Genomic DNA, 57,671 nt, shown 5'->3' with positions numbered 1-57,671 from the left:
AAATAGAGGACTGGGTCTTCTCCACTGCTAAACTGAACCCCTTGATGTACCGAGTCCAGAAAACCGTTGGTCCATAGCTTGGAGTAAACTCCCTGTCCGTTCCCAATGCCGCGGGAAAGCAATACCGTGAATGCAGGAAGGTTTTTGTTTTCACTGCCCAAGCCGTAACTCAGCCAAGCCCCCATACTGGGGCGATTTCCCTGCTGGGCGCCCGTTTGGAAAAAAGTAAGTGCCGGATCATGATTGATGGCCTCGGTGTGCATGGAACGTACAAAACAAAGATCATCGACAATCTTTGAGGTATACGGAAAAAGCTCGCTCACCCAGGCACCGGATTCACCATATTGCTTAAACTCTGCAAACGAACCCACCAATGGAAAGGAGGATTGGTTGGCCGTCATACCGGTAAGCCGTTGGCCACCACGCACCGAATCCGGCAACTCCTGTCCAAACCAGTCAACAAGCTTCGGTTTGTAATCAAATGACTCCAACTGGGAAGGAGCTCCATTCTGAAAAAGGTAGATCACCCGCTTTGCTTTAGGGGCAAAATCAGGTATGCCAGGCACCAATCCGGCACCCTCCCCTTTCATACCCTTAAATAAGTCTGGCATAAGCAAAGACCCCAAGGCAACACTTCCAATACCCATTCCCATGCGGGATAGAAACCGTCTGCGGTTAATGTTCAGTCGGTGTTCCAACAACGGATTTTCCATAACTATGTCTTCGAAATCGTTTCTTCCAAATTATAAATTGATACAATGACCTGCATCAGCGAGGCCCATTCCACCTCATCCAATCCCTGTACCATGGGATACTCCCCTACTGTCAGGAGATCTCGCGCTTCATCGATCCCCAGCGACTCCAATCTCCCCTGATGGTATCTGGTCAGAAGTTTCATTTCACGTTCAGTAGGCGTACGACAAACAATCTGTCTGAACGCCGTCGCGATACGATCCTCCGCCGAACCTGATGACTGCAACAGCCGCCCCGCCAGCACCCTCGAAGCTTCCAACACCGTAGGGTCATTAAGCATGACCAAGGCCTGCAATGGGGTGTTGGTGAGGGTGCGTTCCACTTCACACTGATCCCGATTGCTCGCGTCAAACATGGTCATGGCTGGAGGTGGCACCGTACGTTTTATGAAGGTGTAAAGACCACGTCTATATAGCTGCGGACCGTGATCCTGCTTGTACATGGAAAGTATTCCCCGGCCAGAAGTCGCCCCTTCCCACAATCCCGGCGGCTGGTAGGGCTTTGCGCTGGGCCCACCTATTTCGGGATTTATCAGGCCTGAACTGCTGAGTACGATGTCTCTGACAAACTCCGCCTTCACCCGAAACCTTGGTGCCCGGGCAAGGTAAATATTTTCGGGATCCCGTTCCATCTTATCAGCAGTCAACACCGCGGACTGCCGGTAGGTCGCAGAGGTAACCAACTGCCGCACAAGCCGCTTTATGTCCCAGCCGTGTTCCATGAAATCAGCGGCGAGCCAATCCAAAAGCTCTGGGTGGCTGGGAAGTGCACCCTGCATGCCAAAATCACCGGGCGTACTGACTATCCCTCGTCCAAAAAACTCCTGCCATATCTGGTTTACAAATACCCTCGAAGTAAGCGGGTTCTGGGGATCAAACAACCACTTGGCCAAACCCAGGCGATTTGGCTCCAAATCCGGGGCAAACGACAAAATGGCCTCCGGGGTACGGGGTTTCACCGGAGTAGTGGGCTGATCGTAGAGCCCCCTATCCAGAATATAGGTCGGCCTGATGGAATCCAACTCACCCATAATGGAAACAATCAGCTGTAAGGTATCCCTTTTGTTCACAAATCTCAGGATAGACGACACCTCCTCATTCGTAATTTCCATAAAGGGCACCTTTGCGTAGGTCTCAGGCCCGCCAACTACGGACTCTATGCCCCTTTCTCGAATATTGTTAAAAAAGGCGTATAGCTCATAATATTCTTTTTGCGAAATGGGATCGTACTTGTGGTCGTGGCAGCCCGCACACTCCATGGTGATACCCATCAGTGCCTTGCCAACCGTATTGGTACGGTCGGTTACATACATTACCCTATATTCCTCATCGACAATCCCACCCTCTTCGGTAATTTTGTGGTTACGGTTGAAGCCGGTAGCCAAAATCTGCTCCTTCGTAGGATTAGGCAATAGGTCGCCGGCCAGCTGCCAGGTAACAAACTGGTCATAGGGCATATTTGAATTGAAGGCGTGAATCACCCAATCCCTCCAGGGCCACATACTGCGGTAACTATCATCCTGAAATCCATGAGAATCCGCAAAACGGGCAATGTCCATCCAGTAAACGGCCATCTTTTCGCCGTAGGCATCACTACTGAGCAGACGATCCACCCAACGCTCATAGGCATCTGGATCATTGTCGTTAATGAAATCGTCCATCATCTCCACCGTCGGCGGCAAACCTGTGAGATCCAGGCTAAGACGCTTGAGCAGGCTTTCCTTATCCGCCTCCTCGTTGGGTTTAAAACCCACCTGTTGCATGGTATGCCTGATAAAGCGATCTACGTCGTTTCGAGCCCAACGCGCATCTTTCGGAGAGGGTACCTGTGCTTTCACCGGCGGCACAAATGCCCAATGCGGCTCGTATTTGGCACCTTGCCTGATCCATTTTTCGATTACCTGGATCTCGATGTCGGTCAGCTTTAGGTTGGAGGATGGAGGAGGCATGCGCAATTCCGGATCATCGGACACCATCCGTATAAAGGCCTCCGATCGGGATGGATTACCAGGTACTATCCCGTGCGCCCCAGGGGTCTCTGCCAATGCCTTGTAGGCATCCTCCGCTATGTCCAGTCTCAGACCAGCTTCCCGTTTGTTTGCATCGGGCCCATGGCAGGCAAAGCAATTGTCTGAGAGGATGGGGCGCACATGAAAATTGTAACTAATCTGATCGGGAACAGACTCCAGGGCAGGCGCATCTGCTCCTCCCTTTTGGCAGGCCTGCCCCAACCACACCGAAGCGAGCAGGCTAATTCCTATGGGGAACCGATTCCATTTGATGTTCATCGTATACTTACTTATCTTGAGCTGCCATTGTAGAATGTAGCAGCTGCGAGGTTACTCTCTTTTTCGAAATCTACTAAAATAAACATAGATTTTCCAAGCAAGTTGCGTTTTTATGCTCTTCAAAACCTGAAATTTTATAAACGGATCAAAATCCTGATTAATAAGCTTAATATAAGAAAAAGTAACACATTTACAAGTCAGAAGCTTGCCTACCCTCAGGAGGGTTCATCCTGCTCCAGATACGAAAAACAAGCCAAGAGGTGATCAACGCCGATAGGCTTAACCAAACCGCGATGGCTACATGCCCATAAATCCAGCTTCCCGTGGCAAACAATGCGCTATAAACGGCCATACAGCCCAGTACCATGCCCAGCACGCCCTGAGGAATATCCGAATGTTTTTCATGTTTCGAAAAATGTCTATCCTGCGAAGCGGCATATTCGATGATTTTACGCCATCCAATCCTACCGGGGCGAACCCTTCGGTAAAATGCCTCGAGGGTATCCATCGAGGAAGGGCGGGTAAGCAAGGTTACCAAGAGCCAGGAAAACGTGGTGATGCCTACTCCCAGCAGCAATTGGACGTGTGTCTTTAAAGGTCGGATCTGGGCAGCGGCGGATTCCGGATCCATCCCTAAGCCTATCAAAGCCTGCACCTGTCCGGACTGGTGATTTTCCAACACCATAAACCCCAATGCCACCAAAAATGACACCAGCATAGCTGTAAGTTCACTGTACGGATTGATACGGTACCAAAACCAGCGCAGGATAAACAGCAGTCCTGTCCCAGCTCCAATCTGCAACAACAGGTTGAATGCCGAAAGGGCATTTTGCAAGAATAAAGCCAATACACTGGCGATCAGCATCAGAAGAAGGGTAGATATCCGTCCAACTGCCACCAGTTCCTTCTCCTCTGCCTCAGGCTTGATAAACCGCTTGTACAGGTCATTGACCAAGTACGAGGATCCGAGGTTTAGACAGGACGACATGGTAGACATATAGGCAGCCAGCAAAGAGGCAAAGACCAGGCCCACCAAACCCGCCGGAAGTAAGGTCAGCATCGCCGGGTACGCTAGGTCATGTCCTATAATGCTCGGATCCAAATCGGGGAAAGCACTACGGATTGCTTCCAGATCCGGAAAAACCACCAAGCTGCACAGGGCCACTACAATCCACGGCCAAGGGCGTATGGCATAATGGGCAACGTTAAATAGTAGGGTGGCGCCCATTGCGTGGTTTTCATTTTTGGCGGCCAACATGCGTTGTACCACGTATCCTCCCCCCCCTGGTTCGGCACCAGAATACCAGACACTCCACCACTGAACCGTCACTGGAATAATAAATACGACTACTGCCAACTCCCAGTGATTAAAGTCGGGAAAGAAGGCGAGCTTGTCCGCAACTTCCGGGTGGCTAAGCAGATTGGCCAACCCGCCAACCTTTGGGTGGTGGACAGCATATACCGCCGCAAGGATAGATCCCGCCATGGCGGCCAAGAACAGGATAAAATCCGTGACGATTACTCCCAAAAACCCACCCATGGAGCTGAATACCACGGTGACGCCCCCAGCCAACAAAATTACCTGTACCGGCGAAAGGCCCAGCATAACCCCTCCTACCTTGATGGCAGCCAAGGTAACCGCCGCCATAATGGCCACATTAAACACTACCCCCAAGTAAATAGACCGAAACCCCCTCAGAAAAGAAGCCATTCTCCCACTGTAGCGAATTTCGTAGAACTCCACGTCGGTAATCACCTCGGAGCGTCGCCAGAGCTTCGAATACACAAAAACCGTCAACATGCCGGTCATCAAAAATGCCCACCAAACCCAGTTGCCTGACACACCGTTTTGCCGAACAATGTCCGATACCAAGGTAGGCGTATCTACCGAAAAAGTAGTTGCCACCATGGAAACGCCCAGGAGGTACCAGGGCATATTACGCCCCGAAAGAAAAAACGAAAGGGAATCCTTCCCGGCCTGCTTGGACGCCCAAAATCCCACACCAAGGGAAATGGCGAAAAACAGAAACAGGATCCCCCAATCCAAAAAGGATAGTTGCATAGGGTTGGTGATTGATGGCAAAAGATAACACCGGCAACGACATTTACCAAATCTAATCCCTACTAACTCATCCAATGAGTAATTTGGAGAGATTTCCGGCAAAAAAACAGGGGCTGACTTGCTTTTGACTCCGCTTGCCAGTATTTTGTAAAAGAAACCAATCCAGCTCCTATGTCCCTCTATTCCAGGCTATCAGCAGAAGACAAGCTAAGCAAAGGCTACATGCGGTACCTTGCCATCTTTGCGGTCTTGGTCATTCCTACCTATACCTTTCTTTTCGGCACCAAGGAATCGCCCTTCTATTTCACGCTCAGCATGATCGGCAACTTGGTGGAATACCGCACGGGGTTTATCATTTGGGGTGTGGTCACGGGTCTGCTTATCACCTTTTACGTGTATAGGCTGTACGTATTAAAAGCATTTCAGCATCGCAAAGCCAAAAAACTGCTCTTCGGGTCCCTTATGTTTTTGGTACTTACGGTGATCATCCCCGCCGTAGAAGAACTGCCTTTTCTGAAAAAACTACATGCGGTAATGGCCGTACTATTTGCCCTTAGTCTAACGGCTTCCCTCTATTTGTTTATCCGCTTTCTGGGCCAGATCGACCAACAAATCACCGTCCGGTCCACGTGGATGCTTTTTACTATCGTAGGCGTATCAGTGGGTCTCTTTTTTCTCCTGGGCAATACGGGCATCTTCGAGCTTTTCTTCTTCTTCTCACTGTCGCTTTTCCTGATCCTTCTGAAGGTCTGGCTTAGGCCTTACCAATCGAAGCTCTAGCGGCTTCCGCGGGTATCCTCTGCAAATACAAAGGCAGGCTTGCCGGTAATATCCGTGCTCAGCATGGTCGGACCCCAGAATTTCTCTACGTGGTCTACCACCAGGTCTGTGCCCTCAAAGTGGCTAACGTAGGGATGCCGCTCCGGATTGTACATGGAATCCGTCATATCACGCATCAGAACGACATTTTTGCCAAGATTGGCCAACTGCCGAATGGCAAATGGCCTGCCCAAAATACACATATTGGTATGCACACCCATGATGATAACGTTTTCTATGCCTTTTTCGGAGAGCAAATTAAAAACCTCCTGGCCCTTGTCCGTAATATAGTCCTCGTCTCCAATCGTCAGGAGTGGTGTCTGTTTGGACCAAGCTGTGCGCTCAACGCAGGGCTGTCCGTCAGCACATGGCTTGTCACAGCCACCATCCGAGTCATCAATCGGCAGGGGATTCTCTGCATTGGGATCCAAGTAGCACCAGTCATTTATCGGAAATCCGGGAGGTGCCTCGTGGTGGGGCAACGCCAGGGCCTTTTTACGCTGTGGACTTTGTTGATAATACTCCATCGTGCCACTGGGTGCATGCACAATGGTGATTCCCTTTTCCCTGGCACGCACTAGTACCTCATCCATACGGGGTGCCAACTCCCCTACCCGTTGGGTGGCACTCTCACACCAATGTGCATCCCACATATCCACCACGATTATGGCGGTCTGGGTGGGATTCCAACGACTCTGCTGCACGGCCACCTGCCAAGTACCATCGGCGGATTTTGTTTGGGACCGCAGGTTTACCTCCACGCTTCCTACCGGCAAGAACTCGATCTGTGTTTCCTCCTCCAGCACTACATTGGCAAGACGGTAGATTACAAACCCAACAAACAAAACCAAAAGCAACCACAGTAATTTAGAGACATGCATAACTAATTCACATTTAGAACGAAATATAAGGAACCCCCAGCCGAAAACCAATAGCTAGGTTGCCAAAAAGGGGGATATTGGATAGTATTTCGATTACAAAACACCACCCTCGGCAAAACACGCCTGTGAAAAACAAGGTAGGATATGCGACCTGCTACCGCCTCAGGGCAGCGACTCCCGTGTCGATATTACTTACGCAAAGCCTATCTCGGTTTTCGGTATATGGGATACTGAGAAATCAGTACACCCTCTGAATTTTTATGGTATATTGCAAACCTGTTGGCCATGGTAGGCACATGTTTTTTAAATAATATAGGGAGGCGAAAGTTGTAAATTCAAGATTTGTGTTGTCAAACATATTTGTTACGACCCAACAAAAAAATGCTTCGAAAGCCAGCACAAGTCAAATACGCAAAACGTTGGCATTAATTCGACGAAAATATATGAAAGTAGTTCTTTTATCTGTTTTAATGATTGCCTATCATCAATCATTTGCGCAATCATTGACCTCAGTTGATCATTTAGCCATAAAGAAAATCAATCCTTGCGTTCAATTTGAACTTCCTGATTCTTCGAAATGGAAATTGATCCAAGATATACCCCCGGAACGAAGTAAAAAAGGAATTGTGATGTTTAAACACAAACCCCTCATCGATTCCCAAAACAGACCAGTAGAACCAATAATGGCTATAATATACGAAAAACTAAATGACACGCTGGATGTTGTAGAGTATAGTGCTGGCTTGATAGGAACAAAAAATTTCAACTTGACTTGGCATCTTTTAGGAGGATATCCAGATTATTCCAATGATCCTCAATCAGCCATATTTAAAGGTACCTATGAACGTAATTCAATTGAACATACTGTATTTATTGGCTATATCAAACGGGATAATTTTGGAGTTGAAATCATTTGTGATAGAACCTCCGAAATCGTGCCTGAATTAGATAACGAAATGACTACATTTATTAAATCATTCACGATTAGTCATAGCTGTCCAAAAAACTCAGAAAATTGAAGTTAAAGGCAGCTATTTTTTGTTTTGGAGAGTTTTTCGTTCAACCAAAAATCAATCTCCTCATTCATAGAGGAACAGATGGTTCTTGCCTGCACTCTTCGCCTATCTTAGTGGGGGTGTAAGTTAAAGTTGGACATGAGATCTACGATTAGCGAAACTAACGATCCTACGCCACTACAAAACTAAAGATCTGATTCGAGCGCACTTTCGCTTTGCCAAGGTAATATATCGTGAAGTATATATCAACACTCCAAAAACCTACTTTGCGATCTAATTCCCAAAAGTATCTCCAAAGCCTTTGACCCTACCCCCAAAATCGCCACATTAGCCTCATGGACTACCAGCACATCATCGAAGACGTATACCAAGAAGTAAAATCCAAAAACCCCAGAGGGAAAGTGGCCGATTACATTCCGGAGCTTGCCAACGTGGATGCAGAGAAATTTGGAATCGCGTTGGTTGACCTGGACGGCACCGTATATGGCGTCGGCGACTACGAGCAGCCATTTTCCATCCAAAGTATTTCCAAAGTACACACCCTCAGCATGGTGGCCCATGTATTCCAACGCAAATTGTGGTCGCGGGTAAATGTAGAGCCAAGTGGCAACCCCTTCAATTCCATTGCCCAACTGGAATTTGAAAAAGGAATCCCCAGAAACCCGTTCATCAATGCAGGGGCCCTGGTGATCACCGATGCACTGACCACCAAATTCGACGATCCCCTTGAGGAGGTAAGTCGCTTTATCCATGAAGTGTCAGGCAAAGAATGCGTCACCATAAATCAGGACGTCATGCGTTCCGAGCTCCGGCATTCAGAAAGAAATACGGCCTTGGCGTATTTCTTGAAAGCCTTCCAAAACTTTGACAATCCGGTAGAAGAAGTCATCCAAACTTATGTGGCCCATTGCTCCATGGAGATGTGCTGCGTGGATCTGGCCAGATCCTTTTCTTTTTTGGCCAATGACGGCTATTCCATCTATGCGAATCGGGAAATCGTTACCGAGAATGTCGCACGGCGGATCAATGCCCTGATGCTTACCTGCGGGTTTTACGATGAGTCGGGCGAGTTTGCCTTCCGGGTAGGCCTACCTGGAAAAAGCGGTGTGGGCGGAGGTGTGGCCTCGGTGATGCCCCACAAATTCAGTATCGCCGTGTGGAGCCCGGAGCTAAATGAAAAAGGAAACTCGGTGAAAGCCATCATGGCCCTGGAGCTGCTGACGGACAAACTAAAGTTCTCCCTTTTCTGAACAGCATGCCCGGTCTGCCACTCCCTTTCTACCCAAAGATGCGTGCAGCGACCAGGATTGCCGCTGCCAGCAGCAGCATGCCGACCAAATCAGCGATTCGTTTGACCGTGAGGTAAAATATTTTTCGGTGTTTTTCCATATCAAAAGGGCTTAAGCCAAGTCAAAGCGTTCTGCATAAATCTGCTTCCAAGTCACTCCTTGATGCCTTAGCGCGAGCTCTGCCACGTCCATCATGGGCTCCGGACCACAAATAAAATAATCAAAAGAATTTTTATTCTCGGGTAAGTACGTATCTATCAACCGCTCATCGATTAAGCCACACTCGCCCTGCCACGCCTCATCGGGTTCTCGGAGCACATGCACCACCTGTAAGTGCAGTGCCGCCTCCAGCTCGGCCAACTCCTCGCGAAAGGGGATTTTTTTCCAGGATTCATTCCCATACAGAAGGATGCACTGCCGGGTGTCCCCGCGGATTGCCAACGTTCTCAAAATCGAAATGGCCGGTGTTACGCCTATACCTCCCACAACAAAGAAACAGGGGCGATCCTTTAATGTAAACGACCCATAGGGGCCTTCCAGAAAGGCCGTCTGACCGGACTCTAATTGAATCCAGCTTCGCGTAAAATCCCCCAAGCGCTTGGCCGTGATGGCAATAAGCGGCTCTAGCGGACTCGATGAAAAGGAAAAGGGATGCTGCTGCGTGGAAAAGGGCGAGGAATGAATGGTAATCCACAAAAACTGTCCGGGCTCGTAATGCATGCGCTCTCCTGTACGAGGCCTAAGCCTGAGTGTATAGCAGTCGTCCTTTTCCGGAATCACTTCAGCAATAGCGTAGGGCTGTTTGCTGTTTTGGAATGGCCGAACCAACCGCGAATGGACAAATAGGTACAGAAACCCGGCCAAGTATCCCCCAAACAACAGCATTTTCACCAGGTCGTTTAGGTAATGGCCCACTTGGAGGGCATGGACGATGCCGACAAACAGTATCAAGGATCCAAGCACTCCATGGAGCAGCCTCCACAATTCGTAGGACAACCCTATCAAAGACCGCCACAGGCTGCTCACCAACAAAAGAACCATACCAATCGAAGCTGCTCCAAGTGCCAAGGCACGAGGCAAATTCTCATTTGGGTCAAAATATCCCCAATATGCACTATCCACGACAAGCAGGATGACCGGGTGGGCCATCCCAAAAAGCAGCACAATCACACCTATTTCCTTGTGAAACTGTACGATATTGTCTACCCCAAACGCAGGTGCTATCTGCCGAATGCGTCCGGAAAACAGAAATTGAACCGCAAATAACCCCAACCCGACAAATCCCATCGAAACGCCCAGCTCCTCCCAGAAACCTCTGTAAGAGGGTACATTCCACCCATAGCCGATAAAGAGGGGAATCAATGCCAACACAAAAAAGATAAAAAGCCAAAGGAATCCCCGGCGGTAGCTGTAGGAAGGAATACGTGATTGGTACATAGGATGGAATAGTAGAAGTTGTTGCCCACCCCTATGGGCAACAATCTTTCTGCCAAACTACCTGACCTTACGGAAGCGCAAAGGCTACAAAACTGTCTCCACTTGGCGTACCGATACGGTTGGCCCCGCCTGCCGCGATGACCACATACTGACGTCCGTCCACTTCATAAACGGCAGGAACGGCATAACCACCGGCCGGCAGCTTGTAACTCCAAAGTACCTCACCGGTATCCGCATCGAAGGCGCGGAACATCTCGTCCGCAGAGCCCCCTACGAATACCAATCCTCCCGCAGTGGCCACACATCCACCGAAGTTCTGGGTTCCCTTGCCGCTGATGCCCCGCGCGGTGAGTGATGGGTAATCGCCGAGTGGCACCTTCCAATCGATAGAAAACGTTTCGAGATCAATGGCGTTCAGCGTGCCCCAAGGAGGTTTGGAGGCGGGGAACCCCTCTTCGTCCAAGAATAACCGAAAGCCGGCCATCACGTATTTATCCACTTTCTCTGTCGGCACGGATTCTCCTGTAGGAACCTGTCCATCGATCACAAATGACACCAACGCGTCCAATTGGGCATTGTCAAACTGGCTAAAAGCCGGCATTACACCTTTCCCACCCCGGATTATTCGCCTGATTTCCTCCTTACTGTAGCGATCCGCTATACCCAAAAGGGGAGGGTAGGCCTCTGCAAGGCCTTTACGATCCGCTCCGTGGCAGTTTGAACAGTTGAGCATATACCCCCGGTAACCAGATAGCTCGGTTTCCTCTGCACCTACCGGTGATACCGGTCGAAGCTGGAGGATCATAGCAAGCTCATTTACGTTGGCGTAGATCCGGTTACGGATGGGATCATAGGAGACCCCTCCCCAAAGCGATCCTCCGCGGGTGGCGGGCATGGTGAGTGTTCCCTCTATACTGGGCGGGGTATACATACCCTCGTTTCGGTACTTTTTCAGCTCGCTCCGTGCATAGGCATTGGCCTCCTCGGAAAGATCCGTCAGATAAGTACTGTCCATCCCCTGTGGAACCAACCTGATGCCCTGATTAAACTTCTGGGTCGGGTGGGCGCGTTCACCGGGCACATAGGAAGGAGGAACGGCTCGTTCTTCTACGGGCAGCAAGGGCTTACCTGTGTAGCGGTCCAACACAATCAACTCCCCCATTTTGGTGGGCTGCACCAGTGCCTTCACCGGTTTGCCATCGATCGGGATGGTAACCAAGGTGGGGGCACAGGGAAGGTCATAATCCCAAAGATCATGGGTTACTGCCTGGTAGTGCCACTGCCTCTCACCGGTTTTGGCATCGAGTGAGATCACGCAATTTCCAAATAGATTTTCCCCTAGTCGGTTGCCTCCATAGAAATCATAGGTTGGCGAACCAGTGGCGACAAATACCCAGCCCTTTTCCTCATCCAGACTAAGGCCTCCCCAATTATTGGTTCCACCGTAGTTTTCACCCTCCAACCATTCCCAGGTATCGTATCCGAACTCACCCGGTTGGGGGATGGTGTGAAAGATCCAGGCCAGTTTACCGGTACGTGCATGATAGGCTCGCACGTGACCAGGGGATGCGTCGTATCCCTCTCCCGTAGCTGAACCAATGATCAACAGGTTTTCGTAGAGTATTCCAGGAGTGGAAAGAGCGATGGAGAGCTTGGCAGGATCTCTTCCAAGATCCTCGCGCAGGTCAATTTTCCCCTCGTTCCCAAAGCTTTTTACCAATTCGCCATTTTTGGCGTTAACGGCAAAGAGAAAGGGGCCTGCAGGCATAAAAATCACTCCATCCGCCCCATCGTCAAAATACGTCACGCCACGGTTCACCCCCGACCCCTCATTGAAATCTGAGGAAAAAAACCGCCATAGTAGCTCCCCGGTAGCTGCATGCAGGGCAATAAGGTCCAGTTTGGGGGAAGTCACGAACATGGTGTTTCCTACCACAATAGGATTGCACTCCATCGGAGTTCGGGGCCCATTGTCGCCGGTGTGAAACTCCCATGCAGGCTGCAGCAGGTGCACGTTCTCCTTGTTGATCTGGGCCAACCCAGCGTATTGGTTTGCTTCCTTCGAGCCCCGGTACACTTCCCAGGAAGTATACCTGTTCTGGGTGTCTTGTTGGCAACCGAGGAAAAAGCCTCCAAGACCAATAAATAAGAAGATGGATAGTAGGCGCAAGGCTAGTTTGATTTAAGATCTATGGATTCAGGTTGATTAAGCCAGTCAGGTTCGGGAAATTCCCGAATGGGTGAATAACGGATATAAGTTTCGAAGATTTCTCCGTTGCCGGTCACCCGTGGATCTCCTGTACGGCGCAGATAGGTTTCCATTTCATCCCGCACCTCGGCCAGCGTAGCTTCGTAGCTCTTTTGAGTGGCCAGGTTGTTTAGGCAAAAAGGATCTGACGTCAGGTCAAACAGCTCTTCCTCCGGACGTTTGGCCACTGCCAACTGAAAATAGGTACCGTAAGTAGGGTGATCCCGATTATCTATCAGAAAATCCAGGGTGGGACAACCATCGATATCGTGATACCCCCCATGTTCAGGACCTAGGGTACCGGCATCGAGAAACTTTTGCGGTGCACCTGCCGGCCAACGCGCGGGCGCAAAATTCCGGATATAAAGCAAGTTGCCTTTACGCATCGCCCGTTGTGGGTAACCTAGGTTGTTCCATCTGGAGCTGGAATGCCTTTCGCGAGAAGAAAAAACCGGTCGGTCTACATCCACGGCATTTTCTGTCCGATCACCCCCAAGCAATGCCACCATGCTTTTCCCCTCCACCGGATTCTCCTGTGCATAAGCCGCGTAGGCCTCTCCCATTGCTGCCTCCAGAATGGTGGGGGCTACATCAATTAAGCTCACCAAGTGATCCAAGATCCGTCCGGGCTTCGCCCATTGACCCCAGCGAATGGCAAGAGGCACATGAATGCCATGCTCATACATGGTTGCTTTGGCACGTGGAAAGGCCATGCCGTTATCTGCGGTGACAATTATCAGCGTATTGTCCAGCTCACCGATCGAATCTAAATGGGCAAGCATGCGCCCCAAATGATGATCGTACCATTCTATTTCCAAGGCATAATCCAGGAGGTCACTCCTGATTTCCGGCGTGTCCGGCAGAAAAGCGGGGACATTTACGGCAAGAGGATCTTTGCCGGAAGCCAATCCGGAACCCGCTTCAAAATCACGGTGTGGTTCTGCTGCGCCAAACCAAAAACAAAAGGGCTGCTCTGACGCTCGGTCGGCCAAAAAATCCACGAAGTTCGCTGCATAGTCATTTGAAACAATGCCGGTTGTGGGGGCTTGAAGCCGCTTTTCCTGGTAAGGATTTCCTGCCGGGTTTCTTTTTCTCCCGCTGATCTCCCAATTGCCCGGTCCCCACCCTTTCTGGGTAAACCCCACGTGATAGCCCAATTCTTCCAGTACGTCAGGAAACACGGTAAACTTGGCCGGAAAAGCACTCGCATGGGTACCGGCATCCTCCAATTGCCAACAGTTCAATCCGGTTAGAATGGCGGCCCTGCTTGGACTGCACCCAGGCGAGGCCGTATAGGCCTGGGTAAACAACACCCCTTCCCTGGCGACCCTGTCGAATGCAGGGGTTTTCAGCCAATCTTCTCCATAGACAGAGGCATGGGGATAGGACTGATCATCGGAAATGACAAACAGAATGTTAGGGCGCTTCCCTTCCTTTAGCGAATAGGTGGGAGGCTGGTCCGAATGCACTCCTGAACAGCCCGCTGCCCAGCAAGCAACAGCGAGCAGGAGGAAAACAGAATGACAAGCACGATTTTCTCTACAAATTACATAAATGAATTCCATGAATCTATGCATTTAGGGGGTGGTTGCTGCCTGTAAAAAGGGCCACTCAGGATCCTCCACTCTGGCCTGGTCCATAAGGGTGGAAAGTTCATCCGCAATAGCCGGATGGGTACCTGCCAGATCTATGGTCTCACCCGGATCCTCATCGAGATCAAAGAGCATCACGGATTTGTTCCCTTCCCGGACATTCAAGCGTATTGCTTTCCATTTTCCCTTCCTTACCGCTTGCTTACCGCCCTGCTCATGAAACTCCCAATACAGGTAGTTGTGCGGCGGCTGTTCCTGACCTTTGAGGGTAGGCAAAAAGGAGATACCATCTATAGAGGAAGGGGCTTCAAGGCCAGCAATCCCAACGATTGTGGGCAACACATCCCAAAAAGCCGAAATATGGTCGGTGCGGCTGCCAGGCTGTACCACGGCTGGCCACTTGGCCAGCATGGGTACCCGAATTCCTCCCTCATACAGGTCTCGCTTGGTTCCCTGAAAGGGCCCATTGCTGTTGAAGAAAAACGGATCGGCTCCACCCTCCCGGTGAGGTCCATTGTCTGAAGTAAATATGACAAGCGTGTTTTCGGTAAGGCCCAGCTCATCAAGCAAATCCAAGATTTCCCCAACCTGCTCATCAAGCAGGGCTACCATCGCCGCAAAAGCAGCCCTCGGATAGGGCTGGGATCCGTATCCACCCACTTTAAACCGGGGATCACTTGGATCGTCAATCCCCACATAGGGTGTCTCGGGTTCGAAGCCGCTTTTATAGGCAAGTGGATTTTCGGCAGCATCTTTTTCCAAATACCGCATCATATATTCCTCCGGCGCGATAAGCTCGGCATGGGGCAGAATGGAAGGAATGTATAGAAAAAATGCCGTATCACGGTTGTTCCGGATAAAATCCAAGGTCTTTTCATGGATGAGATCGGGGGCGTACAATCCCTGCGCAACTCCTTCGTTCTCCGGAAGCGGGATCACGCCATCGTCATGGTTCAGTTCCCAAGGATAGTAATTGTGTGCAATGGTTTGGCTGTTGTATCCAAAAAACGTATCAAAGCCCTGCTTAAGCGGATCGCCGGTGCTGCCGGGATAGCCTAGACCCCATTTTCCGAACGCACCTGTGACGTATCCCGCCTGCTTAAGTAACTTCGGAATGGTCACGGCATCGGTTGGAAGCGGAAACTGCCCACCATTCATGCCCCTGTTTCCTCTGACATGTGTCTGACCTGTATGCCGCCCTGTCATCAAGGCAGACCTGGAGGGAGCACAGACAGTGGAGCCTGCATAATGCTGGGTGAACAACATGCCTTCACGGGCCAAGCGGTCGATATGGGGGGTGGCAAACTTTTCCTGGCCGTAAACACCCAAATCCCCATACCCCAAATCATCCGCCAAAATATAAATAATATTTACAGGCTTTACCTGCTCTTTGGGGGTGGAGCCACATGCGGACAGAACAGAAACAACTGCCCATCCCGACAAAATTATCAAAATTGTTTTCAAACGATTGGGTTTATTGAGGTACATACAGACCGGTGTCTCCGGCCTGCCATTTTGCTGTCAGCTCCTCTACCAGTTCCGGTCGCTGCAGGGCAATATTAATGGATTCATGCGGATCTTCAAGATGATCGTAAAGCTCGATGGAAGGCTGTTCCTCCCGGAAATATTTTGTAATCCGGTACCTATCTGTTCGCATGCTGATTCCCTTATTGAAATAGCTAAAGGCGCGGTTTTCACGTTCGGAGTCCATTCCCGTTGAAATCAGTTGGACAAGTGACTGTCCATCCAAGGGGAAATCGACCGGCAACCCACAGAGATCGGCAAGTGTGGGATACACATCTATAGAACTGACCACCGTTTCCCTACCAATACGACCGGGTTGCGCAAGGGGGTTACGGATTATCAGCGGACTTCTCAAGGCAATATCGAAGTTGGTGTGTTTGCCCCATACCCGGTGTTCCCCCAAATGCCATCCATGATCTCCCCAGACGACCACAAGGGTATTCTTTGCCAGACCGAGGCGTTCCAGCTCATCCAATACCTTGCCGATCTGCGCATCCACATAGCTGACAGATGCATAATAGGCATGGATCAGCTTTTGGGCATATTCGTCGGACAGGGATTTCTCCAACGTAGCCTTTTCATCCCCTAGTAGATACTGATTAAATTCGCCCATTCGTTGGAGGCTTGACAGGTGTACGTTTTCTGGCAACTCTTTGAAGGCCGCCAACGGGATTTGATCCCGGCTGTAAAGATCCCAGTATTTTTTGGGTGCAGTAAAGGGAAGATGCGGCTTAAAGAAACCCACACCCAGAAAAAAGGGGGCGTCGCCGTTGGCCAACTCCCTCAGTTTCTCACTTGCCAAATCAGCTGTAATACCGTCCGGGTAGCCACGATCCTCCACATCAGCCATTTCGTAAGGATATACCTTTCCTTCCAATTGCTGTCTGTTGCTTCCATCGGCATAGCCAAAAAAGGCGTTCCACCCCGTTCCCCATTTATCGGCATCAAAGAGAAACTCATCCCAACTGTGGGGCATTTCCTTCTTGGCACCCTCCGGTGATTCTTTATAGCCGTAAAGCAAGCCATCTACTGAATGACTGATCTTACCAATTCCAACGGTTCGGTAGCCATTTCTCCGAAAATGGTGGACCAAACTCTCGGGGACCAAAGCCTCCGGCCTATCCGAAATAAACTCCTCGAAGGCCGAATTTTTCAAATGACCGGCCTGCCGGGGCAGCAAGCCGGTCATAATACTGCAACGGGACGCACCACAGGTAGGCACCTGTACATAGTGGCTTTCAAAAATCGTACCCGTAGCCGCCAGCCTATCCAAATGCGGGGTCTTAATGAGGGTATTTCCATAGGCACCGATATCCGGTCTCAAATCATCGACCGCTATAAAAAGAACGTTCAACGGCTTCTCTTTACTCCCCTGGCAGGAAAAGAGCAGTATCGATAATGCCAAAGAGGCGAAGTAAACCAGTTTCATAGTGCTCGATTTCATGGGTTCAGGGAAAGGTTTGTTTTTCCATCAAGTATAATAGCATTCTCCACAAACAGCTCTTCTGATAATCCGCGAAATACGGAAAATAGAAGGGTTCCGCCCATATCATTGGCTAAGCCCATTATTTTTCCGCATACCGCGTCTGAAAGGAACGCCAAGCTTGCTGGGATTTTCGCAATGCCTCCGCGCAATCCTGTCTAATACCGTAGCATTGCAAGCCGAACATACCCGTATACCCTTTGTCACGAAGGTAACTCACAAAACGAAAGGTGTCAAAGCTGCCCTCGCCAAGTGGACGAATCAGGCGATCCCAACCCATAGACTGTGTATCCCCATCGTCAGCACCGTGAATGGACACCATCTTGAGCTGCGGAATAAGCCCATCCACACGCTGTTCCCATCCCTCTGCTCCCTCCACTTTCAGCAAGTGGCAAAGATTGAGCGTCATCCCAAAGCGAGGGTGATTGACCGCCACTGCGAGCTCTCTGGCATGCTGGGTAGTTTCACAATAGAACGCATGGTGGGGATAGATGCCCATTTGGATTTGAAATTCTTCTGCCTGCTTGGCCAGCTTGGTAAACTCCCGCACCAGTCGTGAATCTATTGATTCTTCCCTCGCGGCATAGCCCTCTACATGCACGTGAAGAGCAAATAGGGTTTCGGTGCCTCGGAAAAGGGATAGCATAGCCTCCCAATTATCCGGAAGCACAAGGGCGCCATCTCGTAGGTAAACGCCAATGTAGACCTCCGGGAGTGCCATGCCTCTGCGATCAAGCTCATCCTTTAACCCCTCCAAATCAACCGTTTCTTGGCCACCCAGCGCATCGAATCCTAGACTGCTTACCAAGGTCACCTGATCCAATACGCCTTCAGGGCAATCCACCATGGTGCGCATACAATTATTAAAGGCATAAAACGGGTTGTCAAGCGTCCGGGGTGATCCACAGGCAGCTATCACAGATGAAAATAGAAAAACCAAATATTTATTCATGAATTAAACATACAATAACATATTTTTACTTCCAAAGACCGGGAACGAAAAACTGGTTTACGTAGTAAAAAGCAACCTGACAGCACCTTTATCTCACCGTACCGATCATGTCAAAGTCATTGCCCAAACCAAAAACCGTCCCAATTCCCACGCCGGAAAGCGCTGCCGGATTGCCGTCCATACGTTCCGTTGCTTACAGAATTTGGGAAGAAACCTATATAGGGAGAGGCGTTAAAACCCTCTTCAAACTCAATCAGCCAAAGGGATTTGATTGCCCTAGCTGCGCCTGGCCCGACCCGGATCCAGACGAGGTCTCATCGGTGGCGGAGTATTGTGAAAACGGTGCGAAAGCGGTAGCGTGGGAAATAACCAAGAACCACGTAGACCGCCGCTTTTTCCAACAAAACAGCGTCTTGGCTCTTCTGGAAAAAGACGACCATTGGCTTGAAAAGCAGGGAAGGATTACGGAGCCCCTTATTCTCAAACCCGGTAGTTCCCATTACGAAGCGATAAGCTGGGAAGCTGCATTTAACGAAATATCCAACCACCTCAAGGCGTTGGACAGTCCAGACCAATCGATTTGGTATACCTCCGGTAGAACCAGCAACGAAGCCGCCTTTATCTACCAGACTTTTGTGCGGATGCTGGGCACCAATAACCTTCCCGATTGTTCTAATATGTGCCACGAAGCCTCCGGGGTAGCCTTGAAACAGACCCTTGGGATAGGCAAGGCTTCGGTCACCCTATCCGACATCCAACAGGCAGAAGTGCTTATGGTCATGGGACAAAACCCCGGCACCAACGCCCCCAGAATGCTGACCGAATTACAGAAGCTCAAGAAATCAGGTGGAAAAATCATAGCCGTTAACCCCCTGCCCGAAGCTGGCTTGATGGCCTTCCGACATCCCCAAAAACCATGGGAATGGGTCGGGTCGCCCACTTCATTGCAAGATTTGTTTTTGCCGGTACAGATCAACGGAGACCAAGCATTCTTGCTTGCCATTCAAAAGCTCTTGTGGGAAGAAGAACAAAAGCATCCAGGAACTGTCTTTGACCATGCGTTCATCCGTAGCTATACCAAGGGATACGACGCTTTGATAGCCCACCTGGATTCCTTGTCACTGGATGAACTGATCCGCGCTTCCGGATTGAAAGAAGCCGAAATTAGAGAAGCAGCGTCCTTGATGATGCATTCTAGACGAATCATCATCGCATGGGCCATGGGTATTACCCAACAACGAAATGCCGAAAGTACCATCCGGGAAATCGTCAACCTTCTATTATTAAAAGGAGCCATGGGCAAGCCGGGCGCAGGGACCTTGCCCGTGAGGGGTCACTCAAACGTGCAGGGCGACCGCACCATGGGAATCTGGGAAAAGATGCCGGAACCTTTCCTCGAAAAGCTCGGAGACGCCTTTTCATTTGTGCCTCCGAGAAAAGAGGGATTCGGAACCATTCAGGCCATCGAGGCCATGGAAAAGGGCAAAGCTAGGGTGTTTTTTGGCTTGGGAGGTAATTTTGCCCTGGCAACGCCTGACACGGAACAGGTATTCGAAGCGTTGCGTGGATGCGACCTTACCGTCCATGTTTCTACCAAACTGAATCGCAGCCACCTGATCCATGGAAAAACAGCCCTCATACTTCCCTGTCTTGGACGCACCGAAGAAGATCTTACCCCAAATGGCCGGCAATTTGTAACAACCGAAGACACTGCCGGACGGGTTCGCATGTCCATGGGAGACCTCCCCCCTGCCTCTGGCGAATTAAGAAGTGAGGTGGCCATCATTTGTGGACTGGCACGGGTGGTCTTGGGAACCGATCATGCAACGCCGTGGGAAGACCTGGCAGGGAACTACGATCTTATCCGGGAGAAAATTGAGGCCGTGATTCCCGGATTCGAGCAGTATAATAAACGGGTCCGCGAACCGGGAGGATTCTACCTCCCTAATGGTGCCAGGGAAAGGAAGTTTCAGACAGCAGACGGAAAAGCTGTTTTCACAGTGAACCCAATCTCTCCACCTCAGGTGGCCCCTGGAAATTATGTTCTCATGACATTGCGAAGCCACGACCAATTCAATACCACTATCTACGGACTCGATGACCGATATAGGGGAGTTCGTGATTCAAGGCAAGTTGTGCTGATGAATCCAGTGGATATGGAGCGCAAACACCTTCGGCAAGGAGACAAAACACGGATTACAAGCTTTTTTCAGGGACAGGAGCGCGTCCTGAGCGGATTTGCGGCACTTCCCTACGAACTCCCGGAAGGCTCCGCTGCGATGTATTTTCCTGAGGGAAATGTATTGGTGGCCTTGGATAGCCATTCTCCGGAGAGCCACTGCCCGGCATCAAAATTCATCGAAGTAAGCATCGAAAAACTACACCTATGAGGAAATTGATCGGCCCGGTGCAAAAAATTCCTATATACCGATTTCAATTCGGAAACCCACATCAAGATGCCGAGTTGGATTTAGTTGCCGTAGAAGAACCGCTTCAAATTCGGCTTCAATGGCAGGCGGACAGCACTTGGCAAGAAAAAAACCTATACGTGACCATGCGAACCCCAGGACAGGATTTTGACTTGGCTGTGGGTTTTCTCCTCGCCGAGGGGATCATCCAAGGGCTCGCAGATATCTTGTCCATGCGGTATTGCAAACGGGTAAAACCCGAGGAAGAGGGAAATGTAGTGATCGTTCGTCTAACCGGTGGGCTAGTGCCGGACTTGAGCGCAACCGATCGGAATTTCATCGCCAACTCCAGCTGCGGCGTATGCGGGAAGTCCAGTCTGGAAGAGGTGTGCAGCCGAATCGCTCCTACGTTGAACCTACCCGTCAATTTTTCGGTAAATGCCGAGGTAATCAGTGGACTAACTGCCTTTTTGAACGAAGAACAGACTGCTTTTAAGTATACCGGTGGTTTGCATGCCGCCGTTTTGTTTGATCAATCCGGAAAGGGACTCCTACTGAGAGAGGATGTAGGCCGCCACAATGCCATGGACAAACTGATTGGCGCCGCATTTCAGGAGGGCTACCTGCCCCACCCTGATCGAATTGTCTTGCTCAGTGGCAGGATAAGCTTCGAACTTGTCCAAAAGGCTGCCATGGCGGGCGTGCCTCTATTGGCTGCCCTAGGAGCACCCAGTAGCTTGGCCGTAGACCTTGCATACCATAAAGGAATCGCCTTGATCGGCTTTTTGAAAAAGCAGGGATTCAATTGTTACTCCTATCCCGAAAGGATAAAAGGTGTGGGTGGCAAAAATCACTAAACAAATTCCCACGTGAAGCTTGCCTAAAAGTGAAGCTCAAAAACTTTATCACCTAGACCAAAGGTAGGTACGGGGCTTGGTTTAAAAAATACCGTGATCGGGGTATTTTTTAAGCTATTTTTTTAAACTATTTAATAAAATATATTATTTTTCACATAAACCACCAAATCTGGTGATCGGGCCGGCCTTAAAAATACCGGCGACTTTTTCGAAATAGATTAAAAAGCCAACCCTTTCGACAGACGGAAGTCTGCCTCAAACCTTTGTCTTTTTCCAGTATCCCTTTCGAAAAAACCAAAGTGCAACCAATGCATGCAGGGAGTGGCAAAATGCGATTACGATAAAAATCCCATCGGGTCCCCAGCCCGCATATCGAGCAGCGATGTAAGCCAAGGGAATTTCCAGGAGCCAAAAGACAACGATGTTGATGTAGGCGGGTGTCTTGGTGTCTCCGGCACCGTTGAAGGCTTGGATCATCACCATACCGACCGCAAAAAAGACATAGCCCAATACGGTAATCTTTAAGCCTCTCGAAGCTACGTGTACAACCTCCGGAATATCGGTAAACCAACCGACAATCGTATCGGCAAACACCAGGTAAAGACCAGTTACCAAACCCAAAAAAATCAGGTTGTACCTTGCCGTATAATAGGCTGACAGTTCTGCCCGAAAATACTTGCCAGCACCCAAGCTTTGGCCCACCAAGGTAGAGGCAGCAGCCGAAAGTCCCCAGGCAGGCATTAGGCTGAAAATCAGAATTCGAAATGCCACCGTATACCCCGCCACGGTGGCACTTCCGAAATCAGCGGCCAATCGGGTCAAGACAATCCACGCAGCTCCGTCCACCAAAAATTGGCCCATACCACCGATTGAAATTTTGGAAATATGCTTCAATGTCTTCCATCGAACCTTAAGATTACTCCTAACGATGACCAGCCTGTGTTTTCCATTGAGCAAATGGTAGAGTTGATACACCACCCCAACCGAACGCCCCAAAGTAGTGGCCCATGCAGCTCCCTCCAGGCCCCAGCCATCGAAGTCACCCCAGCCAAAGATAAACAGTGGATCCAAAACGATATTGAGTCCATTGGAAATCCAGAGCGCCCGCATGGCAAGGTGGGGCTGCCCCGCACCCCGGAAAATTCCGTTGATTAAAAAGAGAAGGAGGATGGCCATATTCCCTGCCATGATGATCCGGGTAAATCCCGCCCCGGAAGAAATCAACTCAGGCTCGGCACCCATCAGGATAAGCAGCTCCTCCGCATAGATAAACCCCGCTATCCCCATGGCTGCCGATGACACCAGGCCAACCAACAACAGCTGAAAAGAAACCGTTCCGGCGCGGTGATAATCCCGTTCGCCAAAGCGACGTGCCACCAGTGCAGTGCCCGCCATACTGACCCCCACCCCAACCGAATAGACAATTGTCAGCATGGCTTCTGTAAGCCCTACGGTAGCCATGGCATGCTCACCGAGTTTTCCCACAAAAAAAATATCAACTACTGCGAACAGAGACTCCATCAGCATCTCTAGGATCATCGGAACGGCCAGTAGAAATATACCCGTTTTCAGGGAAATGCGCGTATAATCCTGCTCTTGTCCGCGGATTGCGTCCCGAAACAATGTAAAAAAGAGCCTTATACGCTGTGCCATGATCCAGTTGGATTTTGAATTCGGCAAAACTAAATCTTTTCTTTCCTACTAAAAAATATTTCAGCGGGAAGGCATAAGGACAGCTGGGATTTAGGGTTATGCCATGAGTTAAAGATCAAGCGTGGAAATACCCTTCACTGAATTACCTCCAATAATGTGGCCGAAGAGCGGGAAACCAAGTCCCAGCCTTCCACGTCGAGCGACACCCGTACCAACATGCCTGGAGAAAACATAATCGACGAATCCCCACTCAAGTAGCCCTGTAGGTGGGTAATACCTGGATTATGTCCGACCAAAAGAACCTGGTTATAGGTCGGCGGAAGCTTCTGCACCACGCGAAGCAGCTCTGCCAAGGAGGATTCATAGATGCCCCTATCTGAAATCTTGACACCCAACTCCAATTTCCCGTCCAGGATTTCCATGGTCTGAGTCGTGCGTCTAGCGGGGCTGTAGAGAGTTAGGTCGAAGTAAATCTGCCTGCTATCCAATACGTTGCTGAGCCTTGTCAATTGGCTGACCCCGTGTCCGGTAAGATTCCTTACATAGTCTTCGCGCATTCCATACCCTATCTCTGCCTCTCCATGTCTCAAAAGTGTAAGTATTCGTTTCACCTTGTCCTTATTTTGCGTGTAGAATTAGTAATTTCAGTGCAGAATATACCTACCTGAAAAAAATTGCCTGCCCTTAATATTTGCACTTGATTATAATGACCTCTATTTTTAGCCCAAATTTACGAGAAACGAGGGGTTTCCGGGAATAACAACCAATATACGATGCCAAAAAATTTAGTCATAGTCGAGTCTCCAGCAAAAGCAAAAACCATCGAAGGGTATCTGGGAAAGGACTTTAAGGTAGCTTCCAGCTATGGACACGTCCGTGACCTTCCCAAGGGAGAGCACGCCATTGACATTAAGAATCACTTCAAGCCTACCTACGAAGTCACCGCCGATAAAAAGGAGGTGATCAAAGAATTAAAAAAACTTGTCAAAGACGCCGAGATGGTCTACTTGGCAAGTGACGACGACCGTGAGGGAGAAGCCATTTCTTGGCATTTAAAGGAGGTATTGGATCTGAAAGACGCCAATAGTAAGCGGATCGTATTTAGGGAAATAACGAAATCGGCCATTGCAAAGGCAATGGAAAATCCCCGAAACATCGACATTGATCTGGTAAATGCCCAACAGGCCCGGCGAATTCTCGATCGGTTGGTTGGCTTTGAACTCTCCCCCGTACTTTGGAAAAAAATCAAGGCGGGCCTCTCCGCCGGACGGGTTCAGTCGGTAGCCGTGCGATTTATTGTGGACAGGGAACGGGAAATCGAAAAATTCAAATCCGTATCCTCCTATCGAATCACCGCCTTGTTTGACGTAGGTGGAAAAGTGCTGCATGCCGAACTGCCCAAAAAATTTGAAACCAAAGAAGAGGCGGAAGCATTTCTGAAATCTTGTCTGGAAGCGAGCTTTGCGGTGAAATCCCTGGAGACGAAACCAGCAAAAAAATCCCCCGCTGCCCCATTCACCACCTCTACCTTGCAGCAGGAAGCCAGCCGAAAGCTGTATTTTTCGGTGGCACAAACCATGAATATTGCCCAAAAGCTCTACGAGGCCGGCAAAATCACCTACATGCGAACGGACAGTGTCAACCTTTCTGATGAGGCACTGGCCGGGGCGGAGGCAGCGATACTAGCTAACTACGGAAAGGAATACCACCAAAAGCGGAAATTCACCTCCAAATCTGAAGGTGCTCAAGAAGCCCACGAGGCGGTGAGGCCTACCGATTTTTCGGTACCTGAGGCGGGCTCAGACCGTAACGAGCAGCGGCTATATGAACTTATCTGGAAGCGGGCCATTGCCTCCCAAATGGCAGACGCCAGGCTGGAAAAAACAAATGTGACCATCTCCATCTCCAACTCAAACGAACAACTCGTAGCCAGTGGAGAAGTGATCAAGTTTGAAGGGTTCTTAAAAGTATACCTCGAAAGTACCGAGGACGAGGATGAGGAGGAAGAAAAAGGCGGAAGAGGAATTCTTCCTCCGTTGAAAGAAGGTGAATCACTGACCCTGAAGGAAATGAAAGGAAGGCAGAGTTTCTCCCGTCCACCGGCAAGGTATACGGAAGCATCGCTTGTGAAAAAACTGGAGGAAATGGGCATAGGCAGACCATCCACCTATGCACCTACCATCTCCACGATCCAAAAGCGAAACTACGTAATCAAAGAGTCGCGAGAGGGCGTCCCAAGAAAATACGTAGAAATGGTAATCTCCTCCGGAAACTACAACGAAACACAAAAAACCGAAATAACTGGAGCAGATAAAAACAAACTTTTCCCCACAAACATAGCGATGGTCGTAAACGACTTCCTTGTGGAGCATTTTCCCAATGTGATAGATTTCTCATTCACCGCAAAGGTGGAAAAGGAATTTGACCATATAGCGCATGGAGAACAAAGCTGGGATGAAATGATCCAAAACTTTTACAAGTCCTTCCATACAAAAGTCGAAGAAACAGAGCATATCAAACGTACCGATGTAAACTCCTCCCGAGAATTGGGTGTAGACCCAAAAAGCGGCAAAAAAGTGATTGCACGGTTGGGAAAATTTGGTCCGCTTGTTCAGATTGGAGATCAGGAGGACGAGGAGAAGCAATTTGCCAGCTTGAAGAAAGGGCAGTTTATAGAAAGCATGACCCTGGAAGATGCGCTAGAATTATTTAAGCTGCCGAGGGATGTCGGGTATTTCGAGGACAAAAAAATCGTAGCTGCCATTGGCCGGTTCGGCCCATACCTACGCCATGATGGAAAATTTGTATCGCTTGGCAAAGAATATGACCCTTTATCTATCAACGAAGAGGATGCTACCCGCCTGATCGAGGAAAAAAGAGAGGCTGATGCAAAAAAACACATCAAAAGCTTTGAGGAAAATCCAGAAATAGAAATCCTTAACGGGCGCTGGGGACCTTATATTAAGTTTGGTAAAAACAACTTTAAAATCCCGAAGGATAAGGAGGCCGAAAACCTCACCTATGCAGAAACCGTCGAAATAATCGAAAACCAGCCAGAACCAAAAAAAGGTGGTCGTGGCTTCAAAAAGAAGAAATAGAATTACTACTTAAAGAAGGCTATCTGTGAAGGGTGGCCTTTTAATTTTTACGGACAGGGATATTGAAAATGCTGGCAAAAATCCTAAAAAAAATAGATTTTGATTCCAATTTAATTGGATTTTTGCAGAACAATGAGTTAATTAATATTGTATTTACTTATACCAAGAATGGATTTTGTTCGTATGAAGAAAATATTTTACTTTATAATCATCTGTTTTACACCTCTTTTTGCTCAGGGTCAAATTAAGACGGTAAGCTATGCCACGGCTAAAAACCAGTTGAACGGAGGTATGCCCCTACCTTCTGAGGAAATATTTTACCTAGAGGGAACGATCCCTCCATCGGTACGCCTGGTTACCCTGGAAGTATTCCGCTCAAAAAAATCGGAAAGAAGCGCATACACCTACCGGTGGAAAGCTCCCTACCTGATTGATGCTAGCCAATTTGAGTTGTTTGTGACCAACCCCCTTAGAAGCAATGAACGTTATCACATGAAGTTTTCTTTTTATGAGCGCGCCGGCAGTGATGACTTGCAGGAACTGAAAGCGGGAATTACCAAAAATTTGGAAGCCTATATCCGTGCAAACTACGAAGTAAGCCGCAAAGGATTGCAGGCATTGGCATCCCAGCGCGTGATGATGACCCAACTGAATGAAATAGTCATTCAGGGTTTGGGGAATTATGCCCATCCGCTGGATCAGGAATTTCAAGGTTTTAGTGATGTAGTACGGCAAAAAATCGAGCAGACCAATAACCTACGCCTCCGAAATGCGAAGTTCAATATCCTAAGAAACAAAGAGGATGCCTCCCGTGATGAAGCCATTTATGCCAATCAGTTAATCGATGAATTGATTCAGCTTACGACTGCCGAGGCAGAACAGTATCTGAGGGCCAATCTTTTGATGTTGGTGGATATCCGGGAGATCCAGAGCTACCCAACCGAAAAGAGGCCATTCTACCTTCCCGTAAACGTAGGTTATGCGGGGACCTATTTTGGGGGCGATTTCAATAGCCTGGACTACGGCACGTCACCGTTTGTCGGGGTTGCCTTCCCGCTGGGAAGAAGAACCTTCACCAAATTTCTAGGAAATGCCTCCATTTCTACCGGCGTTTTCACCAACACTATGCGAAACAGTGATGGCGTTTCCATCAGTGGCCCCTTAATAGGCAGACCCACCTACGTAGGGCTGGGCTATTCCATGTTCCGAATCCTTCGCTTCAATGCAGGCATTGCACTGACTTCTTCGGAGGTAAATGGTTCGTTGGAAAACGTCACCATCTATCCATTTGTCGGGTTTAGCATGGAATTTAATATTTGGTTGGGACTCAATCGGTAGAATCGAATGGCAACAATACGATTGATCTTACTTGTGTCGATGGTTTTGCTTGCGTGGCCTACCCGCGCCCAAATGGATCCCTACAACTATCGGTTGGGCTTGGGAGTCGGCTACACCAACTACTACGGAGATCTCAGCCCCTTTCGAATACGGGGTTTTGAAAACCTGATGAGACTGTACGACTATAACCCACAATACATCCCAGGACGCTCCTACGCCCTTTCTCTTGAACGACGATTGAGCAACTCCATTGGGATCATGGTACAGGGTGGCAGTTACCGATTTGGTATGAGCGACCGCTTTGCAGACAGGAATGGCACGTTACAGACCCACCTGCCAAACTTCAACCGAGCCCTCAATTTTCAGACCGAGCTTCGGGATCTGGGACTCGGGCTAGTTTTTCGCACAGACAATGACCGAATTCTAAACAAACATGCGTTTATCGCTCCTTACATCACCCTAGGGTTTGGCATCAGCCAATTCGATGTATATGGCGACCTTTTGGACGATCAGGGCATAACTTATGACTACCAAGATCCCAACGTGCAGCCTAACGGCCTCTTTGAAACCTCCCTACGGGAAATTAAGACTGAACTGGAAAACGGCTATGGAAGGCACGCATGGTATTACGGATTGGGCTTGGGTGTCCGATTCCGTATTGCCAAACAGGCTGAGCTGTTTGTTCAAAGCGACTTCCGACACAGCAGTTCCGATTACCTAGACGATGTCTCTGGCCTATATAGAAACGATTACGATAACGAATTCCAATTATACGCAGCCCTGCCCGGCACCAATTTCCCCGGAACAGAGAACCCATACAGAGGAGATCCGAACGGAAGAAATGATTGGTATATCTTTCATCAAGCAGGCCTACGGATCAGCTTTAAACCATCCAAACAAGCGTTTAGGGCGTCACGCATCAGCCCATCCCGCTCCATGATGCAGGCCGATGGTTCAGCCGCAAAACCAACCCCGAAGACGGATACCGTTCGGGAAACAGTTGAACCAAACCCTGCCCAAACCGGCGACCAATTTTTTAACTTCTTTCAAATCAACCCTCAGCAGTCCGGTGAACCTAGGCTGCAACAGAAAGTTGCACTGCTGGATCAAAGGATTTTAGTACTGGAGACCAGACAACAAATAAGCACCTATGATGCCGATCTAGCCAGCCTGGCATTTCAGATGGATTCGCTTAATGTGTTGGGTTCTGAACTGATATCGAAGCCCGATCCAACCGAAGCTGAGCTCGTTACATTAGACGAGATCAAACGGAATCAAGAAATGCTTTCCGGGCGTTACGGTACCACTCAATCAGATCGGGAGCAAGCTTTCCTAACGCTCCAACACACAGAACGCCGTCTTGACAGTCTAGAGGCGGTTGTGGCATCTATGCCCGCTGAGGAAGAGCCATTGGACACCTTGGTTTTCATTCGTGGTTTCCAGCAGTTTTCCGAGCAGGTGGCCCGCGCGCTGAATCAACCAGGTAACTGGCTCCAACCCCAGCCACCCTATCAAAGTACGCGTGATGTTGGATCTTTCTCAGATGTTTCCGAGCTTGGCGCAAGGCGTTTTGCCCCAGATACAGGCACTTATCGGTCACCGCTAGGCTATGACTCCTATTCGGCATACGCGCCATTTGACCGTCCTTTATACGTTTATCCTGAAACCAGTCCGCCTGTGATCCGGGAAAGAAACAGAACAAGGTTAAGGCAGCGAACCGAAATCACGCCGCCAAACGAGTATTATCAACAAACCCAACCATTTGCCGCTCCTCCAACTTCTACAGCTCCGGGTGTTGCCGGTCCCACCGCAGGTGCTACCACAATTGCTCCTGTTTTTATTCCTGGGCTGGCAAGAGATGGAGACAGCGAAGCTGAATCGCAACTACCCTCTGAACAGCCAAATCAAAGGGACTTAGCCACTGAATTGATCCCAAGTCCAAACCAGCCCTTAGCGGCATGGAAGATTGAACGAGATACCGTTGTGATCGATAAGAAAGTGGTGGTAGGATTCCCTGTTTCCAAAAAGGAGGTTTACTTCGACACAAACCGGGCTGATCTAAGCAAAAAGGAAGTAGAAAAACTTGACGAAGTGGTGGCCTTACTTAGAAATCACGACAACTACTTTGTAGCTCTTACGGGCTTTACCGATAATACGGGGAGCATTCGCTACAACCTCAGCTTGGCAGAGAAACGCGTCGCCCACGTGAAAGAACTGTTGATAAAACAAGGTGACATAGACCCAGATCGGGTCATTACCAAACCTGCCGGGTTGCTCGTAAGGGATACCCGTGGAGGCTCGCGACCTGAAGACAGAAAGGTGGAAATTCTGATTGAAGTTATAATCGACTAACAGGGTCAAGAAGCGATCGAATATAATGACTACCAGTTATAAAAAAACGACTGCTTTTCCATCCTCCAACAGCTTTTTGGCTTCTTCCCAACCGGGAAAATCATCCGCATCCACCGTAATCGTTCGGATTTCCCGTGCGATTTGTTTTGTTTTCTTCATAGCTTGGAGATGCGCACCGCTTTGGGCAAACCCTTTCAGGTCAGATTCGTTTTCCCAGAGCGTCATCGTGTAATGCGTTGTCCAAATTCCCCTCTTCCTAAATCCTTTATAGGGGCTTGCCTTCAGTTGGGCTGTAATCCTAAAGGCCTGCCAGGATAGGGCAAAAAAATGAAGGGGACTTCTCAGGGAAATAGATGTGATTGTCAATTTCATGTGTCTATGTTTGTTTTTCAAAGGTCACAACTTGTCCCGGTTCATAGGGATGGAATACCTGCCTTTCGGCAGGCCGCATAGCTGCCCCGGATAGCTATCGGGCATCCCGGTGTGTGACGGCTGCGTCGTGCCTGCCTAAAGGTCGGCAGACAGGCTCGATTTCGTAACCTTTTGGCTTATTCCAGTCAACCCAACTTGTACAATACCGAAGAATTGATTCAATTATACCTAGGCCCTGAAGAATCTAGCGATATCGGGAGTTATTCACCGACTAGAAGAATAGTACTGTTTTCTTCACTAAAGCATTACCTTTATTTCTATAAACTTATAAAATAACGGTGATGATTACCAAAAAAATACAGCTTATATCATTGGAAAGGAGTCCCTTCTAGCTTAGATGGTCTTTATTGTGAATTTAGGCAGGGTCTACATCGATTATCATTCTCACCGAACGGAAGGGTTTCTCAAAACCAACCTCAAGCACTTTTTCCAACAACGCCTGCTTAAAAACCGCTTGTTTTTGACTGGATCGCTCCAGCTTAACCAAAATTTCAAGTATATGAAGATCCTTTATCCGCCCAATCAGACCCTTTTCCGGCCCTAATACGATTTTCTTTACCGGTATATCCTTCAGCAGCTCCACCAAAAGCCGTGCAGCTTGCTCCGCAGTCCCACGATCTTTGTGTTTGACAGTAATCCGAATATTCTTTACCCAGGGTGGATAGAAAAAACGTCTTCTTTCCTGCATCTCCGTCCTAAAAAACCCGACGTAGTCGCCCTTTAGAATATACTCAAAAATGGAATGATCAGGCTTGCGGGTTTGGAGAATCACGGTACCGGGTTTATCCCTCCTGCCCGCTCTGCCAGCCACTTGGGTGATCATCTGAAAGGCACGCTCACCTGATCGAAAATCAGGGTAATACAGCATTCTGTCCGCATCCATGACACCGACAACGGTTACCCCGTCAAAATCCAGACCCTTTGAAATCATCTGCGTCCCGACCAATATATCTATGTTTCTGGCTGCAAACTCCTCCAGGATACGTTGATAGCCGTATTTGCTCCTTGTCGTATCCAGATCCATACGGGCAACCCTGGCTTCCGGAAACAATAGACCGATTGTCTCCTCAATACGCTCTGTGCCCAGTCCGACAGCAGAAATCTTGGAATGACCGCAGGCACCACAGACCTTCGGAGGCTGGTCCTTGAACCCACAGTAGTGGCAACGTACCTCCTCGGAATACTGATGATAGGTCAAACTCACATCACATCGTTCGCAGGAGGGTGTCCAACCACACTCCTCACAGGATAGAAAGGGCGAATATCCCCGTCTATTTTGAAACAAGAGCACCTGCTCCTGTCGGTTAAGTGCTTCCTGAATCCGTTCCCTAAGCAATCGGGTCATATCCAACTTAAGCAGATTTTTCCGACGATCCTCGTTGATGTTGGCAAGAAGATAGTGGGGAAGCTCTGCATTTCCGTAGCGCTCCTGAACCTGAACAAGACCATATTTTCCCAAAATGGCATTTTGATACGACTCAAAGGAAGGGGTGGCACTGCCCAACAGTACTTTTGCCTGATGCAACCACGCCAACATGATGGCAGAATCCCGGGCCTGAAACCGAGGGGCCGGATCGTATTGCTTGTAGGAATTCTCATGTTCCTCGTCCACGATAATTAAACCCAGACTGGAAAAGGGAAGAAAAAGGGAAGACCGAACGCCAACCACGAAGTCATATTTCCCGGAAAGTACTCCTTGCCATACTTCTACACGTTCATTATCCGAGTATTTGGAATGAAACACCCCCATCTTAGATCCAAAGACCCCCAACAGCCGACTCACCATGTGAGTGGTAAGCGCTATCTCAGGGAGGAGAAGCAACACCTGCGAGCCACTCGCCAAAGCCTCTTGGATCAACGAAACGTAAATCTCTGTTTTCCCACTGCCAGTGATTCCATGCAATAAAACGGTTTGTTTGTCCGCAAAATGATGTTTTATTTCCCTAGTCGCCTCTTGCTGCGTAGTGGTGAGAACGGGCTCTTTGTCCGAGGAGCTAATTTCCTCAAACCGGCTGATAATGACCTGAAACTCTTCAAACACCCCATTCTTGATCAATGTATGGAGTGAACTTTGGGACAAACCGGCCTCTTTGATACCCGCTTTCTGCATACCAGGGCCATTGGTTTCCGGCCGTTGGTAGATGGGTACTTCCTGGAGGTACTTTAGGAGCACCTGCTCTTGCTTGGGCTTGGACTTAAGTTCAAGAAAAAGACCTTCGAGCTCCTTTTTATCCTTTGCAAATCGCGCGCACATTCGAATCCGTACCTCCTTTTTGGGACTATACTTTTCCTTCATCTGCTCAAAAAGAAGAACAGCTTCTTTCGCTACCAGACTTTTAATGATCGGATGAACTGACTTAACACCCAATAGATCCGCGCATTGCTGCATGTCAAGTTCGTCCTTGTCCGCCAACGCTTCCAGAATTACGAGTTCTCGTTTATCGAGTACTAAACCCGGATCCTCAAGCGAAAAATGAGGGTGTAGCTGTATCTTGCTCTCGCTGCTGATCTTTAGACCACTTGGCAAAGCTGCATTCATCACCTCTCCCAAGTTACAGCAATAGTAGGACGCCATCCAATCCCAAAACTTAATCTGAAGTGCATTTACGACGGCCTCGTTATCCAGTTGATCGAGAATCTGCTTGGCATCGTAAGCAGTGGGCGGCTTTTGATGTACTTTACCCACGATTCCGGTGACAATCTTCTTTGAACCAAATGGCACAATTACCCTAAACCCTATGCCCAGGGACTTGACCAAATCCGTGGGAATTCGGTAAGTAAACATTTTGGGGATCGGTACAGGTAGGATGACATCCGCATACCAAACCGGGTTATTCTCTTCACTAGTATGTCCAAACAAATCCAACAATTGCTTCAGGATTACAGGTTATTATTAGTTTGTCGATGAGGATAGTCCCAAACATGAGAAAAGCATGGCTGATTTCCTATAAAAAAAAGCCAAATGGGGTTGCTTATTCCGTACCCCCCAACCTTTGTCCGAGGATGGAGATTTCTTCAGAGAAATCCAAGGGTGGCTCGAAATTCTCCATCTTTCCGATGAGTATCTTTAGAAACCGGCGGTGCTCGTCACTATCCTGCAAAAAAGGGCGATGGGCCATTGAACGCTTCACCTTCACCACTTCTTCGTAAGTTCTGGCTACGGATGGTTCCATAAATGCCTTAATAAAGAGACCCCAAATATAGTCTTCCGCCGTCTCCGAGGGATGTATCATGTCCTGCCTGTAGAACCTATAGTCCCGTAAATCATCCACCAAACATTCGTAGCTGGGGAAATAGTCAACAGGCATTCCCTTACATGTCAGCTCATGGCAGAATACCCGTAGTAGGCTTTTGCTCAGTTGATTGGCAGGAATCCCATCTTTGGTGTGCCTCACAGGGCTTACGGTAACCACCACCCTTGCCGCAGGGTTTATGGGTATCAACAAATCCATAAAGTCTGAAAAAGCATCCATCATGTCGGAAACCGAGAGCAGTTTCTTTTCAAAAAGAAAGGCAGGTTGTTTATGGCAATTGGCAACCATTACATTCCGCTCACGGTGTTCATGCACAAAGGATGTCCCCCAGGTAAAGATAACATGGCTACAGGATGACAGTATCTTTACTACGCTGCTGCTGGTTTCCCCAAAATTATGCATCAACTCTTGAACAGAAGAAGCATGAATAGAAGAATGGAGATCGTAGTGAAAATACCTACCCTGATAGGTCAAAACTCCCCCGGCGTCCAAACCTTCGCCTCGAAGGCAAGCGGCCAATAACCGTAAGATCGAAACGGGATTATACATGATTCCAAAAGGGTTCGACATCACTTCAAATTTCCCCTCTGATAACTTACTCTCCAGAAGACCTGAAAAACAGGATCCCATAGAAAAAACAGGCTGTCCATACACCAATTTTTTCGGATATGGGGGAATCGGGAAAGTAGTTCTGAACTCCATATAGACAAAGATAATTAATCCCTCCCAATGAGGCTGGAGTGCCAAGAACAATGTTTTGTTATGAAAGAAACAATTTTCTTGAATTGGCGTCCATAAAGAAACAATACCACTGTGCTTGATTTAAGCTACAATTCAAATACAGGCAGAACACCCGGTTTGGGAAATTCAGGCCATTTTATCCAGTTGTTACAACTATCGTCAGATCTGTAGTTTTATTAAAAATTGCTTGTGAAAACGGTATAAATTAAAGATCATTGCTTGTTCACGTTTAAAAACCGATAACAACCTAACGAAAAGAGTGATGGAAAAATTAGTAGAGACAGCAGAAATGACGTTGGAAAAGCTGAGGAAACTTCAGCTTGATGAAGGTCTGGAAAAGGATATCGCTTGGTGCCTTGGGAGCTATAAGTTCGACAATGTTCCCACCGGTCTGATTGAAAAGTGCAAAGAAGCCCTGGTACTTCTAAAGGCAGAAAAAGAAAAGAAGCCTAGGTCGGTGCCCAAAAAGCTGATCGAGTATTTGGAGGCCCTTTAACACAAACGAGGGGCCTCTTTTGAAGCCCCTCGTTTTAATTTATTCAGCAACCACCGAAAATTTCACGGCAGTTTTGACCTCTCTGTGCAGGTCTATCTCTGCTTCAAAATCCCCCGCGGTTGATACGGATTGATTGATGGAAATTTTCTTTCTATCTACATCGATTCCTTTTTCTGCCAAGGCGTCTGATATTTGCAGTGTGGTAACTTTACCGAAAATTTTACCGGACTCACCGATTTTCGCTTTTATTTCCAACACAACGTTTTCAATTTGGGCAGCCAAGTTTATGGCTTCAGTTTTGATTTTTTCAGCCTTGTGTGCAGCCTGCTTGATGTTCTCTTCAAGAATGCGTTTGTTTGAAGGAGTCGCCAATACAGCGAAACCTTGGGGAATCAGGTAGTTTCTTCCATAACCCGGCTTCACATCCACCAAATCATTTTTGTACCCTAGCCCTTTTATATCTGTTTTTAGTATAACGTTCATCTTTTTTCAAATTAGACATGAATGGAACTTCGGGTATTATTTCAACCCGTCTGTAACATAGGGTAAGAGAGCCAAAAGACGCGCTTTCTTGATGGCATTGGCTACTTTTCGCTGATATTTTGCCGAGTTTCCAGTAAGACGTCTTGGAAGAATCTTGCCTTGCTCATTTACAAATTTCAACAAAAAGTTAGGATCCTTGTAGTCGATATACTTGATGCCAAGCTTCTTGAATCGGCAGTATTTCTTCTTAACCTGCTCTCTATTTATCGGTTCGTTTCTTAGTGTCATTTCGCAGCTTCCTCCTTAGCTTCGGTTTTTTTGTTGAATTCTCCCTTTCTCCTTCTGTCAGCGTACGCAATAGCATGCTTATCCAACACGGTAGTCAAGAAACGCAACACCTTCTCGTCCCGGCGGTACTCCACTTCCAATTTCTTGATCAAGGAAGGATCCGCTTTAAACTCTACCAACACGTAGAATCCGGTACTTTTCTTCTGAATTGCGTAGGCCATCTTCTTCAGCCCCCAATTCTCCACATTGATAATCTCTGCCCCCTCATCTTTTAACAAGTTTACAAACTTGTCTACGGTATCCTTCATCTGAACATCAGACAAAACGGGAGTAAGTATGAATACCGTCTCGTAATTTTTTTGGAACATTTTTTTTTGGTTAAATATGTGATATTTAAATCAGTCCGCAAAGGTAACAGAATGAGCGTTAAATACCAAAAATGGCGGATTGATTATTTGACGTCGAAGTTTTCAATGCCGATTACCACGCCATCAGCAAACACCCTGATCTGATGTCTACCCTTTACATAGTCCGAGCCCTTCTCGTAAAAATAGGTAAGCCGCTGTTGGCTATTATCAAAGAGTATGTCTTGTCTGGCGGTATAAAATTCCTCCCTTCCGTCCACCGTAAATGTCCCAGAACCCTTTGCCACGTCAAATATAACCTGATTGGTGGGCGAAAGTATCTGTAGGTAGATGTCTTTTGTACCCAGCGGTGCAAGTTCGTTTTCAGCTAGGGTAAAACTGACTTTAAGCTTTTCCAATTGGCGGTTTCTGAATTCGCCTTCCCGCTCCCGGCCCCGCGCGTTAACAGCCGCTATGACGATATTCTCTGCCCGAAGCCGCCCAGCTATCGATACCTTTTGCTCCAGCTGTTCGGTTTTAATATTCAGTTTGACGACTTCATCCTCTATTTCGGCTTTACTGGTTTTTAGGTCTTTATTTTCTGAGTAAAGCTGCTCGTTCATCCGCTTGAGGGTTGCTATATCGTTATCCTTGGCTACCAGAACCCGTTTGTACCTATCAATTTCGCGGTTGAGCCGATCGATCTCTTCGATGGTTCGGTTTTTATCATTGGTTCGAGCTTGTAACAACTGGTCTTTGATTACCAACAGGGAATCTATGCTGCCTCCAAGCCGCTGAATCTCCTGAATCCGCAAGTCCAACTGATAGGTAATCGAATCCAGACGGAGGTTTAGATCGGTATTTTCCTCTGAAAGCAACAAAATTTCCCCAGTCTTTTGCTGCTTCTCCTTGTGGTCTGCAAATAATCGGATTCCACTTAACACTACCAAAATGGCCAACACGATAATCAGAATGTTTTTTCCTTTTTCTTGGCCTGAAGCTCCTTTTTTCTCGTATCCGTCCATCATAAAATAGGGTCTATAGATTGATTTTGACTTGCAAATCAACGTGTCTATTGCGATTGTGCAAACGAATCTGGCTGGTGAAAGATTCATTTTTCATCCCGAAAAATTAGCAATTATCAAACCAAACTGAAACGAGCAGCAAAATAACTTCCACAAATCCTTTAAACGAGAACGGATAGGTGGATTCGCCCAAAAAGAAACAAAAATTCTCTGGGATTAAAACTGCCCTTTCAGATTTTTGGATGTTGATTTCATCCGTTTGATGTACGTAGCCTAAATGCATCCCCTAATTCACAGTTTCCAATTAAATCATTATATGACCGATCCATTATGTTTTTGTTAAATAATTATTCCTATATTGATTTTTGGTCTAGCTTTGCACGATTAGTTTAGTTTAGTATAGCAGTGTGGTGCCTTGGCAATGTGGCCCATACGTAGATGCAGGAATTGTTCTAGAGACATGTGCATTTTTTCGTGCTGGTGTATAGTTTGAGCGAATTGTGAGTAAAAGCAGCGTTATATCTTCTCTTTGGCCTATTGGGTTAATGATCATTTTGGCCGGAATCTACTTTGCCTCGTCAGAGTACACCACCCACTATGCCATTCATACACGGGGAATCGTGCTTCCGGGTAAAGTCTGGGAACTGCAACGGTATGCTGATGGAAATTTCATTACCCTGTTGAAAGACAATGTCAATGGGTATACAGATCATTATAACGTTACTGAGTTTTCAAGAGGCGATGTGGTGGAGTTTCAGCTTCTGAAAGCAATAGAGGAAAACCCACTGGTGAAAAAAGGGGATACGGTGGGATTCATTCGTTCAAATGAAGAGCAGCGAAAATACCGGCAGCTTTTGGACGAACTGGAGGTTCTTCAGTCTGAGTTGCTTTTTTTCACAACGGGATTGAAGCCAGAAGACATCGATGTCAGCAGGGAAAAAATGAAACTAGCTGAACAGGATTTAAATACGGAGGTACTCCTATTCCGGAGAAACCAACTACTTTTTCAGGACTCTGTGATCAGTCAACGAGAATACGAGGTATTCGAGAATATTCTTAGGCTAAAGGAAGCGGAATTGCATGTTAAATCCGCGGAATTCCAATCCGCCATCACAGGCGACAAACCGGAACAGGAATTGCTGATCCGATCGAAGATTCTTCAAACTAGCAATCAGCTGGAAATACTCCGTGAACGTCTGAACTACTTTACCATACTTTCCCCCTTGGATGGTATCATCAAAAAAGGAGTTGACCTGCTAACCGACCGTATGCAGATAAGTGTGTGGGATACCTCTCGCCTAGCCGTTACCATCCCCATAGAGGTGATTGACAAAAAGCATATAATCCCGGGCAACATCGTAACCTTCTACAGTCAATCGGAAAAAGCCCAGATGTCAGGAAAAGTAGTTTCCGTAGACAACACCGTGAAACAGATCAACAACAAACAAATAGTATTCGCGACGGCAGAGTTGGATGACCACCTGTCATTGGAGACGATGGAAGAACTTGTAGAGGTCAAAATCACCGCTGATGAGATCACTTTGAAAGAATATTTCATCAGGATGTTCAACAAAACCATTTCGCGATGATCCGATATAGGTATGAAAAAAAATACCTGGTTCCTAACGAAAAACTTCCGATTCTTCGAAAAAGGTTCCTGCCGTTTCTTGAACCAGACACGTATTCACAAGTGAAAAATGGTATTCCAGAATACACCGTCAGAAGCATCTATTTTGACTCCAGGGATTCCACGTCTTTCCATGAAAAAATCGAAGGACTACGTGAGCGAAAAAAAATGCGTGTTCGCGGATACGGAACCCTCGAAGCCGATTCAAGGGTGGTATTGGAAATCAAACGTAAGATTGACGACCGGATTTACAAAAACCGCGTATTCATTCCCCACGCCCATATGGAAAACGTAATTACGCGGTCCGAATTCACCAACCTGTCCCTAGAAGCCGACAATATCGACGAAAATCTGTCACGATTTATGTTTAATGTAAAATACTATGGCCTGCTTCCCAAGAATCTGATCGTCTATGACCGGGAGGCTTACCACGGAAAATTTAATCCAGGCGTACGGGTCACCTTCGATAAAAGAATACGTCAGCGTAAAACCGATTCCCTAAACAGTCTATTTTTTGAAAAAGGGCTAACGCTGGTTTGGCACAATACTTTTATCCTGGAAATCAAATACTTTGAGCCGCATATGCCTAGCTGGGCCAAATCCATCGTGGAGGAATTTCAGCTTCGGCCAGAGGCGCTCTCCAAATACACAAACAGCGTAGAGAACTCCCTATTTTTCTAGAAAAACGAACCGAATGGAAGAACACCTTCAACAGTTATTTACCTTTTCGCTGACGGTAAGAGAGGCCGTGGCCAATATCCTGATCGCGCTGATCTGTGGAATTGCGATTGCCCTTTTGTACCGGATAACCTATCGAGGGGTCAGCTATTCCGCATCTTTTACCAACTCGATCATTATGCTTACCATGATCACCGCACTGGTTATCATGGTAATCGGCAATAATGTCGCGAGGGCCTTTGGGTTGGTAGGTGCGATGTCCATCATTCGGTTTAGAACTGCCGTGAAAGACAGTCAGGACATTATGTTCATCTTTTTCTCCCTAGGCATAGGTCTAGCTGCGGGCGTAGGCCTTTATGCCGTCACATTGGCCAGTACCCTTTTAATCGGAACAGCTATTTTCATTACGAGTAAAATCAACTACTCAAGCCCACCAAAACGGGAGTTTCTACTTCAAATTGTTTATATTGATGATATGATCGGTGAGAATCCTTTTCAACAAATCCTAAAAAAACATTGCAGCAAAAACAAACTTGTTAACCTCAAAGGGACGGAAAGTGAAGAATCCGACACGATAGAAGCTTCTTACTATATACGCCTTAAATCCGAGGACCTGGGGCAGATTATGGTGTCTGAGGTCAAAGCCCTGACTGGTGTCACAAGCGTGAATTTATTTTTTGACGAAAATTGATAGAAATTAAAATGGTGCAAAAGGTACCTGGAGAACAGTTAGGGTGACCCGATCTTTCAGGCAACCAATGAAAAACACTATAAGCCTATGAAACCAATGAATACTACCGCAGGAAATTTCCCTCTCTCCAAGCCTGTCCTTGTTTGGTTGCTGTCAATTGCGGCACATGTAGGTTTTTGCCAAGAGCTTTTAATCAATGAAATAATGTCTTCGAATGCTACGACCCTTCAAGACAATGACGGGGATTTTAGTGATTGGATAGAAATCTATAATGCTTCGGAGCAGATACTGAACCTCGAAGGCTACCAATTATCAGACAACCCATCCAACCCCTCCAAATGGGTATTTCCACGGGTAGAGATTTCGCCAAAGGGTTTCCTCTTGGTATGGGCTTCCGGGAAAGATAAGGTGGTAGGCTCCTCCATTCATACCAACTTTAGCATTTCTGCCGCAGGAGAAGAAATCATACTCAGTGATCCACAGGGCGAATTGTTGGATAAACTTGAGGCTATCGAAATCCCAACAGACATCTCCTACGGACGAAAGGCCGATGGATCTTTTGACTTTGCTTTCTTTTCCCGACCCTCACCCGCAGCCTCGAATCAACTTGGCCAAACAACACTGGGCCTAACACCGCAAATTACTCCTTCCGCAGCCCCCGGATTTTACTCAGGGGAAATTACCCTAAATCTCACCGCCACAGATAGCGAAACCATTATCTATTATACGTTAGACGGATATGCGCCGACCACCTCAAGTCCTCGATGGACACAAACCAAAACGCTTACCGATCGATCTGCCGCAGACAATGTCTATTCAATGATCCGCACCACCAATCACGGAGGCGAAAGAGGCTACCGATCGCCGGATGGGAAAGTACGAAAGGGCACCATTATCCGCACATTGGCTGTCAAGCCCGGCTATGAACCGACAGAACAAACCTTTAGCTATTTCCTGTTTCCAAAAGGGCCGGATCAATATTCTCTTCCCGTGTTTTCTTTGGTTACGGACAGGGAACATCTCTTTTCTCCAGAAACTGGGCTGTTCGTTCCAGGAAATACCTACGACGCAAGCCATCCCCAGCCACATTACACCGGAAACTATTTTCAGCGTGGCGACGAGTGGGAAAGGCCTGCAAATATCTCCTACTTTGAGAAAAGCGGTGGTTTGGGTTTTCAGGACCAGGTTGGTATACGTATCCATGGCGGGGTTACCAGGCATTTTCCTCTCAAAGCACTCCGCGTTTACCTACGGCCTTCCTATGGAAACAGTTCCCTAGATTATCCCTTGTTTAGTGAGCGATCCTATCGCGATGCGAGACGGTTTATTTTGCGCGGCTCCGGAAATGATTATGGAGACACCTATTTCCGGGATGCGTTTGCGCAGCAGTTGGTAAGCCATTTGGACCTGGATTACCAAGCCTACGAACCTTCCATCCTTTTTGTAAATGGGGAGTACTGGGGAATACACAACATCCGCGAGAGACAGGATAAACATTACCTGCATAACCTTTATGGCGTTGATCCGGAAAACCTAGACATCCTTACCAGAAGAAATACCCCCGAAGAAGGTGATGCCAAACAGTACGACTTTGCCATTCAGCGCTTGTCCCAACTGGATCCGACCAACCCTGCCAGTTTCGAAGAAATCGAAACCTACTTTGATTTGGATAACCATATAGACTACATGATTACCCAAATCTATGTAGCCAATACCGATTGGCCTCATAACAACATCGATTTCTGGCGCGAACGGGTCAACTATTCCCCAGAACTTCCAAAGGGACGTGATGGTCGCTTTAGGTGGATACTATACGACACTGACTTCGGCCTCGGGCATGTGAATAATGCCGACCATAATTCCATCAAATGGGTTACTTCCCGGACCGGCCAAGGAGGACAGGAATGGCCAAATTTGGTGTTCCGTAAGTTGTTGGAATATCCCACTTACCGAGACCGGTTTATCTCCAGATTTTTGGACCAATTGAATACCACGTTCCAACCGCAGAGGGCTTCTGCTTTGCTGGCAGAGCTTAAAGAGCGAATTGCTCCGGAGATGGAGGAGCATATCAAAAGATGGAGGCAACCCAGTTCAATGGCTGTTTGGCATGACAGGGTCTCCCACATGGATCGTTTTGTACAGGACCGGCAGCACTTCGTGCGCGCTCATCTGAAAGACCATTTCCAGCTCAAAAACGACATCAATCTACGATTGGACGTAAGTGATCCGGCAGCAGGGTTTATTCAGGTGAACAACACCATGATTCACCCCTCTACGACTGGTGTTTCCGGATTTACCTATCCTTGGTTTGGCCATTATTTCGAAGGAATACCCCTCCGGCTTTCTGCCGAACCATCACCGGGGTATTTATTTGACCATTGGTTGGTGAATGGACAACGAAGGGAAGACTTGGAGCTGCACCTAATGTTGGACGACGATGCCGATATTCAGGCGATGTTTGTGCAGGATCCGGACGAATCACTTTCGGTTGTGCATTATTGGTTTTTTGATACCGGCATAGAAAACGATATCCCTCTTACCATGCTGCCGTCCAGCTACTCAGCAACTGAATCACAAGGTTTACTACATTATCTACCGGCCCCTACAAACTCAACGAGTCCAGGCATTATGGATAGGGTAAATGACCCAACCCAAATCAATCTGGACGGCAATTTACTGGATGAACTTGGCTTGGATGCCTCCAGTATGCGGGGTATTCGAGTCAGAAATCCGCTTGAAATCGACGGGCAAAAGGGGTATTTATTACTTAACCTGCCCATGACGGGCTTTAAAGAACCTAAGCTCTCCGCCGCTGTCTCGCGTACTTCCAATGGCCCGAGGATGCTGTCCCTGTCGTACCGCACACATGAAACCGAAGATTGGATCCAAACGGGGCTATCAGTGACCGAATTCGAATTGGAGACAGAATATACACTACTAGAGGTCAGGCTGGAAGGCCAGACTGGCATAGCCCATAACAGCAATTTTCAGCTAAGGATTGACTTCAGTGACAATACCGAAAACAATTCAGGAAACGTACGATTCAATAACATTTCCTTGGAAGCGTTTCCTCTCATTGGAGCGGATTTAGTCACTCGCATTCCAATCAACAAAAGAGAACAACACGAAATTTTCATTGAAAAAATCTACCCAAACCCAGCCTCGGAGAGGGTGACTATCGATTTATCCACCCATAAACTCCATGAGATTATTGAAATACGTGTACTAGACGCCACAGGAACAGAAATTACCAGTATTACCGAAATTCATTCAGGGAATCTTAGCCTGGAAACGGTTAATTGGGCACCTGGGCTTTACCTGGTCCAAGTGCTTGGCCGCAATCTAACCGAATCCCACAAAATCATCCGGCGATGACGCAGTGCACATACGGTTCGTTTTTGCTGACCTGCGTTAAAACAAATACGCGAGACGAATATGCGCCACGATGTTCTTTCGATCATCACCCTTTTGCAATCTATACAGGGCCGCGTTTGGATCCCGCTCTAATACCCAGTAATAGTTTAGGGTGTTTACGTACTGAAGCCGACCGGAAACCAAAAAGGGGCCCACTTTTCTATCCAGAACAAAAGAAGGTACAAGATCCACCCAGTACCTATCCCATCCATTGATGTGCTCAAAGTGTAAATAAAACGCGTCATTGTTGTTGGCAATTCGCTCAAACTGCAAGCCTATTTTATCAAGCTCTCTGACCCAGCTGACCTCCAAAAATATAGAGTTACTTCCTGATCCGTGGCCAAAGCCTAAAGTCTGCCCCCTATGGGTGTAGCCATGTCGAACATGGTTGTGTGTATACCAGGAGTTGCTTTCTTGGATGGTTTTCCGGATGGTTTGTCCAGTTTGGGTTTGTTCAAAGTTCAGTTGAATAAACTGATCCTCCTTTTTCAACCGAAGCAGCTTGTTAAAACCTATCGTAAAGGCTCTGTTCAAGTCAGGATTTACAAAGGTGTCCCGTATGGTTTTGTTATTGCCATTCGTCCCATACTCTCCATAGATATCCAAACGCCCTTTTTGGGACATCCAGCGAAAAAATCCTGCACTCTGTTGTTGCCTTTTGGCCAGCACGGGGTCTGCCATACCAGTATATCGTTTCCTACCGTTGAATATCGGAAGATAGTCCCCAAAATTTGTCAACTCATTAGTGTAGACCTGGGACGTGCTGCTGTAACCCAAAAACAAACCCGGTACAGCTTTGGGCTGCACAGTAATCACCATACCTGCCAAATAGCGCGAATCCTCGTCTCTTTTCGGAACATAAAGGGGTGTTCTGCTAACGACCATATCCGAATTTGGCGGCAAAAACCCGGAGTTTTCCAGCCTTCCGGCGATCAGCTGCCCCTCAAAACTCGCGAACTTTGTTTCTATTGGTTTGGCTGTGTTGGCTGTAACGTGTAAAAACCCTGGCGCATTATTGCTCATCATTATGGAGTTTCGATAAGCTGGCCCCCACCATAAATACTCGTTGGAAATGCCTAAAGAAATCCCATTGTTAAAGGTATAACGTAAACTGCTATTCCCCAATAAAACAGAGCTATGGCTGTTCTCTCCAAACCGCTCAGGTCTGTCTATTCGGTTAAGAAACTCATAATAATCCCTCCAGTTGGTGCTATGGGTGTTGGGCATTCCCCTAAACTCTTTATTCTGGGCAATATGTACTTCAGGCTGCAGCTGTAGCGTGATATTTCCATACCTTGCCAATAATCCTCCCGTAATCAGAAACTGGTTTCCCCGGTTGGGAATCATGGCTCCATTATTCTGACCAAAAGGATAGGCCGAGTTCAGTTGGTAGTGGGTTTGTATGGGCAACTTGGTAACCGAAAAAATGTCCGCTGTTTCATTTTCGCCATACAACCCTACAATCTTCTCATCCAACTCTACTATCTCAGACGAAGCCGCTGCGTTCAAAGGGATTGGCTTCACCATAAAAGAAATATTCTCCGGAAAATGCCCCTCCAATTGCTGCCTTCTAAGATACTCGTCTACCATGGGAGTGGAGAGAGGAAGAGATTGCGCCGATACCTGGCCGACCATGAGAATTACCGCGCTTATTGCGAAAAAAACAGGAAGACATTGGGGTTTCTTCCCTACTTTAGCGACTTTAAAAACTTTATGATCAATTAACATTCGATTCATTTTTTTGCCAGACATAACCGACTGGTTGGACTAAAACGGATAAATAAAAGAAACATTTCCCTGCACGTTGAAGACATCCTTGCCTTTGGGATAGATGAGGGTCTCAGATGCATCAAGTCCCCACTGATAATTGAATGACTGGATAAAATTCAGCTTTACCCCCACCAAAAAATCGGGAAACCTCCACTCTCCGAAGGGAGACAGTGCCATGTCTACCCAGCGCTGTTCATCTGTGTAGTCGTTGAACTGCTTAACGAAAATATCCTGATGCCTATTAAGCCGATCTACCCTTAACCCTAAGCGATTGACTCCCCGTACCCAAGCTGTCTCCAGCGTTTGAACGTTACTTGAAGGACCTATGCCCGTGGCAAGCATCTGTCCGCGATGGGTAAAGCCATTGACAGCCCTTGAATGACCTCCCCAATTTGTCCCACCTCCTATCCCGTCATACCGAACCAAGATATTGATCGATTCCTGCTGCTGAAACATCTCAAAGCGCACCTGTATCTGACTATCCTCGACCAGATCAAAGAGTTTTGAAAACCCTATCAAATAGGCCCGAGCATGCTCCGGATTAACCCACATGCCTCTCCAGATAGCCTCGTGATCCCGTCGCCCATATTCGAAGTAAATCTCCGATTTGGCCTCAGGCACCACCCAGCGCACAAAGACCGTCGCTTGTTGATCCCTGCCATCCAGATCTATATCAAACCCGGCAGTTGCCTTTTGGAATGCAGCGAAAATGGGGAAATATTCGCTAAAGCCGGTTCCTTGATAGGACTCATACTGTTGAAACGTTCGCGCCAATCCCATGGACAAGCCCGGCACCCACTTCGGCTGGTAAGTAATAATCATTCCATTCAGGTACCTCCTTTCATCCCTATACCTAGCTCGGGTTTTAATGAAATTTGGAAACTCCGCTCCCTTCAAATACCCGGAGATGATCTGTCCCTCAAAAGATCCCAAAAAGGTTTTTGCAGGCCGCCTGGTCTTTAGGGTGAGATGTTCAAAACCAAAGGCATTGTTAGAAAAAATCAATGCATTGAACTGACCCGGACCCCACCAAAGATTCTCTGTTGAAGCACCTACCGAAAACGCACCTACATTCAACATCAGATGGCTTTGTCCGGGCATAACCCGGGAATAAGGAGTATCCCCGAATCGCTCCAAAAATTCCGTTTGCGTGCTTTTCAGAATCCCCGTCTCGTAGAATTTGTTCTGCGCCCAAATCACTTCCGGCTGGAGCTGTATACTCAGAGGGCCTAATTCACCATAAACTCCCATACTTGAAAAGGTCTGAAGACCCCTATTGGGAATCATGGGGCCAGTTTGGGGGTAGGGAAATTTGGTATTCCATTCCGAATAATTCATGAAAGGCAGTAATTCAAATCGCCCCTTTTCTCCCCAAATACCCAACTTGCGCGGTTTCTCAGAAAAATCATCCACCCCATTAAAATCCATCAATTGATAGGAATGCGTAAGCCCGGCGATGTTTCTCGGACTTAACGGTCTTACCATAAACGTGGGAACGGAATCTATTTTACCGGATACCTGAAGCCTCCTTAGGTAATCGTCCAACAGGGGGTATCCTGCAGGAATAGTTTGAGCGGCAGACTGAAAGATGGCCATCATGCCCATAAAGACCAAAACAACCCCTCTCCTAATCCCCAAACCGCACCCACGTGCGGAAAATGCTTGTATCATGTGCTGTTATTTCTGATTGGATAAACCGCTTCCATTCTTTCCGAATCGGTGAAAATCTCCAAGGAATTAGGAAAAATCAAGTAGGAAACAAGAATAACCAGTAAGCAGTAAATCAGGTCAAAAATAGAAAATAGCTGGCAAATAATAACACAGATATCCCTCTTTTTCCGGTGCGACAAAAACACAAAACGTGCGATAACAGCTACTTATCGAGGATAATACAGCACTAATTTTTCCATCATAAGGCCGGGTTTTAAAAAAACCGCCCCGCATTCAAAAAAATCCATACTCAGACTCACTCCGGGAAACTCGAGAATTTCGCGCCAAGCCTTTGCCATGCCCGGGGACCAATGTATATCACTGACGACCAGAACCGAATCTTCGTGCAGATGAGGCCAAATAGACCTTGCATAGCGAATAGTTGCTTCATAGGTATGATTTGCGTCTAACAGGCAAAAGTCAATCTTTCCCGAGCTACTTAGGAAACGTGGCAAAGAATGGTCAATATTTCCAGGAATTAGGCTTACCTGAGAATACCTGCCAAGGGTTTGCTCGGCAATACCCAGTAGCGCATCTGCCCCTTCAAAACTATGGATCTTGCCCAAACATACTTCTGCGAGATAGGCCGTGTTGATTCCTAGGCATGTTCCGAGTTCAACCATGGTTCTTCGTGGGGTGAGCAAACTAAGGCCTTGGAAAAGCAGGTTATGTGATAAAGAACTGGAAGATACCCTCGCCCACTGCTTTACAGAACGTGCCCTTCCAGCAAAACGCTTGGAACCCGCGCCTAAATCGACCACCTGTACAATACTTGAATCCTTACGAAGAAGCTTCCTCCTTGCTTCAATAGTTGGATTTCCTTCTCTATTGATGGATTGGTGGTTTCGGAGAAACCGATACATCTCAAAACTCTTTGGGCTATGAAGGCTGTGATGATCTACGCGTAAAAAAAAGTAGACCAAATATCCAAAGGCTATATAACCCAATGCAAAAAAACGATCAATTGTCGAAAATATCCGCAATGAGTTGAAATTCAGGAATTGTCACTTCGATTTGCCTGCCATCGTGGATACGCTCCATATAATAATGCCCTTTCATTTTACCGAGACCAGAACGGAGATTACATCCCGAAACATACTGATGGGATTGACCACTTTCCAATACAGGTTGCTGACCAACCACCCCATCGCCTTCGACGATCTTTCTGGCCTCCCCAGCATCAAAAATCTCCCAACGCCGGGTCATTAGCTGAACGGTGTAGCCACTGTTGTTTTCTATAAGTATCTTATAAACAAAAACATAGTGATGTTGATGGGGGCTGGAAAACTCCGCCTGATAATCAACCTGAACGGAAACCCGGATACCTTCTGTTAGTGCAGTTACCATATTCTTTTGTATCTCCCAAAAACTTATTCGAAATTAGGTGTTTAAATTTACTTTATCAATACGAATATTTTCGATGGAGGTTAAGATAGAAAACAGTTGGAAAGAGCATCTGCAAGCGGAATTTGAAAAGCCCTATTTTATACAACTGGCAGCATTTGTAAAAAGTGAATACAGATCAAAAACCATCTACCCCAAAGGTGCCGATATATTTAATGCCTTTTGGAAATGTCCATTTGATAAGGTAAAGGTAGTCATACTCGGGCAAGACCCCTATCACGGTCCAAACCAAGCGCATGGACTTTCTTTTTCCGTTCAGGAGGGTATCCCCTTTCCCCCTTCGCTGCTAAATATCTTCAAGGAACTGAAATCCGACCTACATATCCCCATCCCTCCACATGGCAATTTGGAACGATGGGCAAGGCAAGGTGTTCTCTTATTGAATGCCACTCTCACCGTCGAAGCAAATAAGGCCGGAAGTCATCAAAACAAAGGTTGGGAGACGTTCACAGATAGCGTCATCCGGCTTCTGGCCGACCAATCCACGGGAGTAGTCTTTATGTTATGGGGAGCATATGCCCAAAAAAAAGGAGCCTTTATTTCATCGAAAAAGCATCTAAAACTGGTAGCCCCCCACCCCAGTCCCCTATCGGCGCACCGCGGTTTTCTCGGTTGCCGTCATTTTAGCCAAGCCAACGACTACCTAATCCAAACGGGCAAAGAACCCATTGCTTGGTAAACACCTACACCAAGCAATGGAATCCCCATTTACGTCTCTAATGGATGGACTTAAAGAATCTGTTCCACCTGATTTTGTTGAGAAACGTCTTATGCTTCTCCAAGGATAACCAAAGGAACCAGGCTTTACCTACTACATGATCCTCTGGTACAAAACCCCAAAACCTGGAATCAAGCGAATCATGTCTATTGTCACCCATCATAAAGTAATAATCCTGCTTAAACGTGTAGGAATCTATCTTTTTCCCATCGATATAGATTTGGTTCCCGTCAACGGACAGGTTCGCATGCCCTTCGAACTTCTCAATGGTATAGGCGTATTTTCGCACATTATCCTCCGTCATCGGTATGGTCCATCCCTTAGCGGGTATTTCCAATGGGCCATAATGGTCTTTGTTCCATCCAAAGAACGCCCCATCGGGAAATATGTTCCCATCTCCCTGCCCCTCTTTACTGGTTCGCTTTTTCACTGATGACACAACAGGCGACGAAGCCAGCTGTTCAGCCATAGCGGCAGTGGCAAAAACCAGATACCCGGAGTTATCAGAGAATGGATAGAAACTATCTGGATTAATGCCGAACTGATCAAAAAACTCGGCGTTTAGCGGACGGTTCGTCATGACGTCATAGGAAAACTGCATTTCCGTTGGATTCTCCGATGGTTGTCCATTGATATACACCTGTGTATCACGTATTTCCAATACATCGCCAGCTATCCCTACGGCCCGTTTGATATAATTCGTTTTAAGATCTGCCGGAAACTCATGCTCCTCCGGGTAGTTAAAAACCACTACATCGTTTCGCTTTACAGACGTAAAACCCGGCAACCTAAAATAAGGCAACTGCACGGCGTCAGAATAAGACGGGATATTGGTGCCCCATATTTTTTGATGCGTTAGAGGTACCTGCAGGATGGTTCTGGGTATACGGGTACCATAGTGCATCTTACTCACAAACAAAAAGTCCCCTACCAAAAGAGACTTCTCCATAGATGCGGTAGGTATGGTAAAAGGCTCCAACAGAAGCCATCGGATTAAACTTGCTGCGATGACCGCAAAGAGCAAGGCATCTGCCCATTCTCGAAATGCTGATTTATTTTTCGGTGTTGTACTCATTTTTATCGTTGCTTATAAGCTCAAAAAATCGTCCATAGATAAGATCCCTTTTTTTCCACGTACCCACTCGGCTACCAGCACGGCACCCTGTGCAAAACCCATTCGACTATGGGCTGTATGTTTGATTTCAATGTCATCAATTTCCGACGAATAGGTCACAATATGTGTGCCTGGTGCTGGATCTATCCGCCTGGCAGTGATGGGCAAATCTGCCTCAGTCAAGGTGGAGTCATCGGCTAGCTTCCACCCCGACAGGTGTTGAAGATGCTTCAGCACCCCTTCCGCCAGCGTTATGGCCGTTCCACTTGGGGCATCTTTTTTTTCCGTGTGATGTATTTCTTCCAAGTAAACCCTATAATCCTGCTGATTCTTCATCAATCCACTCAAAAATCGGTTGACCCGAAAGAAAATATTAACCCCTACGCTATAATTTGATGCGTAGAAGAAGGTTCCATTCGAGGCCTTGCATTTATCCTCTACCATCGGAAATTTGTCCAACCATCCCGTGGTACCACTTACTACCGGGATGCCTTTGTCAAGACACCACATCACATTGTCAAAAGCTGATTCGGGCTGGCTAAATTCAATGGCCACATCAATCGATGAAACATCCAACCGATCCAATTCATCCACATTTTCAATGTTAATCTTCGCCGAAAGGTGATGGCCCCGGCCTTCGGCAATTTCGCCGATGATCTTGCCCATTTTGCCATACCCAAGGATCAAAATATTCATACTTTCAAAACTTTATTTTAAATGAAACGCCTATTGAGGTTTGATTGGCGAAAAGTGGCTCAACGGAAGGTTCAATCTTAAATGTGAGGTCATCGCTGATATCGAACCCCGATAGGTGGGCATCCACAAATGCATCCACAAACCCCAATGCATAAATCCCCAAAAACACCAAATACATTGAGTCCCTATTTCTCCTCCAATAATTTACATTTCGAATGATGCCGTCCTGGTTCAGATTCGGAAATGGGTTTTGTTCTGGTGAAGTAGGGTCTCGTACGATCTCCAAAGCTCTCACAAAGTTTTTGTACCTTCGGTTGTTAAATTCGAAAAAGTAGATGGAGGTAAGAACACCTCCGTAAATCAAAGGTACCTTCCACACTTTTTCATTGTATATCTGCCCTCCTCCGGGAAAAAGCAGCGCATAAAACATTGCTTTCTTTGGGTCTTTATAACCCGGGAACCGCTCTTCATCCGATAGGCCAACACGAGCTTCTAATTCGGGAATGGCAGATACGAGGGTGTCAATATCGCTATTCTGAGCAATTGCCGAATGGCTGACCACCACACAACAAATGCATAGTAGGAACCAGATACGCAACCATTCAAAAAACCGAACTTGAAAACGCTCCATAAACCAACAATCGGTCGGCGAATTATATGATTTCGAGGATCTCAAGAATACGGTTTAGATCGTCCGCAGAATGAAAGGGTATCTTAATCTCCCCTTTATCTTTTTCGTCTGCTTTGAGAGCTACCTTTGTGCCAAAATGCGATGCAAGCTTTTGCTGAATCTTGTTAATCTCGTACTTTTTGGCAGGATCCAGTGCGGTTTTCGTCGAAGGATCTTTAGCCTCCTTTGGATTACTGAGCTCTTTGACCAGTGCTTCCACTTTCCGAACGCTAAGCTCCTCCTCAATTATACGCTGATATATAGCCAATTGCTTATCAATGTCTTCCACATTGATAAGCGCTCTGGCATGGCCCATTGAGATACGTTGATCACGAATTCCAGCCTGAATATCTGGCGGCAATTTCAACAAACGAAGGTAGTTGTTTACCGTAGTACGATTCTTTCCTACCCGATCACCGAGTTGCTCCTGCTTAAGGTCGCATTCGGATAGAAGACGCTGATACGAATGGGCTATCTCTAGCGCATTTAGGTTTTCACGTTGGATATTCTCTATCAAAGCCATTTCCAGCATTTGCTGATCATTGGCTGTGCGTACATAGGCGGGAACTTTATCCAGCCCGGCAAGCTTCGAGGCCTGAAAGCGCCTTTCTCCCGAAATCAATTGGTACTCACGATCTCCAAGCCGTCTAACAGTGATGGGCTGAATGATACCCTGTACCTTAATGGATTCGGAGAGCTCCTCAAGAGCGGTTTTGTCAAAATGAACCCTCGGCTGATAGGGGTTCACCTGTATTTCATCCAAGGGGATTTCAAAAATCCCAGCAACGGGGTTCACTTTCGCCTCCGTTTCCAACTTGGTTGTTTGGGGGGTGTCTTTCAGAAGAGCTCCCAATCCCCTTCCAAGGGCATTCCTTTTTTTTACGGGCTTGTTTTCCGCCATGATTGCTGGTTAATTGACCTTCGCCATCCCATTTTTGGTAGCTATCTCGTTTGCTAGATTGAGGTACGCCACAGCTCCTTTTCCGGTCGCATCAAATGCCACCACCGGCAACCCAAAACTGGGAGATTCACTCAACTTGATATTTCTCGGTATGATGGTCTCAAAGGTCATGTTTTTAAAGTGCATACGAACCTCCTCTACCACCTGATTGGATAAACGCAGACGGACATCGTACATGGTAAGCAATATGCCCTCGATCTCGAGATTCTGGTTAAGACGGGTCTGTATGATCTTAATGGTATTCAACAATTTACCCAACCCTTCTAAGGCAAAGTACTCACATTGAACAGGGATGATAACCGAGTCGGCGGCTGTCAATGCATTGATGGTAATAAGACCTAACGAAGGGGAACAATCAATGATGATAAAATCGAAGTTTTCTTTAATTTCCCCGATTACCTGCCTCATTTTCTCTTCCCTATTCTCCAAGTTAACCATCTCAACCTCCGCTCCAACCAGATTGATGTGAGAGGGAACAAGAAACAGGTTTTCAATTTCTGTTTGGATGATGATATCGTTGATGTCACTTTCATCAACCATGCATTCGTAAATGCTGTCCTTGATCTCCGAGGGGTCAAACCCGAGACCGGAGGTAGTATTGGCCTGAGGATCCGCGTCTATGACAAGTGCCCTGTATTCCAAGACAGCCAAGCTAGCGGCAAGGTTCATGGCCGTGGTGGTCTTTCCAACTCCCCCCTTTTGATTGGCAATAGCAATTACTTTTCCCATTTATTTATTTCCTAGGATAATTTTCTCTCCAATTTCCAACAAGATCAACTCTTTTTGAGCATCTTTTGCTTTTTGGCCAACGGCCTTTTCGTCAATGACAATATAGGGAAACGTGTCGTAGTGCATGCCAACGATGGTATTCGTACCTACGAAGTCAGCCGCCTTTAACGCATCATCAATTCCCATGGTGAAATTATCCCCTATAGGTAAAAAGGCAAAATCAACGTTATACTCCTCCCCGATCAATTTCATGTCGTAGGTCAAAGCAGTATCGCCCGCAAAATAGAACGTACCCTCTGCCGATTCAACCACAAATCCTCCGGGATTACCTCCAGGACTATTGTCCGGCAGGGTGCTACTGTGTACAGCATTCACATATTTGACCTTTCCAAAGCCAAACTGCTTCGTTCCGCCGTGATTCATCGGATGAACTTGGTCTATACCCTTTTTCTGAAACCAACTCACTATTTCAAAGTTGGATACCAGCACCGCCCCGCTTTGTTTGGCAATACGCTCCACATCAGCTACGTGATCCTCATGTCCATGGGAGATCAAAATGTAGTCGGGCATAATTTGCGCAATATCTATCTGCTGCGCCATTGCATTGGGGCTAATGAACGGATCAAAAAGAACTTTGGTACCACCGATCGTCACTAAAAACGCCGAATGTCCATAGTAGCTTATTTCAATCATGCTGATTACTTTTTACACTTTCTAAGATTTACAAATATATCATTAAAATCGAAACCATGTAAATATACTTTTCCACAACGTAATGTGGAAACGATGCCCAATAAACTCATGAAAGTGGGACAGGGCTCGATATCAATGGACCTGCTTACCACATTGCATCAAAAAAAAGGGGCTGTTAAAAGCCCCCTTAATGCATTACTTCTTCTTTTTCTTTGCCTCGGCACTTTTCATCGCCTCCTCTAGTTTAAGCTGGAATTTGGATTTTTTCTTATTGGCATTTTTGAGTTTGGTCTCTTCTACCTTTTCGCGAATCTTGGTGTCGTCTACAAACTGCTTGATCAACGCCTGCTGTCCAAAGGTCACCATATTCGATACAAAATAGTAGAAACTAAGTGCTGCCGGAAAAGAGTTGAGTACAAACATGAACACAACCGGCATAATGTATCCAATGTTCTTCATTGGGCCTTGTGCGGTGGTCAGTTGATTGTTAAAATGGGTATAGGCAATTTGCGAAACTGTCATCAACAAGGTAAACAAACTCACATGGGCACCATAAAACGGAATGGTAAACGGCAACTTGATAAAGGTGTCGTAGGTCGAAAGGTCATGCGCCCACAAAAAGGATTCCTGTCGTAGCTCGATCGAGTTTGGAAAGAAGAAGAACATGGCCAACAAAAAGGGCATCTGCAAAAGCATGGGCAAACACCCTGATATGGGGCTTACGCCCAATTGTCCGAACAGCTTCATCTGTTCTTGCTGCATCTTGGCCGGATCATCTCCGAATTTCTCCTTCAACTCATCAATTTCCGGCTTAATCACCCTCATCTTTGCCATGCCTATGTACGATTTATAGGTAAGAGGAAGCAGGAAAAGCTTGATGATAAATACGATCAAAATGATGATGATACCGTAGTTGTTAAAATACCGCTCCAAAAACTGGAAGAGGTTAACAATGATGTACTTATTCACCCAACTAACAAAGAAATAGCCCATATCGACATTTTTGTCAAAATCGGGAGCAACCTTCCGTAGTATGTTGTAATTGTTCGGGCCGAAATAATACCGAAGACCGGCAGATCCGTCTTCCAGCGGAAGGGCCAATATAGCCGCCATGCTTTTTTCGATATTTTCATTGGCTTCATCCGTGCTTTGAGAAAGCAGGCCCTCTGAGAAATGTACATCAGCAATCACACCGGAGGTAAAAAACCGCTGTTTAAAGGACACCCACTGAAGGGGCTTGGTCACGTGGTCTTCGTCATCTGAATTCCCCGTAGACAGGTAGTCGTAGCTTCCGTCTGCGGTATAATAATTCATGTAGGTTTTTCGACGGGACTCTTCAAGGTCCTCCTCCAGACGCTTCAATTGAGCATTCCATGCTAATTGTACAGACGGTGACACAAGCTCATTGCCCAGGTTTTCCACCCGAATCTGATGGTGTACCTCAAAGCCTTCCCCATCCAACGTGTAAATTCGTTGGATGGTACCGGATCCTGCTCGGGCTGCAAAAACAACCCGTGTCGGCGAACTACTCTCTACGGAAAAGTAGAGGTCATTCAAATCTACGGCTCCATTGCGACCGGGCAGCTGATAGGAAAAAGTAGTGTACCCTTGCTCGATGAGGTACAGCGGATCCATCTGCCATGTCTTAAATGACTTGAGGCGAACATTCCTGATTTCCCCTCCCTTGGTTGATAGCGTAACCGCTATATCCTCATTTTCTAAGATCACCTCCCTTTCTTCGCCGGAGGCGGCAGATGCAAAGACGCCAAATTGTTGGACTAACCGCTGCTCGACTAGACTATCTGATTCAATTTCATATCCGCCGACAGCACGAGGAGATTCGTCCTTCGGCGAAGTCTGAACAACCTGTTCCGTGGTATCCTGCTGTGGCAGAGGCTCGGGCACACTTGCAAAGAAGAGGGAATATACTAACAATACCCCCGCAAATAGCAAAAGGCCGGTCGCTTGATTTTTGTCCATAACTTTTTATTTAATCCGACCGCCCATATACCCTAGGCCGTCGTTGCATCTTTTTGTTGTTATACTTGTTGTTTTCTATCAATTGCCGCTTGTATAAAACGGATAAACAGGGGATGGGGAGTCAATACCGTACTTTTATATTCTGGATGAAACTGCGTGCCCACAAACCAAGGGTGATCGGATAATTCCATAATCTCTACAAGGCCACTGTCCGGATTCCTGCCCGAGGCTACCATCCCGCTTTGCTCAAATTGACTAAGGTATTTATTGTTAAATTCATACCTATGCCTGTGCCGCTCACTTACCTTTGACTTCCCATAGGCCACTCCTGCTTTAGTACCCTTAACCAAATCACATGAATAGGCCCCTAACCGCATCGTTCCTCCCATCTGCGTGATTCCCTTTTGTTCCTCCATCAGAAAGATAACCGGATGTTCTGTATCCGCATTCATTTCCGTTGAACTGGCGTTCGTAAGTCCCAGCACATTTTTGGCAAACTCGATTACCGCAATCTGCATCCCCAGACAAATACCAAAGAATGGAACCTTTTTTTCACGGGCAAATTTAACCGCTTCTATCTTACCAACCAACCCGCGTTCACCGAACCCAGGAGCTACCAAGATCCCGTCCAAGCCCTCCAGTTTTTTTGACACATTGTCTGGGTTGATTTCCTCGGAGGATATCAGGGATAGGTTAACCTTGCATTCCAACGAAGCACCGGCATGAATAAATGACTCAATGATTGATTTATACGCATCCGGAAGTGAAACGTACTTCCCAACTAAGCCAATTGCAACCTCCTGCGTTGGGTTCTTTAACCTGCCCAAAAATTCCTTCCACTGCTCAAGATCCGTATTGGTTTTACCAGACAATTTGAGCTTGCTGATTACTCGCTCATCCAGTTTTTCTTTTTTCATGAGCAAAGGGACATCGTAAATCGTGTCCGCATCCATGGCTTCAATCACGCAGTTTAGCTGCACGTTGCAAAAAAGGGCAATCTTTTTCTTCACATCGGCAGGCAAATGGTGCTCGGTACGGCAAACCAATATGTCGGGCTGCACACCGGCTTCCAAAAGCTGCTTAACGGAATGCTGCGTTGGCTTTGTCTTTAACTCCTTTGCAGCAGCTAGATAGGGAATCAAGGTCAAGTGGATTACCAAAAAATTATTGGGACCCAAATCCCACCTGATTTGCCTGACCGCTTCGATAAAAGGCAAGGATTCAATATCCCCCACACAGCCCCCTATTTCGGTAATGATGACGTCGTATTTTCCATCCACACCGAGCTTGTAAAAATTTCGCTTGATCTCGTCGGTAATATGAGGAATCACCTGAACCGTCTTTCCGAGGTATTCACCCTTTCGCTCCTTGGTTATGACGTTATTATAAATACGTCCAGTAGTGACATTATTACCCTGTGAGGTAGGCGTATTCAAAAAACGCTCATAGTGACCCAAATCGAGGTCAGTCTCGGCACCGTCTTCGGTCACATAACATTCCCCATGTTCATAAGGATTCAGTGTCCCCGGATCAATGTTTAGGTAAGGATCAAATTTCTGGATGGTAACGGAAACACCCCTTGATTGCAGTAACTTAGCAAGGGATGCTGCAATAATCCCCTTGCCGAGGGACGAGGTTACCCCTCCGGTGATAAAAATATGCTTGGTAGAATGGCCCATAAGAATGGAAAGATGAAATTTTGTT

General features: G+C 47.3%; 45 protein-coding genes (1 of these 45 only partly in view). 14 read left to right on the top strand and 31 right to left on the bottom strand.

Annotation, left to right across the window (positions count from 1 at the left end; genetic code table 11):
• The 3 genes from ADIS_RS05430 to ADIS_RS05420 all read right to left on the bottom strand — a co-directional run.
• Nucleotides 1-713, bottom strand: the start of a protein-coding gene (locus ADIS_RS05430) for a DUF1501 domain-containing protein (protein ID WP_010853361.1). 742 nt of this gene lie to the left of the window's left edge; the window shows 713 of its 1,455 coding nt (coding positions 1-713); its start codon is at nt 711-713; the stop codon falls past the left edge of the window.
• Between the two features lie 2 nt (nt 714-715).
• On the bottom strand, nt 716-3,040 hold the full coding sequence (locus ADIS_RS05425; protein WP_010853360.1) for a PSD1 and planctomycete cytochrome C domain-containing protein: 2,325 nt from the start codon (nt 3,038-3,040) through the stop codon (nt 716-718).
• Between the two features lie 190 nt (nt 3,041-3,230).
• Nucleotides 3,231-5,102, bottom strand: coding sequence for a sodium:solute symporter family protein (locus ADIS_RS05420; protein ID WP_010853359.1), 1,872 nt, complete (start codon nt 5,100-5,102; stop codon nt 3,231-3,233).
• Between the two features lie 171 nt (nt 5,103-5,273).
• Here ADIS_RS05420 and ADIS_RS05415 point away from each other — a divergent pair, with 171 nt between their 5' ends.
• On the top strand, nt 5,274-5,882 hold the full coding sequence (locus ADIS_RS05415) for a hypothetical protein (RefSeq protein ID WP_010853358.1): 609 nt from the start codon (nt 5,274-5,276) through the stop codon (nt 5,880-5,882).
• On the opposite strand, the gene ADIS_RS05410 is transcribed toward ADIS_RS05415, so the two are convergent.
• Complete coding sequence (locus ADIS_RS05410) at nt 5,879-6,802, bottom strand: cysteine hydrolase family protein (protein WP_155907143.1); 924 nt, start codon at nt 6,800-6,802, stop codon at nt 5,879-5,881. The genes ADIS_RS05415 and ADIS_RS05410 overlap by 4 nt on opposite strands.
• A 443-nt stretch (nt 6,803-7,245) precedes the next feature.
• Here ADIS_RS05410 and ADIS_RS05405 point away from each other — a divergent pair, with 443 nt between their 5' ends.
• Nucleotides 7,246-7,821: a hypothetical protein gene (locus ADIS_RS05405; protein ID WP_155907141.1), complete on the top strand. Its 576-nt coding sequence runs from the start codon at nt 7,246-7,248 to the stop codon at nt 7,819-7,821.
• Nucleotides 7,822-8,153: 332 nt separating this feature from the next.
• Nucleotides 8,154-9,068 (top strand): glutaminase, encoded by a 915-nt coding sequence (locus ADIS_RS05400; protein ID WP_010853353.1) that lies wholly within the window; start codon nt 8,154-8,156, stop codon nt 9,066-9,068.
• A 150-nt stretch (nt 9,069-9,218) separates the two neighbouring features.
• Here the strand turns inward: ADIS_RS05400 and ADIS_RS05395 are convergent, their stop codons facing one another.
• From ADIS_RS05395 to ADIS_RS22205, 6 genes are all read right to left on the bottom strand, one after another.
• Nucleotides 9,219-10,544, bottom strand: coding sequence for a ferredoxin reductase family protein (locus tag ADIS_RS05395; protein ID WP_010853352.1), 1,326 nt, complete (start codon nt 10,542-10,544; stop codon nt 9,219-9,221).
• 67 nt (nt 10,545-10,611) lie between these two features.
• Nucleotides 10,612-12,714, bottom strand: a complete 2,103-nt coding sequence (locus tag ADIS_RS05390; protein ID WP_010853351.1) for an outer membrane protein assembly factor BamB family protein — start codon at nt 12,712-12,714, stop codon at nt 10,612-10,614.
• A 2-nt stretch (nt 12,715-12,716) separates the two neighbouring features.
• Nucleotides 12,717-14,369: a sulfatase family protein gene (locus ADIS_RS05385; RefSeq protein WP_238325385.1), complete on the bottom strand. Its 1,653-nt coding sequence runs from the start codon at nt 14,367-14,369 to the stop codon at nt 12,717-12,719.
• The gene (locus ADIS_RS05380) at nt 14,370-15,872 is read right to left on the bottom strand and encodes an arylsulfatase (RefSeq protein ID WP_010853349.1); all 1,503 of its coding nucleotides are present in this window, start codon (nt 15,870-15,872) and stop codon (nt 14,370-14,372) included. It lies immediately after the preceding gene.
• Nucleotides 15,859-17,352 carry a sulfatase gene (locus ADIS_RS05375; protein WP_035804777.1) on the bottom strand — a complete coding sequence of 498 codons (1,494 nt, stop codon included), beginning with the start codon at nt 17,350-17,352 and terminating at the stop codon, nt 15,859-15,861. Before ADIS_RS05375 ends, ADIS_RS05380 begins: the two co-directional genes overlap by 14 nt.
• Before the next feature lie 121 nt (nt 17,353-17,473).
• Nucleotides 17,474-18,343: a sugar phosphate isomerase/epimerase family protein gene (locus tag ADIS_RS22205; RefSeq protein ID WP_051113266.1), complete on the bottom strand. Its 870-nt coding sequence runs from the start codon at nt 18,341-18,343 to the stop codon at nt 17,474-17,476.
• A 107-nt stretch (nt 18,344-18,450) separates the two neighbouring features.
• On the opposite strand from ADIS_RS22205, the gene ADIS_RS05365 reads away from it, so the two are divergent.
• The gene (locus ADIS_RS05365; RefSeq protein ID WP_010853345.1) at nt 18,451-20,733 is read left to right on the top strand and encodes an FdhF/YdeP family oxidoreductase; all 2,283 of its coding nucleotides are present in this window, start codon (nt 18,451-18,453) and stop codon (nt 20,731-20,733) included.
• Entirely contained in the window at nt 20,730-21,608 is an 879-nt protein-coding gene (gene fdhD, locus ADIS_RS05360) for a formate dehydrogenase accessory sulfurtransferase FdhD (RefSeq protein WP_010853344.1), read from the top strand. Before ADIS_RS05365 ends, fdhD begins: the two co-directional genes overlap by 4 nt.
• Nucleotides 21,609-21,863: 255 nt before the next feature.
• Here fdhD and ADIS_RS05355 read toward each other — a convergent pair whose 3' ends face one another.
• Together ADIS_RS05355 and ADIS_RS22630 are read right to left on the bottom strand one after the other, a co-directional pair.
• Nucleotides 21,864-23,261 (bottom strand): MATE family efflux transporter, encoded by a 1,398-nt coding sequence (locus ADIS_RS05355; RefSeq protein ID WP_010853343.1) that lies wholly within the window; start codon nt 23,259-23,261, stop codon nt 21,864-21,866.
• A gap of 134 nt (nt 23,262-23,395) precedes the next feature.
• Nucleotides 23,396-23,872 (bottom strand): SixA phosphatase family protein, encoded by a 477-nt coding sequence (locus tag ADIS_RS22630; protein ID WP_010853342.1) that lies wholly within the window; start codon nt 23,870-23,872, stop codon nt 23,396-23,398.
• Nucleotides 23,873-24,034: 162 nt separating this feature from the next.
• Here ADIS_RS22630 and topA point away from each other — a divergent pair, with 162 nt between their 5' ends.
• The 3 genes from topA to ADIS_RS05335 all read left to right on the top strand — a co-directional run bounded on the left by topA (nt 24,035) and on the right by ADIS_RS05335 (nt 30,049).
• Nucleotides 24,035-26,359, top strand: coding sequence for a type I DNA topoisomerase (gene topA / locus ADIS_RS05345; RefSeq protein ID WP_010853341.1), 2,325 nt, complete (start codon nt 24,035-24,037; stop codon nt 26,357-26,359).
• A gap of 183 nt (nt 26,360-26,542) precedes the next feature.
• Nucleotides 26,543-27,697 (top strand): hypothetical protein, encoded by a 1,155-nt coding sequence (locus ADIS_RS05340; RefSeq protein ID WP_035804809.1) that lies wholly within the window; start codon nt 26,543-26,545, stop codon nt 27,695-27,697.
• Between the two features lie 6 nt (nt 27,698-27,703).
• Nucleotides 27,704-30,049, top strand: a complete 2,346-nt coding sequence (locus ADIS_RS05335; RefSeq protein WP_081634867.1) for an OmpA family protein — start codon at nt 27,704-27,706, stop codon at nt 30,047-30,049.
• A 36-nt stretch (nt 30,050-30,085) separates the two neighbouring features.
• On the opposite strand, the gene ADIS_RS05330 is transcribed toward ADIS_RS05335, so the two are convergent.
• The 3 genes from ADIS_RS05330 to ADIS_RS05320 form a co-directional block, all read right to left on the bottom strand.
• On the bottom strand, nt 30,086-30,421 hold the full coding sequence (locus tag ADIS_RS05330) for a DUF3291 domain-containing protein (RefSeq protein WP_010853338.1): 336 nt from the start codon (nt 30,419-30,421) through the stop codon (nt 30,086-30,088).
• 415 nt (nt 30,422-30,836) lie between these two features.
• Nucleotides 30,837-33,350, bottom strand: coding sequence for a replication restart helicase PriA (priA, locus tag ADIS_RS05325; RefSeq protein WP_035804773.1), 2,514 nt, complete (start codon nt 33,348-33,350; stop codon nt 30,837-30,839).
• Between the two features lie 103 nt (nt 33,351-33,453).
• A complete protein-coding gene (locus ADIS_RS05320; RefSeq protein WP_051113265.1) occupies nt 33,454-34,365 on the bottom strand; it encodes a GSCFA domain-containing protein in 912 nt (303 codons plus the stop codon).
• 373 nt (nt 34,366-34,738) lie between these two features.
• On the opposite strand from ADIS_RS05320, the gene ADIS_RS05315 reads away from it, so the two are divergent.
• Complete coding sequence (locus ADIS_RS05315) at nt 34,739-34,972, top strand: hypothetical protein (protein ID WP_010853335.1); 234 nt, start codon at nt 34,739-34,741, stop codon at nt 34,970-34,972.
• 39 nt (nt 34,973-35,011) lie between these two features.
• Here the strand turns inward: ADIS_RS05315 and rplI are convergent, their stop codons facing one another.
• From rplI to ADIS_RS05295, 4 genes are all read right to left on the bottom strand, one after another.
• Nucleotides 35,012-35,455, bottom strand: a complete 444-nt coding sequence (rplI, locus tag ADIS_RS05310) for a 50S ribosomal protein L9 (protein ID WP_010853334.1) — start codon at nt 35,453-35,455, stop codon at nt 35,012-35,014.
• A 36-nt stretch (nt 35,456-35,491) separates the two neighbouring features.
• Nucleotides 35,492-35,743, bottom strand: a complete 252-nt coding sequence (gene rpsR / locus ADIS_RS05305) for a 30S ribosomal protein S18 (RefSeq protein WP_010853333.1) — start codon at nt 35,741-35,743, stop codon at nt 35,492-35,494.
• The gene (gene rpsF, locus ADIS_RS05300; RefSeq protein ID WP_010853332.1) at nt 35,740-36,111 is read right to left on the bottom strand and encodes a 30S ribosomal protein S6; all 372 of its coding nucleotides are present in this window, start codon (nt 36,109-36,111) and stop codon (nt 35,740-35,742) included. The genes rpsR and rpsF overlap by 4 nt, the downstream gene beginning before the upstream one ends.
• Nucleotides 36,112-36,194: 83 nt before the next feature.
• Nucleotides 36,195-37,115, bottom strand: a complete 921-nt coding sequence (locus tag ADIS_RS05295; protein WP_010853331.1) for a hypothetical protein — start codon at nt 37,113-37,115, stop codon at nt 36,195-36,197.
• A 497-nt stretch (nt 37,116-37,612) separates the two neighbouring features.
• Here ADIS_RS05295 and ADIS_RS05290 point away from each other — a divergent pair, with 497 nt between their 5' ends.
• The 4 genes from ADIS_RS05290 to ADIS_RS05275 all read left to right on the top strand — a co-directional run bounded on the left by ADIS_RS05290 (nt 37,613) and on the right by ADIS_RS05275 (nt 43,483).
• Nucleotides 37,613-38,701 (top strand): HlyD family secretion protein, encoded by a 1,089-nt coding sequence (locus ADIS_RS05290; protein ID WP_155907139.1) that lies wholly within the window; start codon nt 37,613-37,615, stop codon nt 38,699-38,701.
• The gene (locus ADIS_RS05285; protein ID WP_010853328.1) at nt 38,698-39,420 is read left to right on the top strand and encodes a polyphosphate polymerase domain-containing protein; all 723 of its coding nucleotides are present in this window, start codon (nt 38,698-38,700) and stop codon (nt 39,418-39,420) included. The genes ADIS_RS05290 and ADIS_RS05285 overlap by 4 nt, the downstream gene beginning before the upstream one ends.
• Before the next feature lie 13 nt (nt 39,421-39,433).
• Nucleotides 39,434-40,108 carry a DUF4956 domain-containing protein gene (locus ADIS_RS05280; RefSeq protein WP_010853327.1) on the top strand — a complete coding sequence of 225 codons (675 nt, stop codon included), beginning with the start codon at nt 39,434-39,436 and terminating at the stop codon, nt 40,106-40,108.
• An 87-nt stretch (nt 40,109-40,195) separates the two neighbouring features.
• Nucleotides 40,196-43,483, top strand: coding sequence for a CotH kinase family protein (locus ADIS_RS05275; protein ID WP_010853326.1), 3,288 nt, complete (start codon nt 40,196-40,198; stop codon nt 43,481-43,483).
• Nucleotides 43,484-43,519: 36 nt separating this feature from the next.
• On the opposite strand, the gene ADIS_RS05270 is transcribed toward ADIS_RS05275, so the two are convergent.
• From ADIS_RS05270 to apaG, 4 genes are all read right to left on the bottom strand, one after another.
• Nucleotides 43,520-45,259, bottom strand: a complete 1,740-nt coding sequence (locus tag ADIS_RS05270; RefSeq protein WP_238325383.1) for a capsule assembly Wzi family protein — start codon at nt 45,257-45,259, stop codon at nt 43,520-43,522.
• Between the two features lie 30 nt (nt 45,260-45,289).
• Entirely contained in the window at nt 45,290-46,963 is a 1,674-nt protein-coding gene (locus tag ADIS_RS05265) for a capsule assembly Wzi family protein (RefSeq protein ID WP_010853324.1), read from the bottom strand.
• 206 nt (nt 46,964-47,169) lie between these two features.
• Entirely contained in the window at nt 47,170-47,865 is a 696-nt protein-coding gene (locus tag ADIS_RS05255) for an O-methyltransferase (protein ID WP_155907137.1), read from the bottom strand.
• Between the two features lie 97 nt (nt 47,866-47,962).
• Nucleotides 47,963-48,349 carry a Co2+/Mg2+ efflux protein ApaG gene (apaG, locus tag ADIS_RS05250; RefSeq protein ID WP_010853321.1) on the bottom strand — a complete coding sequence of 129 codons (387 nt, stop codon included), beginning with the start codon at nt 48,347-48,349 and terminating at the stop codon, nt 47,963-47,965.
• A gap of 73 nt (nt 48,350-48,422) precedes the next feature.
• Between apaG and ung the strand changes: the two genes are divergently transcribed.
• Nucleotides 48,423-49,085, top strand: a complete 663-nt coding sequence (gene ung, locus ADIS_RS05245; RefSeq protein ID WP_010853320.1) for a uracil-DNA glycosylase — start codon at nt 48,423-48,425, stop codon at nt 49,083-49,085.
• A 37-nt stretch (nt 49,086-49,122) separates the two neighbouring features.
• Here the strand turns inward: ung and lepB are convergent, their stop codons facing one another.
• The 8 genes from lepB to ADIS_RS05205 all read right to left on the bottom strand — a co-directional run bounded on the left by lepB (nt 49,123) and on the right by ADIS_RS05205 (nt 57,646).
• Nucleotides 49,123-50,199 (bottom strand): signal peptidase I, encoded by a 1,077-nt coding sequence (gene lepB, locus ADIS_RS05240; protein WP_010853319.1) that lies wholly within the window; start codon nt 50,197-50,199, stop codon nt 49,123-49,125.
• Nucleotides 50,200-50,211: 12 nt separating this feature from the next.
• A complete protein-coding gene (gene dapB / locus ADIS_RS05235) occupies nt 50,212-50,934 on the bottom strand; it encodes a 4-hydroxy-tetrahydrodipicolinate reductase (protein ID WP_010853318.1) in 723 nt (240 codons plus the stop codon).
• 4 nt (nt 50,935-50,938) lie between these two features.
• Nucleotides 50,939-51,565 carry a DUF5683 domain-containing protein gene (locus ADIS_RS05230; protein ID WP_051113262.1) on the bottom strand — a complete coding sequence of 209 codons (627 nt, stop codon included), beginning with the start codon at nt 51,563-51,565 and terminating at the stop codon, nt 50,939-50,941.
• A 22-nt stretch (nt 51,566-51,587) separates the two neighbouring features.
• A complete protein-coding gene (locus ADIS_RS05225) occupies nt 51,588-52,505 on the bottom strand; it encodes a ParB/RepB/Spo0J family partition protein (RefSeq protein WP_010853316.1) in 918 nt (305 codons plus the stop codon).
• Between the two features lie 9 nt (nt 52,506-52,514).
• Nucleotides 52,515-53,294, bottom strand: a complete 780-nt coding sequence (locus ADIS_RS05220) for a ParA family protein (RefSeq protein ID WP_010853315.1) — start codon at nt 53,292-53,294, stop codon at nt 52,515-52,517.
• Entirely contained in the window at nt 53,295-53,987 is a 693-nt protein-coding gene (locus ADIS_RS05215) for a metal-dependent hydrolase (RefSeq protein ID WP_010853314.1), read from the bottom strand. It lies immediately after the preceding gene.
• A 195-nt stretch (nt 53,988-54,182) separates the two neighbouring features.
• Entirely contained in the window at nt 54,183-55,967 is a 1,785-nt protein-coding gene (gene yidC, locus ADIS_RS05210; protein WP_010853313.1) for a membrane protein insertase YidC, read from the bottom strand.
• Between the two features lie 59 nt (nt 55,968-56,026).
• Nucleotides 56,027-57,646, bottom strand: a complete 1,620-nt coding sequence (locus ADIS_RS05205) for a CTP synthase (protein ID WP_010853312.1) — start codon at nt 57,644-57,646, stop codon at nt 56,027-56,029.
• Nucleotides 57,647-57,671 lie beyond the last annotated feature (25 nt).

Origin of the sequence: Lunatimonas lonarensis (assembly GCF_000390185.1) — a bacterium.
Lineage (GTDB): Bacteria > Bacteroidota > Bacteroidia > Cytophagales > Cyclobacteriaceae > Lunatimonas > Lunatimonas lonarensis.
The sequence above is the reverse complement of the archived record's forward strand: the minus strand, read 5'-3'. Positions and strand labels throughout refer to the sequence as shown.

Bases quoted from the DNA above. Each gene is read 5' to 3' on its own strand.
- ADIS_RS05425 (WP_010853360.1), bottom strand. From the start codon at position 3,040: ATGAACATCAAATGGAATCGGTTCCCCATAGGAATTAGCCTGCTCGCT.
- ADIS_RS05420 (WP_010853359.1), bottom strand. From the start codon at position 5,102: ATGCAACTATCCTTTTTGGATTGGGGGATCCTGTTTCTGTTTTTCGCC.
- ADIS_RS05415 (WP_010853358.1), top strand. From the start codon at position 5,274: ATGTCCCTCTATTCCAGGCTATCAGCAGAAGACAAGCTAAGCAAAGGC.
- ADIS_RS05410 (WP_155907143.1), bottom strand. From the start codon at position 6,802: ATGCATGTCTCTAAATTACTGTGGTTGCTTTTGGTTTTGTTTGTTGGG.
- ADIS_RS05405 (WP_155907141.1), top strand. From the start codon at position 7,246: ATGAAAGTAGTTCTTTTATCTGTTTTAATGATTGCCTATCATCAATCA.
- ADIS_RS05400 (WP_010853353.1), top strand. From the start codon at position 8,154: ATGGACTACCAGCACATCATCGAAGACGTATACCAAGAAGTAAAATCC.
- ADIS_RS05395 (WP_010853352.1), bottom strand. From the start codon at position 10,544: ATGTACCAATCACGTATTCCTTCCTACAGCTACCGCCGGGGATTCCTT.
- ADIS_RS05385 (WP_238325385.1), bottom strand. From the start codon at position 14,369: ATGCATAGATTCATGGAATTCATTTATGTAATTTGTAGAGAAAATCGT.
- ADIS_RS05380 (WP_010853349.1), bottom strand. From the start codon at position 15,872: ATGTACCTCAATAAACCCAATCGTTTGAAAACAATTTTGATAATTTTG.
- ADIS_RS05375 (WP_035804777.1), bottom strand. From the start codon at position 17,352: ATGAAATCGAGCACTATGAAACTGGTTTACTTCGCCTCTTTGGCATTA.
- ADIS_RS22205 (WP_051113266.1), bottom strand. From the start codon at position 18,343: ATGAATAAATATTTGGTTTTTCTATTTTCATCTGTGATAGCTGCCTGT.
- ADIS_RS05365 (WP_010853345.1), top strand. From the start codon at position 18,451: ATGTCAAAGTCATTGCCCAAACCAAAAACCGTCCCAATTCCCACGCCG.
- fdhD (WP_010853344.1), top strand. From the start codon at position 20,730: ATGAGGAAATTGATCGGCCCGGTGCAAAAAATTCCTATATACCGATTT.
- ADIS_RS05355 (WP_010853343.1), bottom strand. From the start codon at position 23,261: ATGGCACAGCGTATAAGGCTCTTTTTTACATTGTTTCGGGACGCAATC.
- topA (WP_010853341.1), top strand. From the start codon at position 24,035: ATGCCAAAAAATTTAGTCATAGTCGAGTCTCCAGCAAAAGCAAAAACC.
- ADIS_RS05340 (WP_035804809.1), top strand. From the start codon at position 26,543: ATGAAGAAAATATTTTACTTTATAATCATCTGTTTTACACCTCTTTTT.
- ADIS_RS05335 (WP_081634867.1), top strand. From the start codon at position 27,704: ATGGCAACAATACGATTGATCTTACTTGTGTCGATGGTTTTGCTTGCG.
- ADIS_RS05330 (WP_010853338.1), bottom strand. From the start codon at position 30,421: ATGAAATTGACAATCACATCTATTTCCCTGAGAAGTCCCCTTCATTTT.
- ADIS_RS05320 (WP_051113265.1), bottom strand. From the start codon at position 34,365: ATGGGATCCTGTTTTTCAGGTCTTCTGGAGAGTAAGTTATCAGAGGGG.
- ADIS_RS05315 (WP_010853335.1), top strand. From the start codon at position 34,739: ATGGAAAAATTAGTAGAGACAGCAGAAATGACGTTGGAAAAGCTGAGG.
- rplI (WP_010853334.1), bottom strand. From the start codon at position 35,455: ATGAACGTTATACTAAAAACAGATATAAAAGGGCTAGGGTACAAAAAT.
- rpsR (WP_010853333.1), bottom strand. From the start codon at position 35,743: ATGACACTAAGAAACGAACCGATAAATAGAGAGCAGGTTAAGAAGAAA.
- rpsF (WP_010853332.1), bottom strand. From the start codon at position 36,111: ATGTTCCAAAAAAATTACGAGACGGTATTCATACTTACTCCCGTTTTG.
- ADIS_RS05295 (WP_010853331.1), bottom strand. From the start codon at position 37,115: ATGATGGACGGATACGAGAAAAAAGGAGCTTCAGGCCAAGAAAAAGGA.
- ADIS_RS05285 (WP_010853328.1), top strand. From the start codon at position 38,698: ATGATCCGATATAGGTATGAAAAAAAATACCTGGTTCCTAACGAAAAA.
- ADIS_RS05280 (WP_010853327.1), top strand. From the start codon at position 39,434: ATGGAAGAACACCTTCAACAGTTATTTACCTTTTCGCTGACGGTAAGA.
- ADIS_RS05275 (WP_010853326.1), top strand. From the start codon at position 40,196: ATGAAACCAATGAATACTACCGCAGGAAATTTCCCTCTCTCCAAGCCT.
- ADIS_RS05270 (WP_238325383.1), bottom strand. From the start codon at position 45,259: ATGAATCGAATGTTAATTGATCATAAAGTTTTTAAAGTCGCTAAAGTA.
- ADIS_RS05265 (WP_010853324.1), bottom strand. From the start codon at position 46,963: ATGATACAAGCATTTTCCGCACGTGGGTGCGGTTTGGGGATTAGGAGA.
- ADIS_RS05255 (WP_155907137.1), bottom strand. From the start codon at position 47,865: ATGTATCGGTTTCTCCGAAACCACCAATCCATCAATAGAGAAGGAAAT.
- apaG (WP_010853321.1), bottom strand. From the start codon at position 48,349: ATGGTAACTGCACTAACAGAAGGTATCCGGGTTTCCGTTCAGGTTGAT.
- ung (WP_010853320.1), top strand. From the start codon at position 48,423: ATGGAGGTTAAGATAGAAAACAGTTGGAAAGAGCATCTGCAAGCGGAA.
- lepB (WP_010853319.1), bottom strand. From the start codon at position 50,199: ATGAGTACAACACCGAAAAATAAATCAGCATTTCGAGAATGGGCAGAT.
- dapB (WP_010853318.1), bottom strand. From the start codon at position 50,934: ATGAATATTTTGATCCTTGGGTATGGCAAAATGGGCAAGATCATCGGC.
- ADIS_RS05230 (WP_051113262.1), bottom strand. From the start codon at position 51,565: ATGGAGCGTTTTCAAGTTCGGTTTTTTGAATGGTTGCGTATCTGGTTC.
- ADIS_RS05225 (WP_010853316.1), bottom strand. From the start codon at position 52,505: ATGGCGGAAAACAAGCCCGTAAAAAAAAGGAATGCCCTTGGAAGGGGA.
- ADIS_RS05220 (WP_010853315.1), bottom strand. From the start codon at position 53,294: ATGGGAAAAGTAATTGCTATTGCCAATCAAAAGGGGGGAGTTGGAAAG.
- ADIS_RS05215 (WP_010853314.1), bottom strand. From the start codon at position 53,987: ATGATTGAAATAAGCTACTATGGACATTCGGCGTTTTTAGTGACGATC.
- yidC (WP_010853313.1), bottom strand. From the start codon at position 55,967: ATGGACAAAAATCAAGCGACCGGCCTTTTGCTATTTGCGGGGGTATTG.
- ADIS_RS05205 (WP_010853312.1), bottom strand. From the start codon at position 57,646: ATGGGCCATTCTACCAAGCATATTTTTATCACCGGAGGGGTAACCTCG.